We start from the raw sequence: 46,190 nt of genomic DNA, 5'->3' as shown, positions 1-46,190 counted from the left end.
CACCAACTAGCTAATGCGCCGCGGGCCCATCCTGCAGTGACAGCCGAAACCGTCTTTCAAAAGAAGATCATGAAATCTTCGATATTATTCGGTATTAGCCCCGGTTTCCCGGAGTTATCCCAATCTGCAGGGCAGGTTGCCCACGTGTTACTCACCCGTCCGCCGCTGACTTGAACAGAAAAGCAAGCTTTTCAGTCAAGTCCGCTCGACTTGCATGTATTAGGCACGCCGCCAGCGTTCGTCCTGAGCCAGGATCAAACTCTCCAAAAAGTGTTTGATTGCTCAATTGTTTCTATATAAGATGACAAGCATCTTACAGTAGAAGTTTCTTGCTTAAAACGTTGACGTTTTTATTGATTTTGTTCAGTTTTCAATGTTCAATTTGTTTCGTTTTTGCTGTCGCCATCTGACGACTTAAATAATATACCATGTATAAAATTAAAGAGCAAGCCTTTTTTTGAAAAAAAACAGCCTTTTTTAATTGGCTGTTTTCTCTTCACTTTTTTCGATGTATAAGTCTCTTCGTTTTACTAGATCTATGACGTCTCCATTTGGAAGCTGAACGAGCGGTCTTGTTTTATGTCCCGGTTGAACAAACATCACTTTTCCTTCACTTCCATTTGATAATGTGACCTGCATGCCTGGAGATAATTCCGCTACTAATGAAAATAAGGCATCCATAACAGAAAGATCAAACTGTCCGAATAAATCCTGCTGAATCATTTCAACAGCTTTAAAAACAGATTGTCTTCCCCGAAACAGCCGCTCGGTCGTCAATGCATGGTATGTATCCGCCAGCCCGATTAATTGTGAGATCGCATGTACTGCATTTCCTTTTGCACCCGCAGGATAACCAGATCCGTCTAAGCGTTCATGATGCTGATAAATTGCCAGCTTCGCTTCCGGTTTTAAAAGCTTTAAATCTTTTACCATTTTGTAGCTGGCGACAGGATGATTTTGAATTTCTTTGTATTCATTTTCAGTCAGCGCTGTACTTTTTGTTAACAGAGACATTTTGGTTTTTGACATGCCGCAGTCTGCTAATAATCCAGCAAGAGCCGATTGAATGATTAATCCTTTGTCATAATTCAGCTTTTGGGCGATCATGCCGCTCAGCAACCCAACTGATAGTGTATGATGATAAAGATATACGTCTTTTTTAGAGTAAGCTGAAATTTTTTGAAGCTGTTCCGGATTTTCTAACGTGTACTCCAGAATTGGCAAAATGATAGTACGCATCCGGGCAATTTCCACATTCATGCCGGACTGCCACCGTTGAAATTCTTCTTTAACACTTTTCAACGTTTTAAAATAAAGTCGCTCCATTGGGTCGATCATAGGCAGCGCACTAATCGATGGTGATGCTGAGTATAATGATGCGGGCGAATCTTCTTCTACTATTACATCTACTGATTGGATAGAAAAAGCACGTAAAAACCGAATATGCTGGTCTGTCAACATCGTCCCGGATGAGATGATGGGATTGGATGTTCCAGCCATAACTGCTTCTTTTAATAGATATCCTGGTTTAATATTTTCAAGAGCTATATACATTTGCCGCCTCCTCCCATGCCTTTATGCCTAATTATAAAGATATTAGAACAAAATGGATAGAAAAAAAAGCACAGGAGTATTGAAACGCCTGTGCTTTATCTTTATTCTTCGAGTTCTTCTTCGAGTTCTTCTTCGAGTTCTTCTTCGTCTTCTAATTCTTCTTCGTCTTCTTTTTCAACTTTCGCAACGGTAGCCACTGTTGCGTTGTCGCCCAGTCGAATAAGTTTTACGCCTTGTGTATTCCGGCCGGTAATAGAAATTGTTGCAATGTCCATGCGAATCATAACGCCGCCCATTGTAATCAGCATAAGGTCTTCTTCACCAGTGACCGTTTTAACAGCGATAAGAGCCCCATTTTTGCCAGTAATGTTAAGCGTTTTAAGTCCTTTGCCACCACGTGTTTGAATGCGGTATTCGGATTCAGGCGTTAATTTCCCATACCCATTTTCTGTGACAATTAATATATAATCATTTTCTTCAACAAGTTCCATTCCAACCGCGTAATCCCCTTCTGATAAGGTGATTCCTTTTACGCCTGTTGACGTACGACCCATGGAACGGACATTGTCCTCTGGAAAACGAATGAGCATACCGTTGCGTGTTCCCATAACAATATGTTTTTCACCATCTGTTAACCGAACAGAAATCAATTCGTCTTCGTCACGAATATTCAAAGCAATCAGGCCATTGGTCCGAATTTTCGCGTAATCCATCAATGGCGTCCGCTTAACGATACCCTGTTTAGTCGCAAAGAACAGGAAGGAATCCTCCGTGAACTCTTCAACGAATAACATAGAGTTGACCCACTCATCTTGTTCTACACCGAGAAGGTTGACGAGGGGGATCCCTTTCGCTGTCCGGCTGTATTCAGGAATCTGATAGCCTTTTAAACGGTACACTTTTCCTTTGTTTGTAAAGAAAAGGATCGTATCATGGGTGGAAGTTGTAAGCAGCTGCTCAACAAAGTCATTTTCATTCGTGCCCATCCCTTGAATACCGCGTCCCCCGCGGCGCTGGCTCCGGTATGTGGAGATTGGCAGGCGCTTAATATACCCTTTGTGCGTTAATGTAATAATGATTTTTTCAACCGGAATTAAATCCTCGTCCATCAAGTCACCTGGCGCTCCGTCTGTAATCTCCGTGCGGCGCTTATCATTAAACCGGTTTTTGATTTCAATCAGCTCTTCGCGGATGATCTCGAGAATTTTCTCTTCATCGGCCAAAATGGCTTTTAACTCTGTAATAACAGCCAGCAGATTCTGATATTCTTCTTCGATTTTGTCACGTTCAAGACCGGTAAGGCGCTGCAAACGCATATCCAAAATAGCTTGTGACTGTTTTTCAGATAGACCGAATTGTTCCATTAAGCCCTCACGAGCAAGATCCGCTGTTTGTGAGCCACGAATCAATGCAATAATACGGTCGATATGATCCAGCGCAATACGCAATCCTTCTAAAATATGAGCACGCGCTTCTGCTTTATTTAAATCAAATTGTGTGCGGCGGCGGATAATTTCCTGCTGGTGCGCTAAATAATGTGTTAAAAATTCTTTTAGTCCGAGGACTTTCGGATGTCCGTCGACAAGCGCCAGCATATTAATTCCAAAACTTGTCTGCATGGCCGTATATTTATATAAATTGTTTAAAACAACACTCGCATTCGCGTCACGGCGGATTTCCATCACGATTCGCATACCTTCTCGGTCAGATTCGTCTCGAAGATCGGTAATACCGTCAACCTTTTTATCACGCACGAGTTCAGCGATGCGTTCAATCAGCTTCGATTTATTAACTTGGTACGGAATTTCCGTCACAATGATCGTTTCTTTGCCATTGGCTTTTTCTTCAATTTCTGTCCGCGCACGTAAAATAATGGACCCACGTCCTGTTTCATAGGCTCGGCGAATACCGCTGCGGCCCATTAAAATACCAGAGGTTGGAAAATCAGGGCCGGGAATATGTTCCATCAAATCTAGAACAGACATCTCCGGATTTTTGCTGACAGCAAGGATGGCATCAATGACTTCTCCTAGCTGATGTGGCGGAATATTCGTAGCCATACCAACCGCAATGCCCGAAGCCCCATTTACGAGCAAATTAGGGAATCGGGCTGGCAGAACAACAGGCTCCCGTTCAGATCCATCATAGTTATCCTTGTAATCAATTGTATCTTTATTTAAATCACGCGTAATTTCCATGGCGATTTTGGACATACGGGCTTCTGTATAACGCATTGCTGCGGCTGCATCGCCATCTACTGAACCGAAGTTTCCATGGCCATCCACAAGCATATAGCGATAGTTAAAGTCCTGCGCCATCCGTACCATCGTTTCGTATACAGCTGAGTCGCCGTGCGGATGATATTTACCGATAACATCACCGACAATCCGTGCAGACTTTTTGTATGCCTTATCGGCAGTCATTCCAAGATCATTCATTGCGTACAAAATACGGCGGTGCACCGGTTTCAAGCCATCACGAACGTCCGGAAGCGCCCGGGATACAATAACACTCATCGCATAATCAAGAAACGATGACCGCATTTCCTGGCTTATATTAATCTCTTTCACGTTGGAGCTCGGCATATCAGCCATGAAAAATCCTCCCTTTAAGAAAAGTGCAAGGCGCACAGCTTTAGGTGACAAGCATAAGACGAGCACTGGCGGAGGCGGTTTGTGCCTCCAGCAGGGCTTGGCTTATGACCTCGAGCTGATGGCGCCTGGAACTGGACAATGTTTAAAAAAGTTGGAGCGTCCGCAAATACGGACGCTTTCTCAACCTATATATCAAGATTTTTTACGTATCGTGCGTTGTCTTCAATAAATTTACGGCGCGGTTCTACTTTATCGCCCATTAAAATTTCAAACGTTTCATCTGCTTCCATTGCGTCTTTCAGTGTTACTTGCAGCAATGTTCGCGTAGATGGATCCATTGTCGTTTCCCATAGCTGGGTCGGATTCATTTCCCCCAGACCTTTATAGCGCTGCAAAATTGGCTTTGCATTCGCCGGAATGGTTTTCATGATTTCATCCAGCTCATGATCGTTGTATGCATAACTAATGTTCTTGCCCTGCTGCACTTTGTAAAGCGGCGGCTGGGCAATATAAACATAACCTGCTTCAATAAGCGGCCGCATGTACCGGAAATAGAATGTTAACAGCAATGTCCGGATATGCGCGCCATCTACATCGGCATCCGTCATGATCACCAATTTATGATAACGCGCTTTCGACAAGTCAAACTCTTCGCTAATGCCTGTGCCAAGCGCCGTAATCATTGCCCGAACTTCATTGTTGGACAAAATTTTATCTAAACGCGCTTTTTCCACGTTTAAGATTTTCCCACGCAGCGGCAAGATTGCCTGAAAGTGGCGGTCACGCCCTTGTTTCGCTGAACCACCCGCCGAATCTCCTTCTACGATATAGAGTTCGCTGATTTTCGGATCACGCGATGAACAGTCCGCCAGTTTACCGGGCAGGCTTGATACTTCAAGCGCGCTTTTCCGGCGTGTCAATTCACGGGCTTTTTTGGCAGCCATTCGCGCACGTGCAGCCATCATCCCTTTTTCAACGATTTTCCGCGCGGTATTTGGGTTTTCAAGCATAAACGTTTCAAAACGGCCTGAAAAGACATTGTCTGTGACAGTACGCGCCTCTGAATTACCGAGCTTTGTTTTCGTTTGACCTTCGAACTGTGGATCTGGATGTTTAACTGAAATAATTGCTGTCAGCCCTTCACGAACATCTTCCCCTGATAAATTGCCGTCAAGCTCTTTAGCTAAGCCATTTTTTCGAGCGTAATCGTTAATCACACGTGTCAGTGCCGTTTTAAAGCCGGATTCGTGTGTACCGCCTTCGTGTGTGCTGATGTTATTGGCAAATGAATAAATATTGCTTGTATAGCCGTCATTGTATTGAAGGGCGACTTCGACTTGAATGCCGTCACGCTCGCCTTCCATGAAGATGGCTTCTTCGTGAAGAGCTTCTTTTGTACGGTTTAAATGTTCTACGTACGATTTAATTCCGCCTTCATAGTAATATTCATTTTTCTTTTCAGTTTCTCTTTTATCTTCAAGTATAATTTTGAGTCCGCGATTCAAGAAAGCCAGCTCACGAAGACGCTGTGCGAGTATGTCGTAATCATACACAAGCGTTTCGGTGAAAATTTCATTATCCGGCACAAAGTGAATGTGTGTGCCGGTCATATCAGTGTCCCCAACGATTTTCAAATCTTCCTGCGGAACGCCCTGCTTAAATGCCTGATAATGAATGTTTCCATCGCGGTGAACATACACTTCTAAAAGCTTCGAGAGAGCGTTAACAACAGATGCGCCGACGCCATGAAGACCGCCGGATACTTTATAGCCGCCGCCGCCAAATTTTCCTCCGGCGTGCAGAACAGTCAAAATAACCTCAACAGCCGGACGGCCCATTTTTTCGTGAATGCCAACTGGAATGCCGCGACCATTGTCTTTTACCGTAATGCTGTTGTCCTCTTCTATGATGACATTGATTTCATCGCAATAGCCGGCCAGTGCTTCATCGATACTGTTATCGACAATTTCCCAGACAAGATGGTGCAGTCCTCTTGCACTCGTTGAGCCAATATACATACCTGGACGTTTTCGGACAGCTTCAAGTCCTTCGAGCACCTGTATTTGAGTTTCATCATAGGAAGGTGTCGTATTATTTTGCGGGCCCATAGTCAAATCCAGTCACCTTCTCTTTCGGTAATATAATCTTATTTTATTTGTGTAATCGCGCCAGCTGTTACGCTGTAAGCCGATGCAGCATTTAATGTGTCATGCTCAATGCCATCTGTATTTGTTGTCGTCACAAACGTCTGCACTTTGCCGTGGATCGTGTTCAGCAAATGCGACTGGCGGTAGTCATCAAGTTCGGATAAGACGTCATCCAGCAGCAAAATTGGGTATTCGCCAATTTCTGATTGAATGAGTTCGATTTCAGCAAGCTTTACAGCGAGAGCAGTTGTTCGCTGCTGTCCTTGTGACCCAAATGTTTGAATATTTTTGCCGTTCACATAAAAAAGGAGATCATCCCGATGTGGGCCGGTTAAGGTAACGCCCCGGTCCACTTCTCTCGTCCGGCCTTTTTGATACGCGGCGAACAAAGCCAAGCGTATTTGCTCGTCGCTCTGCTCTTCCGTTATCCCGGCTGCTGGCTCGTAGACGATGGCAAGTGTTTCAATGCCGCGTGAAATACCTGAATGAAGCGGTCCTGCCCATTTTTGAAGCAGACGAATAAATTCAAATCGCTTTTTCATCACTTTCATCGCCAGCTCCACAAGCTGTTCGGTCAAAACATCAAGCACTGTAAAGTCCGATGCTCTTTTCGTCTGCAGCTGCTTTAAATAATGGTTTCGCTGCTGCAGGACTTTATGATAAAGGCTCAAGTCGTGCAAATAGACAGGTGAGACCTGCCCGATTTCCATATCAATAAACCGCCTTCTTACTTGCGGACTGCCTTTTACAAGCGTTAAGTCTTCGGGTGCAAACATGACGACATTCATGTTACCAATGTATTGACTAAGGCGTGTCTGCTCCAAATGATTGATCTTGGCTTTTTTTCCTTTTTTTGAAATAACAAGTTCAATCGGGAGCGACTGGTGCTTTTTTTGCACTCGCCCTTTTATTTTAGCATATTCCGCTTCCCAGCGAATTAAATCTTTATCATTCGACGTCCTATGCGATTTGGCCATGGCCAATACATAGATGGATTCAATTATATTTGTTTTCCCTTGGGCGTTTTCGCCAATGACGACATTTACAGTATTATCAAATTCAACGAGGAGCGATTCATAATTCCGATAGTTCTCCAAAGCCAGTTGTTCAATGTGCATATAGAAACACCTTCCGATGGCTGTTAATCGCTGCCTTCCTCAGTTCCAAACCCTACTTCGTATACGCCGTCACCAGGAATTTCAACTTCATCTCCTTCGTAAAGCTTTCGGCCACGTCTCATATCAAGTTCTCCATTCACGTATACTTCATGCTCACTCAAGTACCATTTTGCCTGACCGCCGGTTTGAATAATGCCGGCCAGTTTTAGAAATTGGCCAAGGGTAATGAATTCCTCGTTTTCTGCTTTTTTTGTCATCATAAGTTCTTTTCCTCCGTAAACATCCTAGTACTTTATTTTAACATAAATACAAAAAAAGCGGGGCCAATACGCCCTGCTTTTTCGGAGACTGATTAATATGTGCGCACCGGCAAAATTAATTGCAGAGTGGAATCATCATGAAGCGGCCGGATAACGAATGGACGCATAGCTCCAGTAAATTGAATTTCAATTTCTGTCCCTTCAATTGCTTTCAGTGCATCCATCATATACTTCGCGCTGAATGAGATTTTTAGTTCATCTCCTTCAGCTGCCAAGCTGTTCACTTGCTCAGTTACTTTACCAATCTCCGGGGAATTAGATGAAATTTCCACGGTTCCATCATCGCCGCTGCTCATTTTAATAACGTTATTTCTTCCTTCACGCGCTAAAAGTGAAGCACGGTCAACCGCCTGTAAATATTCTTTTGTATTTAAGTCAATTTTTGTTTTGTGTTCATCTGGAATAAGGCGACTCGTGTCCGGGTAATTTCCGTCAAGCAATCTTGAGAAAAACAGCACATATTTTGAACGGAACAATACTTGGTTTTCCGTCATGACAATTTCAACCGGTTCATTCGTGTCATCCAAAATTTTACTTAGTTCCGTCAAGCTTTTCCCTGGGATCACAACATTGTATTCCCCTTCCGGAAGTCCAGCTGCTGCGGTTTTACGAAGTGCAAGACGATGGCTGTCAGTTGCCGTGCAAATGAGCGTACCATTTTCAATCTTCCAGTTGACCCCTGTTAAAATTGGACGTGTTTCAGATGTGGATACAGCAAACACAGTTTGTCGAATGAGTGTTTTTACAAGGTCAGCGGGCAGCTTAAAAACATTTTCGTCATCGATTTGCGGCAAATGCGGGTATTCATCTGCATCTTGGCCATTCAAGCTAAACTCCGCGTGGCCTGAACGAATGATCGTTTGGAATGAAGACGATGTTTCAAATTCAATTGTAGATGCGGGCAATTTGCGGACAATTTCATTGAAAAATCGTGCGTTTAAAACAACTCCGCCTGTTTCTTCAATTGTGGCGATTAAGACTTCTCCTTCTTCACTTGGAATGAATGATTCGATTGAAATATCTGAGTCGCTTCCTGTCAGTGTGATCCCCTCGTCTGACGCGTGAATTTTAATTCCTGTCAAAATGGGAATTGTCGTTCTCGAACTTACTGCTTTTAATACATCTTGTATTCCGGCAGCGAGCCGGTCTTTTTGAATCGAAAATTTCATGGGAATACCTCCGAAATTATTTTTGAATAATGTTTCATATAGTGATAATTTTAATTATTTTATATTAAAAAAATATAGTCGTAGTAGTAGGCGCTGTTGATTTGTGGATAAGTGGATAAAAACAGAACAATAACAGTCTATCCACATGTGGACAGACTGTTGATGAACGCCCCTTTTTATTCACAGCTTATTAAGCTTTTAAAATGGTGATGATTTCTTTCACTTTTTGAGCAGCGACAGGATCAGTTTCCATGAGTTTTGAAATTTTCTCATGTGCATGAATCACCGTCGTGTGATCGCGTCCGCCAAACTCCTCGCCGATTTTCGGCAGCGAAAAATCGGTCAGCTCGCGCGACAAATACATCGCAACCTGTCTCGGGAATGCGACTAATTTCGTCCGTTTCCTCGCAGTGAAATCTTCTAGGCGAATACCATATTGTTCTCCGACTACCCGCTGAATGTCCGGAATGGTGACAACTTTCGGACGCGCTCCTGGAATAATGTCTTTCAGCGCCTCTGCTGCTACGGTTGCATTCACTTCTTTGCTGATTAAAGACGAATATGCGACGACGCGGATCAAGGCCCCTTCAAGCTCCCGAATATTTGTATCAATTTGATTCGCGATGTAAAGCATCACTTCATTCGGGACATCCAAGTTTTCCGCACGTGCTTTTTTACGCAAAATAGCAATACGTGTTTCAAGATCCGGCGGTGTAATATCTGTGATCAGTCCCCATTCAAAACGAGAACGTAACCGGTCTTCAAGTGTTGGGATTTCTTTAGGAGGCCGATCGCTTGAGATGATAATTTGCTTGCTTTCCTCATGAAGCGTATTAAACGTATGAAAAAACTCTTCTTGCGTCTGTTCTTTCCCAGCTAAAAACTGTATATCATCAATAAGCAGCACGTCGACATTCCGGTATTTATTCCGAAACTCTACTGCTTTGTTGTCACGGATCGAATTAATAAATTCGTTCGTAAACTTTTCAGATGACAAATACACAACTTTTGCGCCAGGGTTATGTTCAATTACATAATGGCCGATTGCATGCATCAAGTGGGTTTTACCTAGACCAACGCCGCCATAAATAAATAAAGGATTATATGCTTTCGCAGGTGCTTCAGCGACTGCGAGCGACGCGGCATGAGCGAATCGATTACCAGATCCGATGACAAACGTATCGAATGTGTACTTCGGATTCAGCATGCTTTGAATCGTTGCGTCACTGTTCGATTTCGATTTCGGAGTCGGTGTCAGCTGCTCAGAGCGATGCGTTGGTGGAACGTAGGATTCCATATCGTGAACGTCTGGTGAAATAAAATAAACATCCAGCTTTTCGCCTGTTAATTCATCAATAATTTCAGATGTTAAGTGGGTATAATGCCCTTCAAGCCAATCGCGGTTAAAAAAATTAGGTGCCGCCACAACAATGGCATCTCCCTGAAGCGAATGGGCTTTCGTCGACTTTACCCACGTTTCATAGCTTGGCTTGCTAATTCGTGTCTGGATGCGCTCCAGCACTTTGTTCCATAGATCATCAATATTCTCCATTGGCCCCTCCTTACTAACTGTCAGCACAGCTTGTTTAATGTTTGTACAATACGAATCAAGCGGATTTCAAGTAATATTCATAATTATGCATGATAATGTTTGTGAATAAATATATAATTAAGATGAAACTAGTTTTTCGACAAAATCTACAGCTTGTGGATAAAAATAAAAACACCCTGTTCATTATTTTTCCACATACTATCCACAACTGTGGATAGATAATATGTCGAATTTAGTTATCCAGAGTGAAAACAAAATAATAATAGCAGAAAAAATGAGAGCTTGCAATGACTTCAATTAATTATCCACAGGCGGTAAAACACTGTTCAAAAGATTGTCCACAGGGTGAGGACTTGTGAAAAGACCATAGAAGAAGCTGTGGATAATCAGTAAATGCTGTCGATTGCTGTCCACAGTGAAAAATAAGTCAACAAAAAGCGTTTTCTGTACAACGTAGATTCCTCATCAAAAAGACAGTAAAATAATTTGAATCTGTGACCGTTTTAAAATTTGGTTGACAGGATACATGTACATACTTATAATTAACAAAGACTGTTTTGAAAATATGAATTTTAAAACCTCAGGGAGGTGTTTTAATATGAAAAGAACGTATCAGCCTAATAAACGTAAAAGAAGCAAAGTTCATGGTTTCCGTGCACGCATGAGTTCTAAAAACGGCCGCCGTGTTTTAGCAAGCCGCCGTGCTAAAGGCAGAAAAGTACTATCTGCATAAGACCACTGACCATTCAGTGGTCTTTTTTTCTAAAGATTGCTGAGGGGCCGCAGGATGTGGGTCGCGAAGGCGTTGCCGCAGGAAGCGGCGAAGGTATAGCCTTTGATCCTTAAAAAGAGCCGGCAGGTGCCATAAATGAAAAAATCATTCCGCATTAAAAAAAACGACGATTTTCAAACGGTCTTCAGTAAAGGGAAGTCGTTCGCGAATCGCCAGTTTGTTGTGTATATGTATAAAAAAGAACAAAACGTGCCGTTCCGGATTGGTCTGTCCGTCAGCAAAAAGCTGGGCAACGCTGTCGTGCGTAATCGCATAAAGCGATATATAAGACAGAGTTTTACGGAATTGAAGGCAGACATTAAGCCCGGATATGACTTTATCGTCATTGCACGAAAGCCGGCTGCAGACTTGTCCTGTGCAGAAGTGAAGGGAAGTCTTATACACGTCTTGAAACTGGCGCGGGCGCTTCAGGGAAAACAATCGAATCCACTCAATAAGAATTAAGCCAATGACAGGGGGCGCAACCGCTTGAGAAAAAGAACGCTTTCATTCCTGATCGTGGCTCTTTTTTCCGTCTTGCTCGCAGGGTGTACGGAAGTCAATCAGGACATAACAGCGGACAGTGAAGGATTCTGGAATGAATACGTCATTTATCCGCTATCACAATTTATTACAGCCACGTCTAACTTGGTAGGCGGCTACGGTCTTGGTATCATCGTCGTTACGATCATTATTCGGATCATCATTTTGCCGCTTATGATCAAGCAGACAAAAAGCGCCAAAGCGATGCAGGAGATCCAGCCTGAAATCAAAAAAATTCAAGAAAAATACAAGTCAAAAGATGCGCAGACGCAGCAAAAGCTTCAGCAGGAAACGATGGCGCTATTTCAGCAGAATGGTGTCAATCCGCTTGCCGGATGTTTCCCAATTTTGGTTCAAATGCCAATTATTATTGGTCTTTACCAGGCGATTATGCGGACGGGCGAAATTAAAAACCACACATTCTTATGGTTTGATTTAGGCTCGCCGGACATTATTGTGTCTGTTTTAGCCGGTGTGTTCACGTTTTTTCAGCAAAAGTTAATGATGGCGGGAACAGCCAATCAAAATCCGCAAATGGCGATGATGCTATGGCTGATGCCGATCATGATTATTGTTTTTGGGATTACCCTCCCATCTGCACTTGCGCTTTACTGGGTTGTCGGCAGTATTTTTATGATTGTTCAAACATTGGTAATCAATGGTCTGCCAAAGAAAAAAAATTCAACAGTTTCATAAAAGACTTAATCGAAGACATTGTCTCTAAGACAATGTCTGTTTTTATGTATAAAAAGGGATAGTATTCCAAATAAAGAGCGGATGCAGCGAGAAAGTTATCAACATGTGGATGATTATTCGTCTTTTTTTCACCGGCTGGCTGTGGTATTCTATTTATTTAGGGAATGACATGAAAGCCAGCAGGCGATAACATACATCAATATCAATATGGAAGAGGTGAATGAAGTGGAGTTTGATACGATTGCCGCTATTTCGACGCCGCTTGGCGAGGGAGCGATTGCGATCGTCCGGCTGAGCGGCGATGAAGCGATTGCGATTGCGGATAAAGTGTTTAAAGCACCGGGACAGAAAAAACTGTCCACAGTGCCGAGCCATACGATTCATTACGGTCATTTAATGGAGCCATCCACAGGCCGCATTGCAGAAGAAGTCATGGTGTCTTTAATGAAAGGTCCTAAAACATTTACACGTGAAGATGTTGTGGAAATTAACTGCCATGGAGGCATCACAGCCGTTAACCGTGTTCTGCAGATTGTGTTAAATGAAGGAGCGCGTCTTGCTGAACCGGGAGAATTCACAAAACGTGCTTTTTTGAACGGCCGTATTGATTTATCGCAGGCGGAAGCTGTCATGGATTTAATTCGTGCCAAAACGGATAAAGCGATGAACGTTGCCCTTAACCAAGTAGAAGGGCGGTTGTCAAAGCTGATTGGGCGGCTGCGCCAGGAAATTTTAGAAACACTGGCACACGTGGAAGTAAATATTGATTATCCGGAATATGATGATGTGGAAGAAATGACGCATCGTGTACTGCTCCAAAAATCACAGTTTGTTCGGTCTGAAATTGATCGGCTGCTCCGGACTGCGGAACAAGGGAAAATTTTGCGCGAAGGGTTATCCACTGTCATTATCGGACGTCCGAATGTCGGGAAATCTTCGCTTCTTAATGCACTTGTTCATGAAAACAAAGCGATTGTAACCGATATTCCAGGCACGACACGGGACGTCATTGAAGAATACGTCAACGTGCGGGGTGTACCGCTTCGACTTGTCGATACGGCGGGCATTCGAGAGACGGAAGACATTGTAGAGCGGATCGGCGTGGAACGTTCAAGAAAAGTATTAAAAGAAGCCGATTTAATTTTACTTGTGTTAAACTATTCCGATCAGCTGACGCCCGAAGACGAAAAGTTATTTGAAGCAGCGGCTGGCATGGATGTCATTGTGATTGTCAATAAAACAGATCTTGAGCCGAAAATAAACATGGAGCGCGTAAAAGAACTGGCACATAACAGCCAGCTTGTGACGACATCGCTTCTCGAAGAAAAAGGCATTGATGAACTTGAAGAAGCAGTAGCTGGGCTCTTTTTCTCTGGAGCAGTCGGCGCACAGGATATGACGTACGTTTCTAATTCACGCCATATTGCTTTATTAAATCAGGCGAATCGTTCGATTTCAGACGCCATCAGTGGGGTCGAATCGGGTGTGCCAATTGATATCGTTCAAATTGATTTAACAAGAACGTGGGAGCTGCTCGGCGAAATTATCGGCGAAAGTCTCCACGAAAGCTTAATTGACCAGCTATTTTCACAATTTTGCCTCGGGAAATAAGCAATGGAAAGGATTAATAACAGCATGAATTATTATGAAGCAGGCGAATATGAGGTTGTTGTTATTGGAGCAGGCCATGCCGGCGTAGAAGCGGGTCTTGCTTCTGCACGCACAGGAGCAAAAACGCTCATGATTACGATTAACCTTGATATGATCGCATACATGCCATGTAACCCTTCTGTCGGAGGTCCGGCAAAAGGAATTGTCGTCCGTGAAATTGACGCACTTGGCGGCGAAATGGCAAAAAATATAGATAAAACACACATTCAAATGAGAATGCTTAATACAGGAAAAGGCCCGGCTGTTCGTGCATTGCGCGCGCAGGCGGATAAAGTGCTGTATCAGCAGGAAATGAAAGAAACGATTGAGCAGGAGCCGAATTTAACGCTTATTCAAGGAATGGCGGAGCGTCTGATCATTGAAGAGGGCGAGTGCCGGGGCATCATTACCCAAACAGGGGCGATGTATCGTTCAAAAGCTGTTATTATTACGAGTGGAACGTTTATGCGCGGAGAAATTATTCTTGGCGACTTAAAATATTCGAGCGGTCCTAACAACCAGCAGCCTTCTGTAAAATTATCTGAGCATCTGGAAGAGCTTGGCTTTGAGCTTGTTCGCTTTAAAACGGGTACACCGCCGCGTGTAAACAGCCGGACGATTGATTATTCGAAAACAGAAATTCAGCCGGGAGATGACGTGCCTCGGGCTTTCAGTTATGAAACGAAAGAATACATTACCGACCAGCTGCCGTGCTGGCTTACGTATACGAATGAAGAAACACACAATATTATCGGCGAAAACTTGCATCGCTCACCGATGTATTCCGGTGTGATTAAAGGCCGCGGACCACGATATTGTCCATCTATTGAAGACAAAGTCGTCCGTTTTAACGACAAGCCGCGGCATCAGATTTTCCTGGAGCCGGAAGGACGGAAAACGGAAGAAGTATATGTGCAGGGCTTTTCCACAAGTTTGCCGGAAGACGTTCAGTATCGCATGCTTCGCACGATCCCAGGTTTAGAGAAAGCCCAGCTGATGCGTGCCGGCTATGCAATTGAATACGATGCGATGGTACCGACACAGCTTTGGCCGACATTGGAAACGAAAAAAGTGAAAAACCTATATACAGCGGGACAAATTAACGGTACATCGGGCTATGAAGAAGCAGCAGGACAAGGGTTGATGGCCGGCATTAATGCCGCATGCCGTGTACTCGGCAAAGAAGAAGTGGTGCTAAGCCGCTCCGATGCATATATCGGCGTAATGATCGACGATCTTGTCACAAAAGGAACAAGTGAGCCCTATCGTTTACTCACATCCCGTGCAGAATACCGACTTCTTTTGCGCCACGACAACGCGGATCTTCGCTTAACGGAAATTGGCTATAAACTGGGTACAATTTCAGAAGAGCGTTATGCAGCATTTACCGCAAAAAAAGCAGCGATCATTGAAGAAATTGAACGACTCAAAGCAACAATTATTAAACCGGATGAAAAAACACAGTCACTCATTCGTGAAGCCGGCGGAAGTGAATTAAAAGACGGCATTCGCGGTGCAGATTTATTGCGTCGTCCGGAAATGACATATGACGCGATCAAGCAGCTGATTCCGGCTGATGCACTGCTTGATGAAGAAATAGAAGAACAAGTGGAAATTCAGATTAAATACGAAGGCTACATTGAGAAGTCCTTGCAACAAGTAGACCGTATGAAAAAGATGGAAAACAAAAAAATTCCGGCTGACATTGACTATGATGCAATTAGCGGTATTGCCAACGAAGCGCGTACGAACTTAAAAGAAGTCCGCCCGCTTTCCATCGCGCAGGCATCGCGTATTTCCGGTGTTAATCCAGCTGATATTTCGATCTTGCTTATTTACATTGAGCAGGGCCGCGTTGCGCGGACCGGCAGCGAATAAGAAAGGAACCGACAAATGAATATCAACCAATTTCAATCCGAACTATCTTTAAAAGGTATTGAATTAACCGAACAGCAGCTCAATCAGTTTAACCGCTACTTTGAGCTGCTTGTGGAATGGAACGAAAAAATGAATTTGACGGCGATTACCGATCGGGAAGATGTTTATATGAAACATTTTTACGACTCGCTTACAGCGGCTGTGTATACAGATTTAACAAAGCCGCTGCGCATTTGTGATGTTGGTGCCGGTGCCGGGTTTCCAAGTATACCACTGAAAATTGCGTTTCCGAATTTAAATGTGACGATCATCGACTCATTAAATAAACGCATTACTTTTTTAAATCATCTAGCATGTGAGCTTAAGCTTGATCACGTCCAGTTTGTTCATGGACGTGCGGAAGAAATGGGACAAAAACCGGAACACCGTGGACAGTATGACCTTGTAACAGCCCGTGCGGTTGCCCGCATGTCCGTCTTATCTGAGCTGTGCCTGCCATTTGCAAAAATCGGCGGCGCTTTTGTTGCCATGAAAGCAGCCAGCGCGGCCGATGAAATGGAAACAGCTGCAGAAGCAATTAAAATACTTGGCGGCAAAACAGAAGATGTCTTTTCATTTCGCCTGCCGATTGAAAACAGTGAACGAACGATTATTGTGGTCCGAAAAGAAAAAGAAACGCCGAAAAAGTATCCGCGCAAAGCCGGTACTCCGAATAAAACACCAATCGAATAGTTCGTGGCAGGAACAGGGCGCCTCATGGCGAATACTATCAGAATGGAGAATGTAAAAGGTGGTGTGAACATGAAGCGTCCTTTTTCCCGTCTATTTGGCGGAAAAAGTGAAACAGACATGATGCTTCCCGTGGATGAAGTAAAAGAAATTGCGGTGGAATGGATCGAGCCAAATCAATTTCAGCCGCGTTTTGTGTTTCATGAAGAAAAAATAGCAGAATTGGCATCAACCATTGCCGTTCATGGCATTATTCAGCCGATTGTCGTCCGGGAAGCAGAAGATGGAAGGTACGAAATTATAGCGGGAGAAAGGCGTTTCCGAGCGGCGAAAAGCCTCGGCCATGAAACGGTTCCCGTCATTATTCGTCCATTTACGGATGAACAGACCGCTTCAGCGGCACTTATTGAAAATGTTCAGCGGGAAGAGCTATCTCCAATCGAAGAAGCGATTGCGTATAAAAAGCTGCTGAATTTAAATAAAACGACGCAGCAATCACTCGCAGAAATGGTCGGGAAAAGCCAGTCATTTGTTGCGAATAAACTCCGCTTGCTAAAATTGCCGGAAGAAGTGCAGCAGGCCGTGGCTGAAAGGAAGATCACCGAACGTCATGCAAGAGCGCTTTTGCCGCTTAAAAAGCCGGAATTGCAATGTGAGCTGCTGAGTATCATGATCAATAAGCAGCTCAATGTAAAGCAGACAGAAGACCGCGTTGTGAAAATGCTGGAAAAAGACCCGCCGCGTCCCCGTACAAAAGCGGTCAGTCGTGATATCCGTATTGCGCTGAATACAATCCGCCAGTCACTTGCCCTCGTTCAACAAAGTGGGATCAACGTAGAACAGTCAGAAGAAGAAAACGAGGATTTTTATCGAATCACGATTCAAATTCCGAAAAAACCAAAATAATGCTTCAAAACGCCGTTTTTACTGAAAAACGGTTTTTTTTTGACGGGCATCAAAAGCCAAAACGCTTCACTTTTGATAAAATAGAAAGCAGACAACACCGACAGACGAAAGCAGGTGGCTTCTTTTGGGAAAAGTAATCGCGGTCGCCAATCAAAAGGGCGGCGTAGGGAAAACGACAACATCAGTGAACCTTGGGGCTTCGCTCGCCTCACTCGGCAAGAAAGTACTGCTTCTTGACATTGATCCACAGGGGAACGCGACAAGTGGTGCCGGGATTGAAAAAAAAAGCGTTGAGCAATGCATTTACGATGTAATCGTAGATGATGTGGAACTCACAGATGTGATTAAGCAAACAGCAGCAGGGATGTACGCAGCACCGGCCACAATTGCGCTGGCTGGTGCTGAAATTGAGCTTGTATCGGCTATTTCCCGGGAATTAAGGTTGAAAAAAGCACTGGAGCCGATTCGTGAAAGTTTTGATTATGTGATTATTGACTGCCCGCCATCGCTTGGCTTATTAACGATTAATGCGTTAACGGCAGCCGATTCCGTTTTAATTCCAGTTCAATGTGAGTATTATGCGCTAGAAGGTTTAAATCAATTATTAAACACCGTTCGGCTCGTTCAAAAGCATTTAAATAAAGACCTTTACATAGAGGGTGTTCTGTTAACGATGTTTGATGCCCGGACGAATTTAAGCATTCAAGTGGCAGAAGAAGTGAAAAAATATTTCCATGATAAAGTATACAAATCAGTCATTCCTCGTAATGTACGGCTAAGTGAAGCGCCGAGCCACGGCAAACCGGTTTTATTGTACGATGGCCGTTCACGTGGTGCGGAAGTGTATCTTGATTTTGCGAAAGAGGTGGCAGAACATGGCTAAAGGACTTGGCAGAGGACTGGATGCACTTTTTACGGATTTAGGACCGGACAAGAACAGCTCTGTGCAGGATATTTCAGTAAAAGAGATTCGCCCAAATCCGCATCAGCCTCGAAAAATATTTAATGAAGAAGCGATTGAAGAGCTGAAACAATCTATTCAGTCACACGGCATTTTGCAGCCGATTGTGCTTCGGAAAAGCATTAAAGGTTATGAAATTGTGGCAGGCGAGCGCCGGTACCGCGCCGCAAAAGCAGCTGGAATGAAAGAAGTGCCAGCGATTGTCAAAGAATTGACGGAAGCGCAAATGATGGAGCTCGCACTGCTCGAAAACTTGCAGCGCGAAGATTTGACGGTGATGGAAGAAGCAGCTGCATATCAGCTTATTATAGATAAATTAAAGGTAACGCAAGCGGAACTCGCTTCCCGCATTGGCAAAAGCCGGCCGCACATCTCCAACTATGTACGCCTGCTTGACTTGCCTGCAGGCATTCAAGAAATGATCGCGGAAGGAAAGCTGTCGATGGGTCATGCACGTGCTTTGCTTGGTGTAAAGCCACACAAAAAGCAGTTTGAAGCCGCCCAAAAAACAGCAGAAGAAGGTTGGACAGTCCGCCAGCTTGAAAACTGGATCCGGGAAGAGAAAGAAAATGTTTCACATGAAACAAAGCCGGTTAAAAAAGACGTTTTTATTTTGGACCGAGAAGAAGCGCTCCGGGAACGATTCGGTACAACAGTTCAAATTCGCCAATCCAAAAGTGGCAAAAAAGGCAAAATTGAAATTGAGTATATGTCAACGGATGACTTAAACCGCATTTTAGAAATGCTTGATAATAAAGGATGAAAAATATTTATAAGCTGTAAGCTTCTCTTTTAGGAGAAGCCTTTTTAATTTGAAAAGTAACCATCATGCAGGAGGTCCGTATTTAATGGATTCTGTTGCCGCTGTGATGACCGGAATTTCGCAAACAGGCTCGTTATGATGTTCTAAGATGGAATTGGAAAAGCTCTTTTCCCCACCTTTGCATTGGCTTTGCCATATTACAAACTTTTCAATCACTTTTCTGTAAAAAAGCGTCTTCTCCTGTTAAACTGAGAACGACTTATTTAACTAGCAGAAGGAGGGCTCTTTTTTGGAGGAACCATCATTATCTACATACCAGCGTGCCCTCGAATCGTTATGGGCTAAATTCACAAATGAAGCAACGTGGCTTGCTTTCGGGGGAGCCGCTCTTAAAATCACCCTGACGATTCTGGCAGCCTGGGTCCTTGTCAAGGTAGGGAAAATTGCGGTCCGCAATTTTTTTGCCATTCGTTCAAAAGCACCGCTTACGTTTTCCGAGCGGCGTGAAAATACACTATTAAAGCTGATTGAAAACGTCCTTGCGTATGTTGTTTATTTTATCGCGCTCGTCAATGTCCTTGGTGTTTTGTCTTTTGATGTTAAAGGATTAATTGCCGGAGCTGGAGTGCTCGGTCTTGCGATTGGTTTTGGCGCCCAAAGCTTAGTAAAGGATGTCATTACCGGCTTCTTCATTATCTTCGAAGATCAGTTTTCAGTCGGAGACTTTGTCCGCATCGGCCAGTTTGAAGGAACGGTCGAAGAAATTGGCTTGCGCACGACAAAGTTAAAAGTGTGGACTGGAGAAACTCACATTCTTCCCAATGGCAGCATTATTGAAGTGACGAACTTCTCGCTTAATAACAGCGTTGCGGTTGTAGATGTAGGAATTGCGTATGAAGAAAATGTTGAAAAAGCAGAAAAAGTGATCAAAGAGCTTTTAGATACTTTAAAAGATAAATATCCGGAAATTGTGGAAACGCCGCAGTTTTTAGGAATTCAAACATTAGCGCCTTCTGACGTGACACTCCGCATTACGGCGGAAACAACGCCGATGAACCACTGGTATGTGGCACGGATGATGCGCAAAGATATTAAAGAATGCTTGGACGCCAATGGAATTGAAATTCCGTATCCACGCATGGTTATGTACTCGCGCACGGAGCAAGAAGCACAAACAGAACCAAAACAGGCAAAAAGCGGGGGGACAGCATGATGGAAGAAAAACAATTTGAGTTAAATAATGTTGTTGAAATGAAAAAAGCCCATCCGTGCGGCACAAACCGCTGGAAGATCATTCGTCTTGGCATGGATATCCGGATCAAATGTGAAGGCTGCGGACACAGCGTGATGCTGCCGCGACGCGAATTTGCGAAAAAAATGAAGAAAGTCCTGACAGAGAACGGCGAATAAGCCGTTCTTTTTTAGGCCCGCAAGGCGGGGTCACAAAGGTGTTGTGACAAGACGTCACGCAGCTAGCCTTTAATTCATAGGAGATGAAATGAAATTGCCTTTTTCCGCTGCAGTCCATATAATGGGGAAAGGTTTAGAATACAGTGTCCGTTTTTACAGAAAACAAGGAGTGAATAAATAATATGGCATTAACAGCAGGGATTGTCGGGCTTCCGAACGTTGGCAAGTCGACATTATTTAACGCAATTACAAAAGCAGGGGCCGAGTCGGCCAACTATCCATTTTGTACAATTGATCCAAACGTCGGCATCGTGGAAGTGCCGGATGCGCGCCTTACAAAGTTAACGGAAATGGTCACACCGAAAAAAACGATTCCAACTGCGTTCGAATTTACCGATATCGCCGGAATTGTCAAAGGCGCGAGCAAAGGCGAAGGACTTGGAAACAAATTTTTATCTCACATTCGTGAAATGGACGCGATCTGCCAGGTCGTCCGTTGTTTTGATGATGAAAATATTACGCACGTTTCTGGCAAAGTAGATCCGATTGATGACATCGAAGTCATTAATCTGGAACTTATTTTGGCGGATTTGGAGTCTGTGGACAAGCGTCTTGCGCGTGTGGTAAAGCTTACCAAACAAAAAGATAAAGAAGCTGTAGCAGAGCATGATGTTCTCGTTCTCGTCAAAGAAGCGCTCGAATCTGAAAAGCCGGCCCGTTCGGTTGAATTTACGGAAGAACAGCAAAAAATCGTGAAACAGCTGCACTTGCTGACAGCGAAACCAATGCTGTATGTAGCCAATGTGAGCGAAGAGGAAATCGCGGATGCGTCCGAAAACGAACATGTGCAAAAAGTGCGTGAATACGCTGCTGGCACAGGCTCAGAAGTCATTGTGATCAGTGCGAAGGTTGAAGAAGAAATTGCAGAGCTTGATGATGACGAAAAAGCAATGTTTCTTGAAGAGCTTGGCATCGAGCAATCTGGTCTGGATCAATTAATCACAGCAGCTTACTCTCTGTTAGGACTTGCCACGTACTTTACAGCAGGCGTGCAGGAAGTGCGCGCATGGACATTCCGTCAAGGCATGAAAGCACCACAATGTGCCGGCATCATCCATACCGACTTTGAACGCGGTTTTATTCGTGCTGAAACTGTTTCGTACGACGATCTTGTCGAAAACGGCTCCATGGCAGCAGCAAAAGAAGCTGGCAAAGTCCGCCTCGAAGGAAAAGAATACGTGATGAAAGACGGAGACGTTGTTCACTTCCGGTTTAACGTTTAATGATTTGTTCGAATGCTAAAAGCGCCGCTTCGTGCGGCAACGCATTCATGACTCCACTGGATTTCTGGTGGAGTTTTTTCTATGGAGGTGGCTCGTTTGAAAGACATTAGTTATGGTGCTTTGCTGGCGGCTTTTTTATTTATGACGATTCCGCTTTGGCTGTCGTATAAGCAAAAGCTTGGCATTTCAAAAGAGATCCTTGTGGCGTCGATTCGCGCATGTATTCAGCTGATGATCATTGGATACATCATTACGTTTGTGTTTGCCATTCAGTCCCCTATTGTTTTTTCATTGATTATTTTAGTTATGATCGTCATTGCGGCAAGAACATGTGCCAAGCGGGGCAGTTCATTCCATTCCGCTTTTTGGATTGCATTTACAGCTATTTTGGCAACTGAACTTGTGTCTGTGGCGATATGGGTTGTGTTTAATATTGTCGATTATGAAGCGCAATATATTCTGCCGATGAGCGGGATGATTATCGGCAGCTCAATGGTCGCAGTCAGCCTTGTTTTTGACCGATTGCAGCGGGAGTTTGATTTAACAAAAGAACTCATTATGGGGAAACTGGCGCTTGGTGCAACGAATCGTCACGCATCGCAGGAGTTGATCGAAGCGACTGTGAAAGCGGCGCTTATTCCAAGTACGGAAGCGATGAAAACAATTGGTCTCGTGCAGCTGCCCGGTATGATGACCGGTGCTATTATTGCCGGAGCATCACCGGTCATCGCGGTTAAGTACCAGCTGGTCATTGTGCTGACAGCATTCGGAAATACAACGATTGCAGCAATTATGGTCTGCTTTTTAACGTACCCTGCTTTTTTTAAACAAAGAATGTTTTAAAGTTGCAATAATCAAACGTGTGTTCTATGATAGAGGAGTGTTCCCCAATCTAGCCATGAGTACCTTTTTATTTAACTGTATTGCGAAAAACGTTGCGCTGTTGAGAAATTCATGTTATAATTTCGACTTGTGAGTAATGAAAATTTGCTCCTTGCCCTTTTACATAAAAGGGCCGCATAGTCCACGAGGAGGTGAACGAAGATGAGAAAGTACGAATTCATGTACATTATCCGCCCGAACATTGAAGATGAGGCGAAAAAAGCGCTAGTTGAGCGTTTTGACACTATCCTTACTTCAAACGGTGCAGAAATCATCGAGTCAAAAGAATGGGGTAAACGCCGTCTAGCTTACGAAATCAATGATTTCCGTGAAGGCTTCTACCAACTAATTCAAGCTAAAGCTGAAGATGCAGCTGCAGTAAATGAATTTGACCGTCTTGCGAAAATCAGCGATGACATTATCCGTCATATCGTTGTTAAACAAGAAGAAAAGTAATTAAAACACAATAAATACACACATCTTTTTCATCATGTTTCAGTTTGAAACATCTTAAAAGAAAAGGAGTTGATTCTGATGATAAACCGAGTGGTTTTAGTGGGTCGTTTAACGAAAGATCCTGAACTTCGCTACACGCCATCCGGCGCAGCGGTTGCGACGTTTACGCTTGCGGTGAACCGTACGTACACGAACCAGCAGGGTGACCGGGAAGCGGACTTTATTAACTGTGTGATCTGGCGTAAACCGGCTGAAAACGTAGCAAATTTCTTGAAAAAAGGAAGTCTTGCCGGCGTTGAAGGGCGCATTCAGACACGCAATTATGAAGGCCAGGATGGAAAGCGTGTTTACGTGACAGAAGTCCAGGCAGACAGTGTCCAATTTCTTGAGCCTAAATCCGGCGGCGGTGGAGGCAGCAGCCAGCAGTATGGCAATGCTCCTCAGCAGCAGGGTGGCGGACAACAGCCAAGCAATCAGGACTTTCCATTTGGCCAGCCACAGCAGAATCAACAGCGCGGCAATAACAATGCCGGTTATTCTAAAATGAATGAAGATCCGTTTGCAGATAACGGTCAGCCGATTGATATTTCAGACGACGATCTTCCGTTTTAATTAAAGTTAAGAGGAGGGGAAACTCATGGCAGGACGCAGAGGTGGACGTAAGCGCAAAAAGGTTTGTTATTTCACATCTAACGGTATTACACATATCGACTATAAAGATGTTGATTTGCTTAAAAAGTTCGTATCTGAACGTGGAAAAATTCTTCCACGCCGCGTTACAGGAACTAGCGCTAAATACCAACGTCGTTTGACAATTGCAATCAAACGCTCGCGGATGGTAGCACTTCTTCCATTCGTTGGAGAAGAAAGATAAGAATAAACACAAAACACAATGCTGATTCGTCAGCATTGTGTTTTTTTTTGCGTTGGAAAACAGAAAAACACTATTTTCATTCCGAAACAAAATATTATCAGATGGATGGTGAAGACCACATCATCGTTTTCAATAATGTTCCTTGTTTAAATTGGATAGCAGGTGCTGTTTTATAAAAGGGCTAATTTACTTGATCGCTCTAAATCAGTTGGACAGTCTCTTCTATGGACAGGAGTTATCCTCCTTCAAGCTCAAGAACAGCTAAAAGCATTAGGACTGTGGCGGAATCATCAGAACAATTAATGGGACTAAGTGCTGAATTAAAAGAAGTAGTGGATCAATTTAAATGGGCTTAAAGAGTAAAAGAGATGCCAAAACGAGAGGCATCTCTTTTTTCAATATAATCTTTACAATCAATTAATAATATAACGGGTCTATAAAACTATAATGGGATGTGGAGATAGGTAGAAAGATGTAGAGTGATGAAATCAATTCGAATGAAATTTATGTTACCCATTGCATTTGTTCTCATTAGTGCATTTGCCTTTATTATTTTTTTTACCGGATTGAAAACAGAGCAGCGGATTGAAAAGAATATGGCCGTTCAGACGGAAGGGTTTGTCAAAGAATTAAATAATTCAGCAGCCGCATTTTTACAGAAGTACGAAGACAGCATTCAGCTTTTGTCAGAATCGGCGCAAGTGATCCAATACGCTAATTCCACTCAGGCAGCAGTGCGGCCGGACAGTGAATCGGACAGGCAGCAGCAGGCTGTTTTTAACCGTTACACGGATATTTACAAAGATGTGCTTAGTGTGTATTACGTATCGGCTGACGGCGCCTTTAAAATGACACCGGCAACGGTACTTCCGGACGATTTTAATCCGCTTGAAACACCGTCTTATCAGCAAGCAATTGAAAGCGATCAGCCGGTCTGGAGCGAGCCATATGAGAGTAAGACGGGTGATTATGTGATTACCGTTTCAAAAGCCATTATGAACGGAGGAGAAGTGCTTGGGGTCATCGGGACCGATATCAATTTAACGAGTATGACGAACTGGATGAACGAGCTGAATATTGGATATGGAGGGTATCCGGTTGTATTGTCAAACGAAGGAAAAGCGATTATCCATCCGTCAGAAAAAGGAAAGGATGTTTCAAAAGATCCCATTATGACGGCTGTTCTTTCGGGAGAAAAAAACGGCATTATTGAAACAGACAGCGGGTTGACCGTGTACAATACAATTGCACAGACCGGCTGGAAAATCGGTGCTGTCTATGAAAAAAAGAATTTATTCGGTGTTTCCAATGACATGAAAAAAATTCTCGCGATTACGGCATTATCTGTTCTTGTCATCGTGATGGTTGTCATGTTTTTACTAACGTCCAGCATTATAAGGCCGATTCAGAAATTAAAGGCATCGGTTAAACAAGTAGCGGACGGCAATTTGCAGACGCATGTCCACGTTTCGGGAAATGATGAAGTAGCCGAACTCGGCCGTAATTTTAATGAAATGGTTATGAAAATGCGCAGCATTGTTGAAGTGACAGATGAAGCAGCTAAAAATGTACGGGAGTCCATTCAGCATTTAAATATAGCTGTTCAGGAAATCAATGAATCCGGAACGATGGCTGTAGCGGCGCTTGATGAACTGACAGATGGAACAGAGCGCTCGGCAAACGGATCGAAAAAAGCAGCAGACCGCTCGAAAGAACTAGGGACATTAATTAGTTCGATTTCTGAAGAAGCCGATTCGATGGCTCAATTGGCACACGCGGCAGCAACAGCAGCGGATACGGGTACAAAACACGTCTCGGCTGTTGCGAAGTCAATGAACACTTCTGCCGGACGGATGGACGTTGCGATGACAGCGATTCGGACGCTGGCTGAAGACATTGCACGAATTGAAAGCATTGTACATGTCATCGAAGATATATCTGCCCAGACGAATCTGCTTGCCCTTAATGCATCGATTGAAGCGGCACGCGCGGGCGAACAGGGCAAAGGGTTTGCGGTTGTAGCGCAAGAAGTACGGAAGCTTGCAGAGCAATCAAACAAAGCCGCCGGCGAAATACATAAAAAAATTGCTGCGGTTCAAGCAGGTTAAGTTCATGCCATTGACACGATGGGTGAAGCAGGTGGACATATTATAAAGCAGACAGAAGCAGTGCGGGAAACAGAAATGGTTTTTGTCAATCAGGAAGACATGATGATCAAAATGGACAAAGCCATTGCTCAAATGGTATACAGCATTCACACTGCGAATCAGGAAAAAGATACTGTTGTTCAGACAGCCGGCCATATTGCCGAAGAAGCACGGGCATCCGCCGCTTCTTGTGAAGAAGTGCAGGACCGGACGCGAATGCAGCTGTCGGCCATTGAAGGCGCAGCAGACGCTTCTGAACAGCTTGCTTCATTAAATGAAGAATTAATTCAAGCCATTCGTCAATTTCAAATATGAAGAAATAATGAAAGTCCGATCTTGTGTTCGGGCTTTTTTTGTTTTAAAGTTGAATGGGGGACTAAAGGAATGTAGAATAAAGAAGGAGAATGCCGGAATGTACGGCAAATGAACGGAGTGTTAAAGTGGGGAAGACAAAAGTCATAACAGAAGGAGCAATGATGCTGGCAATCTTTACGGTTCTGCTGCTGATCTCAGTGTATGTACCTATTGTTTCAATTGTCGGCGCGCTATTTTTATTGTTTCCTTTTTTGATTTATAGCGCTAAATATCCGGCCGGTCCATCGTTTATGCTGCTGGCTGGCGCAATCGCTGTGGCATTTATTGCGGGAGGTATTGTATCTGTGCCTGTGGCAGTCATGTATGGGACGACGGGGCTTGCGATGGGTATGCTGATCCGGAAGCAGTCGGATGGCTGGATGGTTTACATGGCAGGAAGCCTGGTGTTTCTTGTGAATATTATTATTCAATACGTCGCCACGGTGCTGCTGCTTGATATTTCGTTTGTAGACCAGTTCAGCAGTGCCTTCAAGCAATCCATGATAGAAACAAGCGATATACTTGGGCAGGAAATGCCTTATACAGAAGATCAAATTAATACGGTTATTCAGTATATAGGCGCGCTTTTACCAGCTATTTTTGTGATGATTGCATTTATCGTCGTCCTGCTGCTGATGACGGTTAATTATCCAATCGTCAAACGGCTTGGCATCAGCATAAAACCGCTCAATCCGTTCCGGACAGTTCAGCTTCCGCGTGCGATTTTATGGTATTATCTTTTCTTTATGGTCGGTGCTATCGTCGTAAAACCGGAAAGCGGTACAACGTGGTACGATATTTATGTGAACGTCATGTTTATTTTGCAGGCATGCTTATACATACAAGGGCTCTCACTTGTTTTTTTCTTTGCACACAGCAAAAAATGGCCAAAAGCAATTCCGGTCATTCTGGCCGTTTTATCAATTCCCCTTATTCCACTTCTTTATCTTATCCGATTATTAGGTATAATTGATTTAGGATTTGACTTAAGACAGCGGATGCAAAAAAAGCCTTAAAGCGCTTTTTAAAATCAGCTCTATTGAACGCACCGAATGGAGCTTTAGAATGAGGAGCTGAAGCGAATGCTTTCGTATTACAACAGGCGAATGGTCCAACTGCCGATGATCGTCGTTTTGCTTGTGCTTGCAGCTGCGTCGGTCTGGCTGTTCACCTATAATCGAATCGCCGGCGCCGGATTAATGACCTTAACAATTTTTCTGCTCCTCTTTTTATATTTGGCAGAAAGAAAAGCGCATGAAGATGTACAAAAATATATTACTACCTTATCATACCGGCTGCAAAAAGTCGGCGAAGAAACGCTTCAAGAGCTGCCGATTGGTATTTTGCTTTATAACAAAGAATATGTCGTGGAATGGGCAAATGCTTTTTTGACCTCTTATTTTCAAGAAGAAACGCTCGTCGGAGAATCGCTTTATGAGGTAGCAGAACCATTGCTGCCGGCGGTCAAAAGTGAAAAAGAAGCGATGATTGATTTGAACGGCAAGACATTTCGTGTCATCTCAAAACCGGATGAAAAGCTTCTTTACTTTTTTGATGTTACAAAGCAAGAGCTTACAGCCCGGCAGTTTAAAGAAGAAAAGACGGCGCTCAGCATCATTTTTCTTGATAACTATGATGATTTAACACAAGGAATGGATGATCAGACGCGCAGCAGCTTGAACAGCTTAGTGACTTCTATGCTGAATGGCTGGGCAAAAGAACATGGCATGTTTTTAAAACGTGTTTCCTCTGAGCGTTTCTTTACAGTAATGAATGAGCGGATCTTGCACAAGCTTGAAGAAAATAAATTTTCCATTTTGGATGAAGTACGGGAACAAACAGCGAAGCATTATGCACCGCTCACACTGAGTATCGGTATCGGGCAAGGTATGGTTCCGCTGCCGGAATTAGGTGACCTGGCCCAGTCCAGTTTGGATCTGGCTCTTGGACGAGGCGGCGATCAGGCAGCCATTAAGCAGGGAGACGGAAAAGTAAAGTTTTACGGTGGAAAAACAAATCCGACCGAAAAACGCACCCGCGTACGTGCGCGCGTTATTTCTCATGCGCTTCGTGATATAGTAACAGATAGCGATAAAGTCATTGTGATGGGCCATAAATATCCGGATATGGATGCGGTCGGCGCATCGATGGGGATTCGTCACGTTGCAGAATTAAATGGACGTGAAGGTTACATCGTCATCGATTTTTCGCAAATTGATACAGCCGTTAAACGTCTCCTTGGTGAGGTGAAAGCACAAAATCCATCGCTTTATTCGAGGATTATTACGCCGGAAGAAGCGCTTGAAATTGCGACAAACCGAACATTGCTCGTTGTCGTTGACACACATAAACCGTCTCTTGTCATTGAAGACCGGCTGTTGAAGAAGGCGGAACGGGTCGTTGTGATTGACCATCACCGGCGCGGAGAAGAATTTATTAAACACCCACTCCTTGTGTATATGGAGCCGTATGCATCTTCCACAGCCGAACTTGTGACAGAGCTTTTAGAGTATCAGCCGAAGACGAAAAAAATATCCATGCTTGAATCGACCGCACTGCTTGCCGGCATTATTGTGGATACAAAAAGCTTTTCACTTCGGACCGGCGCCCGGACATTTGATGCGGCAGCTTATTTGCGCACACAAGGCGCGGATACGATTCTTGTCCAAAAATTTTTAAAAGAAGACATCGGCACATATATTCAGCGCAGCCAGCTTATTGAAACGGTTTATTTCTATAAGGATGGCCTGGCAATTGCTAAAGGCGACGATAATTATATTTATGATTCTGTACTGATCGCCCAGGCAGCAGATACGATTTTGACGATGAACGGGGTTCAGGCATCGTTTGTCATCGCCCGACGATCAGAAGATGTGATCGGCATTAGCGCCCGCTCGCTTGGCGAAGTAAACGTGCAAATTATTATGGAGCAAATGAATGGCGGCGGCCATTTAACGAACGCAGCCACACAAATTCGTGGTGCATCGGTAGAAGATGCAGAAATAGGATTATGTGGCGTGATTGATGAAATGATTGAAGGAGGAACGGAAGAATGAAAGTGATCTTTTTGAAAGACGTAAAAGGAAAAGGCAAAAAAGGTGAAGTGAAAAATGTCGCAGACGGCTATGCGCATAACTTTTTAATTAAAAATGGCTATGCGGTCGAAGCGACTTCCGGCAACCAAAATGCGCTTGATGCACAAAAGAAAAAGCAAGCTTCACTTGTAGCTGAAGAGCTGGAAGAAGCGAAAAAGTTAAAAGAAACGGTCGAAGCACTAACGGTTGAACTGCACGCAAAAACAGGTGAAGGCGGCCGGCTTTTCGGTTCAGTTACTGCAAAGCAAGTCGCAGACGAGCTGAAAAAAACACACAATATTAAGCTGGATAAACGAAAGATGGACCTCGCGGACGGCATTCGCGGTCTAGGCTATACAAATGTACCGGTCAAATTGCATAATGATGTAACAGCGGTGTTAAAAGTGCACGTAACAGAAGAAAAGTAAACGTATAAAAAATGTGATCGGAATTATCTGATCACATTTTTTTCGCGGGGAGGGTGACGATGAGTGATGTATTAACGGACCGTGTGCCGCCGCAAAATATTGAAGCAGAACAGGCTGTACTGGGGGCGGTTTTTCTTGAGCCGTCCGCGTTAACAGTCGCTTCTGAAATATTAATTCCAGAAGACTTTTACCGGAATGCCCACCAGCAAATTTATCTAACTATGCTCAAGCTTGGTGATCACGGAAAAGCGGTTGATGTTGTAACGGTTACAGAAGACCTGGCAGCCCAGAAACTGATTGAAGATGTTGGCGGTATTTCTTATTTAAGCGAGCTTGCGTCGGCGGTGCCGACAGCAGCCAATATTGAATATTACGCCCGTATTGTCGAAGAAAAATCTCTTTTGCGCCGATTAATCCGGACTGCCACAACAATTGCGTCGGACGGGTATGAACGGGAAGATGAAGTAGAAGGCCTTCTTAGTGAAGCGGAAAAAAGCATTATGGAAGTGGCGCAGCGAAAAAATGCCGGCGCGTTTCATAACATTAAAGACGTGCTTGTCCGCACGTATGACAACATTGAGCTTCTCCATAACCGAAAAGGAGACGTCACCGGCATTCCAACCGGATTTGCAGAGCTCGACCGGATGACAGCTGGTTTTCAGCGGAACGATCTTATTATTGTGGCTGCTCGTCCATCTGTCGGGAAAACGGCGTTTGCGCTCAATATTGCGCAAAACGTGGCGACGAATACGGATGAGACCGTTGCGATTTTTAGTCTGGAAATGGGCGCAGAACAGCTTGTCATGCGGATGCTGTGTGCGGAGGGCAACATTAATGCGCAAAACCTGCGGACAGGTGCACTGACCGATGAGGACTGGCGTAAGCTGACGATGGCGATGGGCAGCTTGTCCAACTCCGGCATTTACATTGATGATACGCCGGGGGTGCGGATTGGGGAAATTCGTTCCAAATGCCGCCGTCTCAAGCAGGAGCAGGGGCTGGGAATGATTTTAATCGATTATTTGCAGCTTATTCAAGGGAATGGCCGCGCTGGCGAAAATCGTCAGCAGGAGGTATCGGAAATTTCCCGTTCCTTAAAATCGCTCGCTCGTGAACTCGAAGTGCCGGTTATCGCACTTTCCCAGCTTTCCCGCGGCGTTGAGCAGCGGCAGGATAAGCGGCCGATGATGTCAGACATTCGGGAATCCGGTTCGATTGAGCAGGATGCGGATATCGTCGCGTTTTTATACCGTGATGATTATTATGATAAAGAATCAGAAAACAAAAACATGATTGAAATCATTATTGCCAAACAGCGGAACGGCCCGACCGGTACCGTTGAGCTTGCTTTCGTCAAAGAATATAATAAATTTGTGAACGTTGAGCGGCGTATGGATGAGATGGGTGCGCCGCCGGGAGCATAAAAAAGTCAGCGATTCGCTGGCTTTTTTATTTTAAGAAAGCATATGTTTTTGGGTAGTGTCTAGCTCAAGGCGCCTTGCGCTTTTCGAGTAAAAGCGAATGAAAAATTCTTAGCAACTTAAAAATGTTCGTCTTTTCTGTTTGACGAACGGTGTTTTTTACTGGTAAAATGAACGTGTTTGACAAAACGTTTTTCATGAACCTTCGGAGGTGCAAAAAATGTCATCAGTAGTCGTAGTAGGAACGCAGTGGGGCGATGAAGGAAAAGGGAAAGTAACCGATTTTCTTTCTGAAAACGCAGAAGTCGTAGCTCGTTACCAGGGTGGTAACAATGCGGGTCATACAATTAAATTCAATGGTGTTACATACAAACTTCACTTAATCCCATCCGGTATTTTTTATTCGGATAAAATTTGTGTGATTGGAAACGGCATGGTTGTCGATCCGAAAGCGCTTGTAAAAGAACTTGCATACTTGCACGGACACGGTGTATCAACAGATAATCTGCGGATTTCAAACCGTGCGCACGTTATTTTGCCGTACCACTTGAAAATTGATGAAGTGGAAGAAGAGCGTAAAGGCGCCAATAAAATTGGCACAACGAAAAAAGGAATCGGTCCTGCTTACATGGATAAAGCTGCACGTATGGGTATCCGTATGGCAGATTTACTGGATCGTGAAACGTTCGAAGAAAAATTAACGCATAACATCGCTGAAAAAAATCGCCTGCTTGAGCTCTTCTATGAAACAGAAGGCTTTAAAGTGGAAGATATTCTTGATGAATATTATGAATACGGCCAACAAATTAAAGACCTTGTTTGCGACACATCTGTTGTCTTAAATGACGCGCTTGATGAAGGCCGCCGCGTTTTGTTCGAAGGCGCGCAGGGTGTTATGCTTGATATTGACCAAGGAACATATCCATTTGTTACATCATCCAACCCTGTAGCGGGCGGTGTTACAATTGGTTCTGGTGTTGGTCCATCGAAAATTACACACGTTGTCGGCGTTTCAAAAGCGTATACAACACGTGTGGGAGACGGTCCATTCCCAACCGAGTTAATTAATGAAATCGGCGACCGCATCCGTGAAGTCGGCCGCGAGTACGGCACCACAACAGGCCGCCCGCGCCGTGTTGGCTGGTTTGACAGCGTGGTTGTCCGTCATGCACGTCGTGTCAGTGGTTTGACAGATCTTTCATTGAACTCAATTGACGTCTTAACAGGCATCGAAACATTAAAAATCTGTACAGCATACCGCTATAAAGGCGAATTAATTACAGAATACCCAGCTAACCTTCGCACACTCGCAGAATGTGAGCCTGTATACGAAGAGCTTCCAGGCTGGACAGAAGACGTTACCGGTATGAAAGACTTGAGTGAACTTCCTGCGAATGCACGTCACTATATTGAGCGTGTGTCACAACTGACAGGCATTCCATTGTCTGTATTCTCTGTAGGACCGGACCGTAATCAAACAAACGTTGTCCGCAGCGTTTGGGGATAAATATAAGGATGAATGAAAGGCTGTCTTAAAACGAGACAGCTTTTTCTTCTTTGAAGAAATAACTGAACTTATAAAACTACCGCCGCCGGCAATAGGAATCCCATCATGTTTAGATGAAATTTTGTTCATCATGATCGATCATTTCATCAAAAATCGATAGCTAAATAGATGAATCCTTCTCTGCTTACAAAAAACATGTCCATGCTCATGATTAAATGTTCACATATAACGAAAAAATGTAGAATTTTGGATTTATTTCCTTGGAATGTTTGGGGCTAGACGCAAAAATGTCAAAATTTCATCGTTTTGTTCGTTTATTACGACAAATATGGTGAAAATGTATTGTCACCTTTTCACCCATGTGATACTATTAACAACGTTGCTGGTGAACAGCATATTTATAAATGGTCCGGTAGTTCAGTTGGTTAGAATGCCTGCCTGTCACGCAGGAGGTCGCGGGTTCGAGTCCCGTCCGGACCGCCATTTTTACTTTAACCTATTGTTATGTTATGTTATTTCTTGATGGCGGCCGTGCGAACCTATGAATTGTCCTTCATGAACAACGGCCGCTGTATTTTTTAAAACGATGATTTTATATTTATGAATGTATCTGATCTTGGCTCAGTAGCTCAGTCGGTAGAGCAAAGGACTGAAAATCCTTGTGTCGGCGGTTCGATTCCGTCCTGAGCCATCGAAAAAGCATCGCGGTGATTTCGCTCCCGTGGTGCTTTTTGTTATTTCTGTATATATGTTACGGGATGCTGCCGTTCGTCTGCCGTGGTAAAGTTAAGAAAAGCGAAAGAAGCGGAAATATGATAAAATATTATATTTGAAGCCATCTTTTACTCAGTGAAAATAAAAGTGAGGGACATACATGATGCAAAAGAAAATATTGGTTGTCGATGATGAAAGGCCGATTGCAGACATTTTGCAGTTTAATTTGAAAAAAGAAGGATACGATGTGCAGTGTGCTTATGACGGTGACCAGGCCGTTGAAATGGTTGAAGAAATGCAGCCGGACCTTGTGCTGCTTGATATTATGCTGCCAGGCCGTGATGGTATGGAAGTATGCCGTGAAGTACGGAAAAAATACGACATGCCGATTATTATGCTGACGGCAAAAGATTCCGAGATCGATAAAGTATTAGGTCTTGAACTTGGGGCAGATGATTATGTGACGAAGCCTTTTTCTACACGGGAGCTTATTGCGCGTGTAAAAGCGAATTTGCGGCGCCATCAGGCAGCACCGGTTCAGGAAGAAGAAGCAGCGAACACGAATGAAATTACAGTTGGTGCGTTGACGATTCATCCAGATGCGTACATCGTGTCCAAGCGCGGTGAAACGATTGAACTGACCCATCGTGAATTCGAGCTTCTTCATTATTTAGCAAAGCATATCGGTCAGGTAATGACACGTGAGCATTTGCTGCAAACAGTCTGGGGATATGATTATTATGGAGACGTCCGGACTGTAGATGTAACCGTAAGACGCCTTCGTGAAAAGATTGAGGACAACCCGAGCCATCCATCATGGATCGTGACCCGAAGAGGTGTCGGCTACTACTTGCGCAATCCTGAACAGGAGTAATGTGAATGAAACGAGTAGGGTTTTTTCGTTCAATTCAAATGAAATTTGTGCTGATTTATGTGTTGCTTATTTTATTTGCGATGCAGATTATCAGTGTGTATTTCGTCAATTCCCTTGAAGAAAAGTTTACGACAAACTTTAAAACATCCTTGGAGCAACGGGTTAACTTGCTTGAATACAATTTGCGTGAAGAAATGCTGAAAGAGCGTGATGAACAATCAAATACGCTGGAGCAGGATACACAGCGTATTTTGGAAGATTTTTCAGAGGATGATATTATCGAAGTGCGCGTTATTGACATAGAGAATCGGATTATTGGTACATCAGACGCAAATAACCGGGGCATTGTCGGCCAGCGAATGCCCAATATCTCGGTGAAACGGGCGCTCTCAGCCGGGCAAACAGAGGAAGAAATGTACATTGACGAAAACTCCGGCCAGCGGGTCTGGGTGCTGACATCACCGATCTTCTCTAACAGTGAAGTGATTGGTGCTGTCTACTTAGTTGGCAAGATTGAGACGGTCTTTACTCAGCTCGATGATATTAATGAAATTTTGTTTTCCGCGGCGATTTTAGCGCTCGCGATTACGGCCATTCTGGGCATCACGTTAGCTCGAACGATTACCCGCCCTATTACGGATATGAGGCGTCAGGCCGTTGCACTTGGAAAAGGGAACTTCTCCCGGAAAGTAAAAGTGTACGGGCAGGATGAAATCGGTGAACTTGCCGTAACATTTAACAATTTAACGAAACGGCTGCAGGAAGCACAGGCGACAACAGAAGGAGAACGCCGGAAGCTTTCTTCTGTTCTTTCTTACATGACGGACGGGGTTATTGCGACTGACCGGCGTGGACGCGTCATTTTGATTAATGAACCAGCGTCTAAAATGCTGAATGTTTCACGTGAAACAGTTATTTCACAGCCGATTGTTTCACTGCTGAATTTGGAAGAGGACTACTCATTCGACGATTTGTTAAATGAGCAGGATTCGGTTATTTTGGATTACAGCACGCATGACCGGCCATATGTCCTTCGGGCGAACTTTTCTGTCATTCAAAAAGAAACCGGCTTTGTGAACGGCTTAATTACCGTTCTGCACGATATTACCGAGCAGGAGAAAATTGAAATGGAACGCCGCGAGTTTGTAACGAACGTATCGCATGAGCTGCGTACGCCGCTGACAACGATGCGCAGCTACTTAGAAGCGCTTGCGGACGGAGCCTGGCAGGACCCAGACATTGCGCCGAATTTTCTTGATGTAACGCAGACGGAAACCGAGCGGATGATCCGGCTCGTAAACGACTTGCTTCAGTTATCGAAGTTCGACAGCCAGGAATACAATTTAACGAAAAAAGATACAGATTTTATTGACTTTTTCAATAAAATTATTGACCGATTTGAAATGACGAAATCGCAGGAAGTGACATTCAGGAGAAAGCTGCCGCGTTACCCGGTTTATGTCACGATTGACCAGGACAAGCTCACACAAGTCATTGATAACATCATTTCCAACGCGCTTAAATATTCACCAGAAGGCGGACTTGTTTCGTTTAATGTGGAGGAGCATGGAAATACGATTCAAATCAGTATTAGTGATCAGGGCATGGGAATCCCGAAAAAAAGCCTCGACCTCATTTTTGAGCGCTTTTACCGGGTAGACCGCGCCCGTTCAAGAAAAATGGGTGGGACCGGTCTTGGACTCGCCATTGCAAAAGAACTCATTACCGCGCACGACGGCCACATCTGGGCAACGAGTGTTGAAGGGAAAGGAACGACGATTTTCTTCACGCTGCCGGCGGATCTTTCCGAAGAGGATGATTGGGAATGAATTACGAAAAAATCAAATCCGCAGTACTTGCACTGCTCGTGTTGATCAGTCTTGCCTTTACGTGGGGAATTTGGAACTACCAGCCATCCTATGAAACGATTGCCGATGGAGCGGACGATATTGTGACGGAAGTAGAGATTGGCCAGCAACGGAAAATTTCCGAATTGGTAAAGCCGTCAAAAATCATCTCACATCAGGGCAGCAGTCATTACGGCACTGTTTCTGAACAAGAGCTGGACTGGATAATGGATGAAATGACAAAGTGGACGTTCTTTGAGCCTGAAGATGTGTCCCGTTCATTATTAAATAAACAGGAATTTTCAGAGCTGTTGTCTAATGATTCGCATGTGGAGCTGTTTTTTTCTTCTTCGGTGCCCTTTAACACAATAAAGACGATGTTTTCTTTTAATGATACAGCCGTTCCAAATGCTGTATTCAACCGAATCATTATTACAGAAGAAGAAAATAAAGCGTTCGTTTATTTTGTTTCTGTACAAGAAAGACTTGTTTTTAGAAGCCAAATTGAAACAAGATCGCTGAAAGAGTTTAAAAATCGCTATGTGGAAGATTCCGAACGATTGAAACCATATATTTCCTATCAAATTCCAAAAGGATCACTTTTATATGTACAGAAAGAACCGCCTGTGTTAACCATGCAAAGTTACTTGTCGGAACAAATTGAGGAAATTGAGGCAGAAACGTTTAAGCGTGCACTTTTTAATGATCCAAGCTATGTAAGACGTGGTTCGCGTTCAGACAGTGACGAATACACGGACGGCTCGAGCTTTATGCGTATTAACAGCAACACAGGAACGGTTAGATACGTAAATTCAGCAGAAACTCCTCAATCCATGCCGCTGGACCAACTTATTGAAAAAAGCATTAACTTTGTTAATGATCATAATGGCTGGGTAGATGATTATCGCTTATTTAAAGCAGAGCCGGGCTCATCTGATATTAGCTATCGTTTGTTTTTAGGTGACTTTCCCGTTTTTGATTCACAAGGCATGGCTGAGCTGTCGCAAAGTTGGGGACAGGACCGGATTTATCAGTATGACCGCTCTTCTTTTATCGTTCAGCGTGATAAACCGTTGCCAGAAGAGACTGTTGAATTACAAAGCGGCCAGAAAGCATTGAATCAAGTTATCAATTTAGAAAGTATCGATCCATTGCTGCTGACAGATATGCGGATTGGGTACGAAATGACGCTGGAACAAGAGTCTCGGAAAATTTTGACACTAAAGCCGTTCTGGTACTATCAATATAACGGCGAATGGCAAAAGCTCTTCACGGATGAAGGGAGACCGGCAGATGGATTGGAGTAAAACAAAAACCATTTTTATCGCCGTGTTTCTCGTGCTGGACATTTTTTTGGCTGTGATGTTTTTTAATAAATACAGCGCATCCCGCTTCGAAGTCATTAAAGCAACAACGATTGAACAAAAGCTGGATGAAGACGGGGTAAAATATGAAAAAATGCCGGCAGATTCCGGCGAGCGTTCGATCATCACCGCCAAGCCGAAAATATTTTCCGAAAACGATTTGCTTTTTTTAACGAAGCAGGAGTTGGCTATTAGTAGTAAGGGCACCAAAATTGCAAGTGTGCTCGACAAGCCATATGATACGGATGGAGCAACACGGGACAAGCTCAATTCATTCGTGAAAAATAACGTCTATCAAGGCGGCGAATATTCATATTGGGAACGAAGTCAAGACGGGCAAACCGTCACGTACTATCAAAAAATTGAAAATAAAAAGCTGTTTGAAAATGCTTATGGGACGCTGACCTTACAGCTCGATGATGATGGAAATATTGAAGAGTACTCTCAAACAATGCTCGACAGTGACGATGAAGACCGGAACGAAGAAGCTATTTTGCCCGCACTGCAGGCACTTGATGCGCTTTATAAAAATGGGTTCATTCAGCCGGACAGCAAGATCAGTGATGCAGAGCTCGGCTATTATACCGTGCAGCTGAATGAATCACAAGTGCTTGAATCACAAGTGCTTGAATCACAAGTGCTGCAAGTTTTGTCGCCAACGTGGTATTTTCAACTGGAAAAAGGCGATATAACTGAAGAAGTGTATGTAAACGCATTTGACGGATCTATTTATCAGACAGAAAAAGAATCGTAGTAACGTAACTGGAGTGAAAAGCATGACAATGCAATTTAGTGTACTGGCAAGCGGCAGCACCGGCAATGCGATCTTTGTTGAATCAGACGGTCAGTCTTTTCTTGTCGATGCCGGTCTTTCAGGCAAAAAAATGGATGAGCTGTTTTCATCGATTGGACGAAAAATTGCCGACCTGTCCGGCATTTTTGTCACACACGAGCATAGCGACCATATTAAAGGACTCGGTGTGCTGGCGAGAAAATACAAGCTGCCGATTTACGCGAACGAAAAAACGTGGAGGGCGATGGACCGGTTGACCGGTGCAATTGATGACAGCCAGAAGTTTACGTTTGAAACGGAAATGATAAAAACGTTCGGTGCTGTGGATATCGAGTCGTTCGGTGTATCACATGATGCAGCGGAGCCGATGTTTTATATTTTCCATAATGGCGGTAAAAAACTCGTCTTAATTACTGATACCGGCTATGTAAGCGACAGGATGAAAGGGCTCATCTCTAACGCAGATGCGTATGTGTTTGAAAGCAACCATGATGTAAGTATGCTGCGGATGGGCCGTTACCCGTGGAGCATCAAGCAGCGCATTTTAAGCGATGTCGGGCATGTTTCGAATGAAGATGCAGCGCTCGCGATGAATGATGTGATCGGACCGCAAACGAAGCGTATTTATTTGGCGCACTTGAGTGCCGACAATAACATGAAAGAACTCGCGAAAATGAGTGTGACGCAAATGCTTGAACAAAAAGACGCCGGTGTCGGTCATCAGTTTCACCTGTATGACACGGACCCAAAAGTGCCCACACCACTCACGGTGATTTAATAAAACGTTCCGCGGCAATCAGCCCGGAGCGTTTTTTTGCTGTGGGGCATTAAGAGAAATAAAAAATCGTATAGTAAACCTGCAAATCTTCACTTGAAAAATCGCTGACAGCGTATAAGTTGCCCTTCTTTTCGGCAAAAGCGTATAATTTTTTTAGAATAGCCGCTAAGAACGGTGAAACAATAAGTTGGCAGAAAGGGATGAATGATATTGGGCTATTATGATGAAGGGCGCACAGAACGAAACAAGCGCGGCGGAAAAGGCGGCTACTTTTTGTCAGGACTTGCCGGCATCGTGATTGGGGCCGGGCTTGTCGTGACAACACTTCCGTCGATTGTGGATTATCAAAATAATGACGTATCCGTTTCTGAAAATGAGCTGGCTGGCAGCTCGGAACAAGTAGCAATAGATGTAACAACAGACGTGACACAAGCGGTAGAAAAAGCGAAGGATGCGGTTGTCGGCATTACAAATATTCAAGCATCAATGAACTTTTTCGGCTCGGAATCAACAACGCAGGAAGCCGGAAGCGGAAGTGGTGTCATTTATAAAAAAGACGGCGACACCGCTTTTATTGTGACGAATTATCATGTCATTGAAGGCGCACAACAGCTCGAAGTAACCCTTGCGGACGGCACGAAGGAACCGGCAGAGCTGTTAGGTGGCGATGTATGGACCGACCTGGCTGTTTTAACCATCAGTGGGGCCAATGTGGAGAAAACAGCCCAATTCGGCGACTCGGAAGCACTTAAAATTGGCGAACCGGTTCTTGCGATCGGAAACCCGCTCGGTCTTGAATTTTCTGGTTCAGTTACGCAGGGAGTCGTATCCGGACTGGAGCGTGCGATCCCAGTTGATTTAAATGGCGATAGGGTCAACGACTGGCAGGCGGAAGTGCTACAGACAGATGCAGCCATTAATCCTGGTAACAGCGGCGGGGCACTTGTGAACATTGCGGGTCAGGTGATTGGCATTAACTCGATGAAAATTGCTGAAAGCGCCGTTGAAGGCATTGGCTTGTCCATTCCAATCGACACGGCTTTGCCCATTATTGAAGATCTTGAATCATTCGGTGAAGTGAAGCGCCCGGCCATGGGAGTAACGCTTCAAAATGTTAACGAGCTGCCATCATATCATCAGCAGGAAACGTTAAAGCTGCCTGAAGATATTAAAGAAGGCGTTATTGTTGAGCAAGTGTTAACGAATTCACCTGCTGCGAAAGCAGGACTTCAAGAATACGATGTGATCACTGCGCTCGACGGAGAACCGGTACAAGATGTCATTGCCTTGCGCAAATATATGTACAATAATAAAAAAGAAGGCGACACCGTAAATGTGACGTACTATCGGGATGGAAAGCAAAAAGAAACCGAGATGACGCTCGTTGCGGAAAGTGATTTATAAATGGAGAAACAACAAATGGCATGCTGTCTTGAACACATTGAATTGGCACTTGATATTGCCGTTGATGAATACGAAATAGCCCCGATTATGAAAAAAATTGAAGAACCTGTATCCTGCGAATTTTGTCAAAATCCGGCTTTATATGTTGTCGGAAACTAATATCCGGTCACGAAATGTGGATGAAATCTGTGGGTATGTGGATAAAGTCAGAAAATTCCCGTTATCAACATGTTGATAACGGGAATTTTTTCTTTATTTTACGGTGACTTCAATTGGTTCTGAAACGAGTGTCCATTCTTGGTCAAGCATTGTAAATGTGTGTTGAGCGAAAACGTAAGAAGAACCCGATTTCTCTGCTTGAATGGTATTTCCATCAATTTTGACATTGTCACTAGATGAGAAAAGGTTTGTTTCGATATTCTCTTTTTTGTCGGTCCGATAATTCAAGAACGCTTTTGCTTGAATCGTTGCTGTCTGCCCTATATTCAAGTTCCGGGTTTTTATCGGCGTTTCGATCCGGATTGGTGCTTCGGTCAGCCACTGCGTATAATCGGTAATCGGCCCGATCACGCCATTTTGAAGCTGCTCACCAAAGTCGGCTTCATTGCGGAACGTCCAATGAAAACTGATCATGCCCCGCTGACGGAGATATGATGTAAATTCGGGAGACAAGCTGCTGTAGCTTGAATTGAGCGTTACATTTAAACGAGTCGCGTAATTCATCATGTTGCGTGCGTCGTTCAGCCGGGCTGCTTCTGTCTGCGGCACAGCTGCTGAATACAAATAACCGGAAGGCATATTTGGCGCAGAAGCGACAGATTGTGTCACACTGTTTAAATGGAAGCTTTGCAAAACAACTTGATCCCTCATGCCTTCTTCTTCAATAATCCGAATCGTATCCTCAGCAATACCATCCGCTTTTAATTCCACTAACAATATGATTTCTTTCCCCTTAAATTCTTGTAAAAATTCACGGAACAAAGGTACTTTTTCGCCAGCGAATTCTTCACTCAAATAAGAGCCGGCATCAAGTGATTGAATATCCGCCAATGTTAAATCTTTTACATTGCCTGTTCCATCTGTGGTCCGGTCAACCGTATAGTCGTGCATAATCACAATTTCACCGTCTTTTGTTTTTTGCACATCTGTTTCAATTAAATCCGCTCCGAGTTCATATGACATACGGTAGCCGGGCATTGTATTTTCAGGAGCGAGTGATGGGATGCCACGATGCGCAGCGACAATCGGCCGCTGAACGAGCGTATTTTCAGGATAACGGCTGAATGCAGCTGTTACTGGTACTGGATCTCTGGCAATGATGCCGTCAACACCAGCATGAATCAGCTTATGCGCATCAAGTTCTAATTCGCCTTCCATATCACCCCAAATAGAAACGGCACGGCTATGAAAAGAATGAACGGTATCGGCTGAAAGCAGCTTTTGTGGCAGTATGGCCGTTTTTGCCCCGGACGTATGGACAGACTGGATAAAGCGGTTCAGATCATGCTTATTAAGTGAAGAACGATTATATATGAGTGCCCCGCGTACGGACGGAACGATTTCTTTGACCGTCTTTAGCACTTCTGATTGAGTAGATACGATATGTACATCCTGGACGGACATTTCACTAAGCAACTGAGCTGTTTTTTGAGCTGTTTCTTCATTTTCCAGCTTGATAATGGGAATGGTCTCACCTTTCATCTCTTCTAAATACGTGCGCAAAGGTGTGCCTTGTATAAGTAAATCAGTATCGGGCTTGAGCATCATCGAGGATATACCTTCTTGCTGCTCAAGCTGAGGTGTATCCGAAATAATCGTCGGCGCATTTAATAAATTGGTTTCGGGCTGATCGCCCAAAAAAGCGCTCGTATCGGCCAGTGAAGGAAGTTCCTCTGTTTGTTCCTTTACGTGAATATTATCAAATTTAACAGTTGCGCCGGCTGCTTGAAAGCCGATCCGTCCTTCTTGAAGAGCTGTCGCCTGGTCGGTGTCGATTACAAGCTGGCCATTTATGTATTGCTGTACACGATTTCCTTTTGACACTATTTTCATTTTGTAAGTTTTGTTGTAAGCAAATGCTTCGCTATATGGGGCTTTGTTTAAGACAGACCACCCATTATTCGCATTGCGAAGCGCAAGTTCGACCCCATTTAATGCGTTGGCACCTCGGCGGACAGCCATTTGGTAATACGGATAATCATTGCCTTGCACGCGGTACATGATGGATGCCCAGCGTGTGTCTTCAACAGCGGAAACAAACGTCATATCCGCTTCAATAATGTAATCACCGCTAGAAACCGATTCAGGCATAAGTACGCGAGCTGGCTTCGATGTGGAAGGAGACGTTAACATAAGTGAACCGTCTTGAACCGCAGCCTGTCCTTGAATGACTTCCCAGCCATCCGGCAATGCAGCAGCATCAAATGATTCTGTAAAAACGGGCTCAGCAGCCAGCACGTTAACGGGAATGATTTCACCTCCGTTAAATAACATTCCTGTTGCTAAAAACAAAGGCACTACCTTCTTCTTTTTCATCATGATTCCTCCCTAAATAGACTTCGATATCTATTTTGTCAGGGAAATATTAAAGAAATATAAAGAATAGAATAAGTTAACAAAAAACACTGAAAATTCCTTCTTTTGTCATCTGAAATAAAAAAGAAACAAACAAAAGACCGATATTCACATGTGAATACTATGGTAAAATATAAACAGGTGAGTTGTTGATATGTGGATAACTTCTGTGGATAAACTGTTCGTAAATTGTTTGTAAAGTGAGGTTTAATTGTGAATATCTCGATTATAACAGTGGGTAAATTAAAAGAAAAGTACTTAAAACAAGGCATCGATGAATATATTAAAAGACTGTCCGCGTACGCCAAAATCGACATCATCGAAGTACCGGATGAAAAAGCGCCGGAAATCCTAAGTGAGGCCGAAATGAAGCAGGTAAAAGAAAAAGAAGGAGAACGGATCTTAGCCAAAATCAATCCGGACGCACACGTCATTGCACTCGCTATCAACGGCAAAATGAAATCATCCGAGCAGCTCGCCGCCGACATCGACAATCTCGCTACATACGGCAAAAGCAAAATCGCCTTTGTGATCGGCGGTTCGCTTGGGTTAAGTGACACCGTACTGAAGCGTGCGGATGAAAAGCTGTCTTTCTCGCCTATGACATTTCCACACCAGCTGATGAGGCTGATCTTGGTAGAGCAGGTGTATCGGAGTTTCCGGATTAACCGGGGGGAACCTTACCATAAGTAACAGCGAAAATTAGATGGTGACGGTTCGCTGGTAACCGCAAACCAAAGCCTTCATCCTTGCAAGAAGCTGGATTAAGGCCTTGGTTTTTGTGTGTTCCTAGGAACTTGTGGACGGACTTCTCACCTTTTATCCGCTTTCAAATAACTCATAACTATCATATAATAGTAGATAGTTTAATCTATAAGTAATTGTAATACACTATGATATGGTTATAATTGAGACAGAAAAGGTGTGTGACTAGGTCGTGCCTTAGCTTGGTGTGACGCCTAATCAGAAGCGCTTACATCCTTTCTGCAAATTTAAGGGGAGAGGGAAGGTAAACATGAGCAACAGAGAAACGAAAACAGACGTCATCTTAATTGGTGCCGGAATCATGAGTGCAACTTTAGGGACGCTTTTGAAAGAATTAGTACCGGAATGGGAAATTAAAGTGTTTGAGAAGCTCGAAAGTGCGGGAGAGGAAAGCTCTAACGAGTGGAATAATGCAGGAACAGGGCATGCGGCACTTTGCGAGCTTAACTACACTGTCGAAAAACCAGACGGATCTATAGATATTAGCAAAGCTATCCAAATTAATGAACAGTTTCAGCTTTCAATGCAGTTTTGGTCTTATCTTGTAAACAGCAAGCTGATACGTAACCCGCAGGACTTTATTATGCCATTGCCTCATATGAGTATGGTACAAGGGGAACAAGATGTAACGTTTTTAAAGAAACGTTTTGAAGCGATGTCAAATAATCCTCTGTTTCAAGGGATGGAATTTTCCGATGACCCTGAAAAACTGATGGAATGGATTCCGCTTATTATACAGGATCGTCCATCGAATGAACCTATAGCAGCAACAAAAATCGACTCTGGAACTGATGTCAACTTCGGTGCTTTAACGCGCATTTTGTTTGACCACTTAAAGAGTAAAAACGTCGATATCAAATACAAACATAGCGTTGATAATATTAAACGTGCTAGCGACGGCTCGTGGGAATTGAAAGTACGAAACGACAGCGGTAACGTCGAACGCCATGCTGCAAAATTCGTCTTTGTCGGAGGCGGGGGAGGAAGTCTGCATCTACTGCAAAAATCCGGTATTCCTGAAGGAAAACATATTGGAGGATTCCCGGTAAGCGGAATATTTATGGTGTGTAATAATCCGGATGTTGTAACGCAGCATCATGCAAAAGTATACGGAAAAGCGAAGGTTGGGGCTCCTCCAATGTCTGTTCCGCATCTTGACACAAGATTTATCGAAAATAAAAAATCGTTGCTGTTTGGGCCGTTTGCCGGCTTCTCACCAAAGTTTTTGAAAACCGGTTCAATGTTTGATTTGGTCACGTCCGTAAAACCTGATAATCTCTTAACAATGTTGTCGGCAGGTGCAAAAAATATGTCATTGACAAACTACCTAGTCCGACAAGTGATGCTATCAAAAGAACAGCGCATGGAAGAGCTGCGTGAGTTTATCCCGAACGCAAAAAACGAGGATTGGGATTTAGTCGTAGCGGGCCAACGTGTGCAAGTGATCAAAGATACTGAAGCTGGCGGCAAAGGTACACTTCAATTTGGTACGGAAGTTATTAGTGCCGCTGATGGCTCGATTGCAGCATTACTAGGTGCTTCTCCAGGTGCTTCTACTGGTGTTCACGTTATGCTTGAGGTATTTAAAAAATGTTTCCCGCAACATATGAAAGAGTGGGAACCGAAAATTAAAGAAATGATTCCTTCTTATGGCGTGTCACTAATGGGAAATCCAGAGCTTCTGCACGAAATTCATACTTCAACAGCAGAGACGCTTGGTCTAAGCGGAAAAGAGCTAGTCAATAATTAATTATTTGGATGTAGAAACAAAGGTATTGAATGAAAGAGTTTAAGCAGCATTTTTCATCAATCTTTTTCTTAATTATGGAAAAATAAGTGGCTGCTTTAGCATTATTTAACATAGCCACAAAAAAACGAGCCCGCATTGT

At 43.9% G+C, this 46,190-nt stretch carries 40 protein-coding genes, 2 tRNA genes and 1 rRNA gene; 34 read left to right on the top strand and 9 right to left on the bottom strand.

The genetic code is table 11. From position 1 onward, the window contains the following. The 8 genes from VQ00_RS13385 to dnaA form a co-directional block, all read right to left on the bottom strand. Positions 1-270, bottom strand: a 16S ribosomal RNA gene (locus VQ00_RS13385); the annotation flags it as partial. 207 nt (positions 271-477) lie between these two features. Continuing rightward, positions 478-1,554, bottom strand: a complete 1,077-nt coding sequence (locus VQ00_RS13380) for an HD-GYP domain-containing protein (RefSeq protein WP_046180653.1) — start codon at positions 1,552-1,554, stop codon at positions 478-480. Positions 1,555-1,655: 101 nt separating this feature from the next. After that, positions 1,656-4,148 carry a DNA gyrase subunit A gene (gene gyrA, locus VQ00_RS13375; RefSeq protein ID WP_046180652.1) on the bottom strand — a complete coding sequence of 831 codons (2,493 nt, stop codon included), beginning with the start codon at positions 4,146-4,148 and terminating at the stop codon, positions 1,656-1,658. Positions 4,149-4,333: 185 nt separating this feature from the next. After that, complete coding sequence (gene gyrB, locus VQ00_RS13370; RefSeq protein ID WP_046180651.1) at positions 4,334-6,256, bottom strand: DNA topoisomerase (ATP-hydrolyzing) subunit B; 1,923 nt, start codon at positions 6,254-6,256, stop codon at positions 4,334-4,336. Between the two features lie 38 nt (positions 6,257-6,294). Next, positions 6,295-7,413, bottom strand: coding sequence for a DNA replication/repair protein RecF (recF, locus tag VQ00_RS13365; protein ID WP_046180650.1), 1,119 nt, complete (start codon positions 7,411-7,413; stop codon positions 6,295-6,297). Positions 7,414-7,436: 23 nt separating this feature from the next. Continuing rightward, complete coding sequence (yaaA, locus tag VQ00_RS13360; RefSeq protein WP_046180649.1) at positions 7,437-7,673, bottom strand: S4 domain-containing protein YaaA; 237 nt, start codon at positions 7,671-7,673, stop codon at positions 7,437-7,439. A gap of 92 nt (positions 7,674-7,765) precedes the next feature. Continuing rightward, entirely contained in the window at positions 7,766-8,902 is a 1,137-nt protein-coding gene (gene dnaN / locus VQ00_RS13355) for a DNA polymerase III subunit beta (protein ID WP_046180648.1), read from the bottom strand. A gap of 190 nt (positions 8,903-9,092) precedes the next feature. Further along, positions 9,093-10,454, bottom strand: coding sequence for a chromosomal replication initiator protein DnaA (gene dnaA / locus VQ00_RS13350; protein WP_046180647.1), 1,362 nt, complete (start codon positions 10,452-10,454; stop codon positions 9,093-9,095). 598 nt (positions 10,455-11,052) lie between these two features. Between dnaA and rpmH the strand changes: the two genes are divergently transcribed. The 32 genes from rpmH (at position 11,053) to VQ00_RS18190 (ending at position 41,121) form a co-directional block, all read left to right on the top strand. Then, the gene (gene rpmH / locus VQ00_RS13345) at positions 11,053-11,187 is read left to right on the top strand and encodes a 50S ribosomal protein L34 (RefSeq protein WP_046180646.1); all 135 of its coding nucleotides are present in this window, start codon (positions 11,053-11,055) and stop codon (positions 11,185-11,187) included. Between the two features lie 135 nt (positions 11,188-11,322). After that, positions 11,323-11,691 (top strand): ribonuclease P protein component, encoded by a 369-nt coding sequence (rnpA, locus tag VQ00_RS13340; protein WP_046180645.1) that lies wholly within the window; start codon positions 11,323-11,325, stop codon positions 11,689-11,691. Positions 11,692-11,715: 24 nt separating this feature from the next. Beyond that, positions 11,716-12,465: a YidC family membrane integrase SpoIIIJ gene (gene spoIIIJ / locus VQ00_RS13335; RefSeq protein WP_046180644.1), complete on the top strand. Its 750-nt coding sequence runs from the start codon at positions 11,716-11,718 to the stop codon at positions 12,463-12,465. Between the two features lie 225 nt (positions 12,466-12,690). Continuing rightward, positions 12,691-14,076, top strand: coding sequence for a tRNA uridine-5-carboxymethylaminomethyl(34) synthesis GTPase MnmE (mnmE, locus tag VQ00_RS13330; protein ID WP_046180643.1), 1,386 nt, complete (start codon positions 12,691-12,693; stop codon positions 14,074-14,076). 24 nt (positions 14,077-14,100) lie between these two features. Then, the gene (gene mnmG, locus VQ00_RS13325) at positions 14,101-15,993 is read left to right on the top strand and encodes a tRNA uridine-5-carboxymethylaminomethyl(34) synthesis enzyme MnmG (RefSeq protein ID WP_046180655.1); all 1,893 of its coding nucleotides are present in this window, start codon (positions 14,101-14,103) and stop codon (positions 15,991-15,993) included. A 15-nt stretch (positions 15,994-16,008) separates the two neighbouring features. Continuing rightward, positions 16,009-16,725 carry a 16S rRNA (guanine(527)-N(7))-methyltransferase RsmG gene (gene rsmG / locus VQ00_RS13320; RefSeq protein WP_046180642.1) on the top strand — a complete coding sequence of 239 codons (717 nt, stop codon included), beginning with the start codon at positions 16,009-16,011 and terminating at the stop codon, positions 16,723-16,725. 69 nt (positions 16,726-16,794) lie between these two features. Further along, on the top strand, positions 16,795-17,628 hold the full coding sequence (noc, locus tag VQ00_RS13315; RefSeq protein WP_046180641.1) for a nucleoid occlusion protein: 834 nt from the start codon (positions 16,795-16,797) through the stop codon (positions 17,626-17,628). Positions 17,629-17,752: 124 nt separating this feature from the next. Then, the gene (locus VQ00_RS13310; protein ID WP_046180640.1) at positions 17,753-18,511 is read left to right on the top strand and encodes a ParA family protein; all 759 of its coding nucleotides are present in this window, start codon (positions 17,753-17,755) and stop codon (positions 18,509-18,511) included. Further along, positions 18,504-19,352, top strand: a complete 849-nt coding sequence (locus VQ00_RS13305; RefSeq protein ID WP_046180639.1) for a ParB/RepB/Spo0J family partition protein — start codon at positions 18,504-18,506, stop codon at positions 19,350-19,352. Before VQ00_RS13310 ends, VQ00_RS13305 begins: the two co-directional genes overlap by 8 nt. A gap of 289 nt (positions 19,353-19,641) precedes the next feature. Then, positions 19,642-20,565, top strand: a complete 924-nt coding sequence (locus VQ00_RS13300; RefSeq protein WP_046180638.1) for a mechanosensitive ion channel family protein — start codon at positions 19,642-19,644, stop codon at positions 20,563-20,565. Next, on the top strand, positions 20,565-20,762 hold the full coding sequence (locus VQ00_RS13295; RefSeq protein ID WP_046180637.1) for a DUF951 domain-containing protein: 198 nt from the start codon (positions 20,565-20,567) through the stop codon (positions 20,760-20,762). Before VQ00_RS13300 ends, VQ00_RS13295 begins: the two co-directional genes overlap by 1 nt. A 182-nt stretch (positions 20,763-20,944) precedes the next feature. Continuing rightward, a complete protein-coding gene (gene ychF / locus VQ00_RS13290) occupies positions 20,945-22,045 on the top strand; it encodes a redox-regulated ATPase YchF (protein WP_046180636.1) in 1,101 nt (366 codons plus the stop codon). 96 nt (positions 22,046-22,141) lie between these two features. After that, complete coding sequence (locus VQ00_RS13285; RefSeq protein WP_052728547.1) at positions 22,142-22,888, top strand: ABC transporter permease; 747 nt, start codon at positions 22,142-22,144, stop codon at positions 22,886-22,888. Between the two features lie 201 nt (positions 22,889-23,089). Further along, positions 23,090-23,383: a 30S ribosomal protein S6 gene (gene rpsF, locus VQ00_RS13280; RefSeq protein ID WP_046180634.1), complete on the top strand. Its 294-nt coding sequence runs from the start codon at positions 23,090-23,092 to the stop codon at positions 23,381-23,383. A gap of 78 nt (positions 23,384-23,461) precedes the next feature. Further along, the gene (gene ssb, locus VQ00_RS13275; protein ID WP_046180633.1) at positions 23,462-23,995 is read left to right on the top strand and encodes a single-stranded DNA-binding protein; all 534 of its coding nucleotides are present in this window, start codon (positions 23,462-23,464) and stop codon (positions 23,993-23,995) included. Positions 23,996-24,020: 25 nt separating this feature from the next. Next, positions 24,021-24,257 (top strand): 30S ribosomal protein S18, encoded by a 237-nt coding sequence (gene rpsR, locus VQ00_RS13270; protein WP_046180632.1) that lies wholly within the window; start codon positions 24,021-24,023, stop codon positions 24,255-24,257. A 482-nt stretch (positions 24,258-24,739) separates the two neighbouring features. Further along, positions 24,740-26,365, top strand: coding sequence for a methyl-accepting chemotaxis protein (locus tag VQ00_RS13265; protein WP_046180631.1), 1,626 nt, complete (start codon positions 24,740-24,742; stop codon positions 26,363-26,365). An 18-nt stretch (positions 26,366-26,383) separates the two neighbouring features. Next, on the top strand, positions 26,384-26,719 hold the full coding sequence (locus VQ00_RS13260) for a hypothetical protein (protein WP_046180630.1): 336 nt from the start codon (positions 26,384-26,386) through the stop codon (positions 26,717-26,719). A gap of 125 nt (positions 26,720-26,844) precedes the next feature. Beyond that, on the top strand, positions 26,845-27,774 hold the full coding sequence (locus tag VQ00_RS13255; RefSeq protein WP_172645581.1) for a YybS family protein: 930 nt from the start codon (positions 26,845-26,847) through the stop codon (positions 27,772-27,774). A gap of 66 nt (positions 27,775-27,840) precedes the next feature. Further along, complete coding sequence (locus VQ00_RS13250; protein WP_046180628.1) at positions 27,841-29,814, top strand: DHH family phosphoesterase; 1,974 nt, start codon at positions 27,841-27,843, stop codon at positions 29,812-29,814. Further along, on the top strand, positions 29,811-30,260 hold the full coding sequence (rplI, locus tag VQ00_RS13245; RefSeq protein ID WP_046180627.1) for a 50S ribosomal protein L9: 450 nt from the start codon (positions 29,811-29,813) through the stop codon (positions 30,258-30,260). Before VQ00_RS13250 ends, rplI begins: the two co-directional genes overlap by 4 nt. A 59-nt stretch (positions 30,261-30,319) precedes the next feature. Beyond that, a complete protein-coding gene (gene dnaB / locus VQ00_RS13240) occupies positions 30,320-31,684 on the top strand; it encodes a replicative DNA helicase (protein WP_046180626.1) in 1,365 nt (454 codons plus the stop codon). A 217-nt stretch (positions 31,685-31,901) separates the two neighbouring features. Then, on the top strand, positions 31,902-33,188 hold the full coding sequence (locus VQ00_RS13235) for an adenylosuccinate synthase (protein WP_046180625.1): 1,287 nt from the start codon (positions 31,902-31,904) through the stop codon (positions 33,186-33,188). A gap of 406 nt (positions 33,189-33,594) precedes the next feature. Beyond that, a tRNA-Asp gene (locus VQ00_RS13230) sits at positions 33,595-33,671 on the top strand. 135 nt (positions 33,672-33,806) lie between these two features. Beyond that, positions 33,807-33,879, top strand: a tRNA-Phe gene (locus tag VQ00_RS13225). 186 nt (positions 33,880-34,065) lie between these two features. Beyond that, a complete protein-coding gene (yycF, locus tag VQ00_RS13220; RefSeq protein WP_046180654.1) occupies positions 34,066-34,776 on the top strand; it encodes a response regulator YycF in 711 nt (236 codons plus the stop codon). Positions 34,777-34,781: 5 nt separating this feature from the next. After that, entirely contained in the window at positions 34,782-36,605 is a 1,824-nt protein-coding gene (gene walK / locus VQ00_RS13215; protein WP_046180624.1) for a cell wall metabolism sensor histidine kinase WalK, read from the top strand. Beyond that, entirely contained in the window at positions 36,602-37,930 is a 1,329-nt protein-coding gene (locus tag VQ00_RS13210; RefSeq protein ID WP_046180623.1) for a YycH family regulatory protein, read from the top strand. The genes walK and VQ00_RS13210 overlap by 4 nt, the downstream gene beginning before the upstream one ends. Beyond that, entirely contained in the window at positions 37,917-38,741 is an 825-nt protein-coding gene (locus tag VQ00_RS13205) for a two-component system regulatory protein YycI (protein ID WP_046180622.1), read from the top strand. The genes VQ00_RS13210 and VQ00_RS13205 overlap by 14 nt, the downstream gene beginning before the upstream one ends. Before the next feature lie 22 nt (positions 38,742-38,763). Continuing rightward, positions 38,764-39,558, top strand: coding sequence for an MBL fold metallo-hydrolase (locus tag VQ00_RS13200; protein ID WP_046180621.1), 795 nt, complete (start codon positions 38,764-38,766; stop codon positions 39,556-39,558). A gap of 210 nt (positions 39,559-39,768) precedes the next feature. Then, on the top strand, positions 39,769-40,962 hold the full coding sequence (locus tag VQ00_RS13195; protein ID WP_046180620.1) for a S1C family serine protease: 1,194 nt from the start codon (positions 39,769-39,771) through the stop codon (positions 40,960-40,962). Next, complete coding sequence (locus VQ00_RS18190; protein WP_082091572.1) at positions 40,963-41,121, top strand: CxxH/CxxC protein; 159 nt, start codon at positions 40,963-40,965, stop codon at positions 41,119-41,121. A 93-nt stretch (positions 41,122-41,214) separates the two neighbouring features. Here the strand turns inward: VQ00_RS18190 and VQ00_RS13190 are convergent, their stop codons facing one another. After that, positions 41,215-43,497 (bottom strand): glycerophosphodiester phosphodiesterase family protein, encoded by a 2,283-nt coding sequence (locus VQ00_RS13190; protein ID WP_046180619.1) that lies wholly within the window; start codon positions 43,495-43,497, stop codon positions 41,215-41,217. A gap of 252 nt (positions 43,498-43,749) precedes the next feature. Between VQ00_RS13190 and rlmH the strand changes: the two genes are divergently transcribed. Then, complete coding sequence (rlmH, locus tag VQ00_RS13185; RefSeq protein WP_046180618.1) at positions 43,750-44,229, top strand: 23S rRNA (pseudouridine(1915)-N(3))-methyltransferase RlmH; 480 nt, start codon at positions 43,750-43,752, stop codon at positions 44,227-44,229. Positions 44,230-44,551: 322 nt separating this feature from the next. Further along, positions 44,552-46,051, top strand: coding sequence for a malate:quinone oxidoreductase (locus tag VQ00_RS13180; protein ID WP_046180617.1), 1,500 nt, complete (start codon positions 44,552-44,554; stop codon positions 46,049-46,051). Positions 46,052-46,190 lie beyond the last annotated feature (139 nt).

The organism is Domibacillus tundrae, assembly GCF_000970675.1.
Classification (GTDB): domain Bacteria; phylum Bacillota; class Bacilli; order Bacillales; family Domibacillaceae; genus Domibacillus; species Domibacillus tundrae.
The sequence above is the reverse complement of the archived record's forward strand: the minus strand, read 5'-3'. Positions and strand labels throughout refer to the sequence as shown.

Bases quoted from the DNA above. Each gene is read 5' to 3' on its own strand.
- noc (WP_046180641.1), top strand. From the start codon at position 16,795: ATGAAGCGTCCTTTTTCCCGTCTATTTGGCGGAAAAAGTGAAACAGAC.
- yaaA (WP_046180649.1), bottom strand. From the start codon at position 7,673: ATGATGACAAAAAAAGCAGAAAACGAGGAATTCATTACCCTTGGCCAA.
- VQ00_RS18190 (WP_082091572.1), top strand. From the start codon at position 40,963: ATGGAGAAACAACAAATGGCATGCTGTCTTGAACACATTGAATTGGCA.
- VQ00_RS13205 (WP_046180622.1), top strand. From the start codon at position 37,917: ATGGATTGGAGTAAAACAAAAACCATTTTTATCGCCGTGTTTCTCGTG.
- VQ00_RS13190 (WP_046180619.1), bottom strand. From the start codon at position 43,497: ATGAAAAAGAAGAAGGTAGTGCCTTTGTTTTTAGCAACAGGAATGTTA.
- VQ00_RS13380 (WP_046180653.1), bottom strand. From the start codon at position 1,554: ATGTATATAGCTCTTGAAAATATTAAACCAGGATATCTATTAAAAGAA.
- VQ00_RS13210 (WP_046180623.1), top strand. From the start codon at position 36,602: ATGAATTACGAAAAAATCAAATCCGCAGTACTTGCACTGCTCGTGTTG.
- recF (WP_046180650.1), bottom strand. From the start codon at position 7,413: ATGCACATTGAACAACTGGCTTTGGAGAACTATCGGAATTATGAATCG.
- rpsR (WP_046180632.1), top strand. From the start codon at position 24,021: ATGGCAGGACGCAGAGGTGGACGTAAGCGCAAAAAGGTTTGTTATTTC.
- VQ00_RS13235 (WP_046180625.1), top strand. From the start codon at position 31,902: ATGTCATCAGTAGTCGTAGTAGGAACGCAGTGGGGCGATGAAGGAAAA.
- yycF (WP_046180654.1), top strand. From the start codon at position 34,066: ATGCAAAAGAAAATATTGGTTGTCGATGATGAAAGGCCGATTGCAGAC.
- dnaB (WP_046180626.1), top strand. From the start codon at position 30,320: ATGAGTGATGTATTAACGGACCGTGTGCCGCCGCAAAATATTGAAGCA.
- ssb (WP_046180633.1), top strand. From the start codon at position 23,462: ATGATAAACCGAGTGGTTTTAGTGGGTCGTTTAACGAAAGATCCTGAA.
- VQ00_RS13295 (WP_046180637.1), top strand. From the start codon at position 20,565: ATGGAAGAAAAACAATTTGAGTTAAATAATGTTGTTGAAATGAAAAAA.
- VQ00_RS13260 (WP_046180630.1), top strand. From the start codon at position 26,384: ATGGGTGAAGCAGGTGGACATATTATAAAGCAGACAGAAGCAGTGCGG.
- rplI (WP_046180627.1), top strand. From the start codon at position 29,811: ATGAAAGTGATCTTTTTGAAAGACGTAAAAGGAAAAGGCAAAAAAGGT.
- dnaN (WP_046180648.1), bottom strand. From the start codon at position 8,902: ATGAAATTTTCGATTCAAAAAGACCGGCTCGCTGCCGGAATACAAGAT.
- VQ00_RS13305 (WP_046180639.1), top strand. From the start codon at position 18,504: ATGGCTAAAGGACTTGGCAGAGGACTGGATGCACTTTTTACGGATTTA.
- mnmG (WP_046180655.1), top strand. From the start codon at position 14,101: ATGAATTATTATGAAGCAGGCGAATATGAGGTTGTTGTTATTGGAGCA.
- VQ00_RS13200 (WP_046180621.1), top strand. From the start codon at position 38,764: ATGACAATGCAATTTAGTGTACTGGCAAGCGGCAGCACCGGCAATGCG.
- VQ00_RS13265 (WP_046180631.1), top strand. From the start codon at position 24,740: ATGAAATCAATTCGAATGAAATTTATGTTACCCATTGCATTTGTTCTC.
- rpmH (WP_046180646.1), top strand. From the start codon at position 11,053: ATGAAAAGAACGTATCAGCCTAATAAACGTAAAAGAAGCAAAGTTCAT.
- dnaA (WP_046180647.1), bottom strand. From the start codon at position 10,454: ATGGAGAATATTGATGATCTATGGAACAAAGTGCTGGAGCGCATCCAG.
- rpsF (WP_046180634.1), top strand. From the start codon at position 23,090: ATGAGAAAGTACGAATTCATGTACATTATCCGCCCGAACATTGAAGAT.
- ychF (WP_046180636.1), top strand. From the start codon at position 20,945: ATGGCATTAACAGCAGGGATTGTCGGGCTTCCGAACGTTGGCAAGTCG.
- walK (WP_046180624.1), top strand. From the start codon at position 34,782: ATGAAACGAGTAGGGTTTTTTCGTTCAATTCAAATGAAATTTGTGCTG.
- VQ00_RS13180 (WP_046180617.1), top strand. From the start codon at position 44,552: ATGAGCAACAGAGAAACGAAAACAGACGTCATCTTAATTGGTGCCGGA.
- rsmG (WP_046180642.1), top strand. From the start codon at position 16,009: ATGAATATCAACCAATTTCAATCCGAACTATCTTTAAAAGGTATTGAA.
- gyrA (WP_046180652.1), bottom strand. From the start codon at position 4,148: ATGGCTGATATGCCGAGCTCCAACGTGAAAGAGATTAATATAAGCCAG.
- VQ00_RS13250 (WP_046180628.1), top strand. From the start codon at position 27,841: ATGCTTTCGTATTACAACAGGCGAATGGTCCAACTGCCGATGATCGTC.
- rnpA (WP_046180645.1), top strand. From the start codon at position 11,323: ATGAAAAAATCATTCCGCATTAAAAAAAACGACGATTTTCAAACGGTC.
- gyrB (WP_046180651.1), bottom strand. From the start codon at position 6,256: ATGGGCCCGCAAAATAATACGACACCTTCCTATGATGAAACTCAAATA.